The sequence below is a fragment of the Streptosporangium sp. H16 genome, from assembly GCF_051918855.1.
In the GTDB taxonomy this organism is placed as follows: Bacteria; Actinomycetota; Actinomycetes; order Streptosporangiales; family Streptosporangiaceae; genus Streptosporangium.
Genome location: NZ_JBPXMD010000013.1, coordinates 171,385 through 229,055, shown reverse-complemented (window position 1 = coordinate 229,055; position 57,671 = coordinate 171,385). Strand labels below are relative to the sequence as shown.

45 protein-coding genes (2 of these 45 only partly in view) are annotated in these 57,671 nt (G+C 73.0%); 25 read left to right on the top strand and 20 right to left on the bottom strand.

The genetic code is table 11. The annotated features are described in order from the left end of the window. The 5 genes from ACTOQ2_RS23100 to ACTOQ2_RS23080 all read left to right on the top strand — a co-directional run. Window positions 1-19 carry the 3' end of an ACP S-malonyltransferase gene (locus tag ACTOQ2_RS23100; protein ID WP_440102054.1) on the top strand. The gene continues 893 nt to the left of window position 1, outside the view, so 19 of the gene's 912 nt are visible here — the last part of the coding sequence; its start codon lies off the left edge, out of view; it ends in the stop codon at window positions 17-19. Window positions 20-26: 7 nt separating this feature from the next. After that, window positions 27-983 (top strand): beta-ketoacyl-ACP synthase III, encoded by a 957-nt coding sequence (locus ACTOQ2_RS23095; RefSeq protein WP_440085114.1) that lies wholly within the window; start codon window positions 27-29, stop codon window positions 981-983. Between the two features lie 65 nt (window positions 984-1,048). Beyond that, on the top strand, window positions 1,049-1,288 hold the full coding sequence (locus tag ACTOQ2_RS23090; RefSeq protein ID WP_350945978.1) for an acyl carrier protein: 240 nt from the start codon (window positions 1,049-1,051) through the stop codon (window positions 1,286-1,288). A 57-nt stretch (window positions 1,289-1,345) separates the two neighbouring features. Then, window positions 1,346-2,578, top strand: coding sequence for a beta-ketoacyl-ACP synthase II (gene fabF / locus ACTOQ2_RS23085; RefSeq protein WP_440102052.1), 1,233 nt, complete (start codon window positions 1,346-1,348; stop codon window positions 2,576-2,578). Between the two features lie 307 nt (window positions 2,579-2,885). Continuing rightward, window positions 2,886-4,307, top strand: coding sequence for an acyl-CoA carboxylase subunit beta (locus ACTOQ2_RS23080; protein ID WP_440102050.1), 1,422 nt, complete (start codon window positions 2,886-2,888; stop codon window positions 4,305-4,307). A gap of 437 nt (window positions 4,308-4,744) precedes the next feature. Here ACTOQ2_RS23080 and ACTOQ2_RS23075 read toward each other — a convergent pair whose 3' ends face one another. Then, the gene (locus tag ACTOQ2_RS23075) at window positions 4,745-5,239 is read right to left on the bottom strand and encodes a DUF3145 domain-containing protein (protein ID WP_344747901.1); all 495 of its coding nucleotides are present in this window, start codon (window positions 5,237-5,239) and stop codon (window positions 4,745-4,747) included. 208 nt (window positions 5,240-5,447) lie between these two features. Between ACTOQ2_RS23075 and ACTOQ2_RS23070 the strand changes: the two genes are divergently transcribed. From ACTOQ2_RS23070 to ACTOQ2_RS23055, 4 genes are all read left to right on the top strand, one after another. After that, window positions 5,448-6,515, top strand: a complete 1,068-nt coding sequence (locus ACTOQ2_RS23070; protein ID WP_440102048.1) for a S8 family peptidase — start codon at window positions 5,448-5,450, stop codon at window positions 6,513-6,515. Between the two features lie 61 nt (window positions 6,516-6,576). Next, window positions 6,577-7,149 carry an RNA polymerase sigma factor gene (locus tag ACTOQ2_RS23065; RefSeq protein WP_440085118.1) on the top strand — a complete coding sequence of 191 codons (573 nt, stop codon included), beginning with the start codon at window positions 6,577-6,579 and terminating at the stop codon, window positions 7,147-7,149. Then, window positions 7,146-7,610, top strand: coding sequence for a hypothetical protein (locus tag ACTOQ2_RS23060; RefSeq protein ID WP_440064626.1), 465 nt, complete (start codon window positions 7,146-7,148; stop codon window positions 7,608-7,610). The genes ACTOQ2_RS23065 and ACTOQ2_RS23060 overlap by 4 nt, the downstream gene beginning before the upstream one ends. Continuing rightward, window positions 7,611-10,283, top strand: coding sequence for a CHAT domain-containing protein (locus tag ACTOQ2_RS23055; RefSeq protein WP_440102046.1), 2,673 nt, complete (start codon window positions 7,611-7,613; stop codon window positions 10,281-10,283). Here the strand turns inward: ACTOQ2_RS23055 and ACTOQ2_RS23050 are convergent. Genes ACTOQ2_RS23050 through ACTOQ2_RS23040 form a run of 3 tightly spaced genes read right to left on the bottom strand, consistent with a single transcriptional unit; the run spans window position 10,223 to window position 12,770 of the window. After that, window positions 10,223-11,059 (bottom strand): sulfurtransferase, encoded by an 837-nt coding sequence (locus ACTOQ2_RS23050; protein WP_440102044.1) that lies wholly within the window; start codon window positions 11,057-11,059, stop codon window positions 10,223-10,225. The genes ACTOQ2_RS23055 and ACTOQ2_RS23050 overlap by 61 nt on opposite strands. Next, the gene (locus ACTOQ2_RS23045) at window positions 11,056-12,183 is read right to left on the bottom strand and encodes an alkaline phosphatase family protein (RefSeq protein WP_440102042.1); all 1,128 of its coding nucleotides are present in this window, start codon (window positions 12,181-12,183) and stop codon (window positions 11,056-11,058) included. Before ACTOQ2_RS23045 ends, ACTOQ2_RS23050 begins: the two co-directional genes overlap by 4 nt. Next, window positions 12,180-12,770 (bottom strand): DUF5998 family protein, encoded by a 591-nt coding sequence (locus tag ACTOQ2_RS23040; RefSeq protein ID WP_344918415.1) that lies wholly within the window; start codon window positions 12,768-12,770, stop codon window positions 12,180-12,182. The genes ACTOQ2_RS23045 and ACTOQ2_RS23040 overlap by 4 nt, the downstream gene beginning before the upstream one ends. 486 nt (window positions 12,771-13,256) lie before the next feature. Between ACTOQ2_RS23040 and ACTOQ2_RS23035 the strand changes: the two genes are divergently transcribed. Continuing rightward, window positions 13,257-13,829: a hypothetical protein gene (locus ACTOQ2_RS23035; protein WP_440102040.1), complete on the top strand. Its 573-nt coding sequence runs from the start codon at window positions 13,257-13,259 to the stop codon at window positions 13,827-13,829. 5 nt (window positions 13,830-13,834) lie between these two features. Here ACTOQ2_RS23035 and ACTOQ2_RS23030 read toward each other — a convergent pair whose 3' ends face one another. Next, window positions 13,835-16,480, bottom strand: a complete 2,646-nt coding sequence (locus ACTOQ2_RS23030) for a bifunctional acetate--CoA ligase family protein/GNAT family N-acetyltransferase (protein ID WP_440102038.1) — start codon at window positions 16,478-16,480, stop codon at window positions 13,835-13,837. Window positions 16,481-16,664: 184 nt separating this feature from the next. Between ACTOQ2_RS23030 and ACTOQ2_RS23025 the strand changes: the two genes are divergently transcribed. After that, window positions 16,665-17,558, top strand: coding sequence for a carbohydrate kinase family protein (locus tag ACTOQ2_RS23025; protein ID WP_440102036.1), 894 nt, complete (start codon window positions 16,665-16,667; stop codon window positions 17,556-17,558). 181 nt (window positions 17,559-17,739) lie between these two features. Further along, entirely contained in the window at window positions 17,740-20,619 is a 2,880-nt protein-coding gene (locus ACTOQ2_RS23020) for an ABC transporter substrate-binding protein (RefSeq protein WP_440102034.1), read from the top strand. Between the two features lie 131 nt (window positions 20,620-20,750). On the opposite strand, the gene ACTOQ2_RS23015 is transcribed toward ACTOQ2_RS23020, so the two are convergent. Beyond that, entirely contained in the window at window positions 20,751-22,820 is a 2,070-nt protein-coding gene (locus ACTOQ2_RS23015; protein ID WP_440102091.1) for a RecQ family ATP-dependent DNA helicase, read from the bottom strand. Between the two features lie 158 nt (window positions 22,821-22,978). Between ACTOQ2_RS23015 and ACTOQ2_RS23010 the strand changes: the two genes are divergently transcribed. Further along, entirely contained in the window at window positions 22,979-23,593 is a 615-nt protein-coding gene (locus ACTOQ2_RS23010) for a GNAT family N-acetyltransferase (RefSeq protein ID WP_440064636.1), read from the top strand. Between the two features lie 224 nt (window positions 23,594-23,817). Next, the gene (locus ACTOQ2_RS23005; RefSeq protein ID WP_440064638.1) at window positions 23,818-26,313 is read left to right on the top strand and encodes a DNA gyrase/topoisomerase IV subunit A; all 2,496 of its coding nucleotides are present in this window, start codon (window positions 23,818-23,820) and stop codon (window positions 26,311-26,313) included. 252 nt (window positions 26,314-26,565) lie between these two features. Here the strand turns inward: ACTOQ2_RS23005 and ACTOQ2_RS23000 are convergent, their stop codons facing one another. Together ACTOQ2_RS23000 and ACTOQ2_RS22995 are read right to left on the bottom strand one after the other, a co-directional pair. Continuing rightward, window positions 26,566-26,931: a VOC family protein gene (locus tag ACTOQ2_RS23000; RefSeq protein ID WP_440102032.1), complete on the bottom strand. Its 366-nt coding sequence runs from the start codon at window positions 26,929-26,931 to the stop codon at window positions 26,566-26,568. Window positions 26,932-27,096: 165 nt separating this feature from the next. Further along, a complete protein-coding gene (locus tag ACTOQ2_RS22995) occupies window positions 27,097-27,414 on the bottom strand; it encodes a hypothetical protein (RefSeq protein ID WP_440102030.1) in 318 nt (105 codons plus the stop codon). Window positions 27,415-27,580: 166 nt separating this feature from the next. On the opposite strand from ACTOQ2_RS22995, the gene ACTOQ2_RS22990 reads away from it, so the two are divergent. Further along, complete coding sequence (locus ACTOQ2_RS22990) at window positions 27,581-28,075, top strand: beta-class carbonic anhydrase (RefSeq protein WP_440064641.1); 495 nt, start codon at window positions 27,581-27,583, stop codon at window positions 28,073-28,075. Between the two features lie 209 nt (window positions 28,076-28,284). On the opposite strand, the gene ACTOQ2_RS22985 is transcribed toward ACTOQ2_RS22990, so the two are convergent. Continuing rightward, the gene (locus ACTOQ2_RS22985) at window positions 28,285-30,357 is read right to left on the bottom strand and encodes a DNA gyrase/topoisomerase IV subunit B (protein ID WP_440102028.1); all 2,073 of its coding nucleotides are present in this window, start codon (window positions 30,355-30,357) and stop codon (window positions 28,285-28,287) included. Between the two features lie 240 nt (window positions 30,358-30,597). Here ACTOQ2_RS22985 and ACTOQ2_RS22980 point away from each other — a divergent pair, with 240 nt between their 5' ends. Beyond that, window positions 30,598-30,828, top strand: coding sequence for a DUF7455 domain-containing protein (locus ACTOQ2_RS22980; protein ID WP_030920243.1), 231 nt, complete (start codon window positions 30,598-30,600; stop codon window positions 30,826-30,828). 17 nt (window positions 30,829-30,845) lie between these two features. Here the strand turns inward: ACTOQ2_RS22980 and ACTOQ2_RS22975 are convergent, their stop codons facing one another. After that, window positions 30,846-31,604: a GNAT family N-acetyltransferase gene (locus tag ACTOQ2_RS22975; protein ID WP_440102026.1), complete on the bottom strand. Its 759-nt coding sequence runs from the start codon at window positions 31,602-31,604 to the stop codon at window positions 30,846-30,848. Between the two features lie 46 nt (window positions 31,605-31,650). Between ACTOQ2_RS22975 and ACTOQ2_RS22970 the strand changes: the two genes are divergently transcribed. After that, the gene (locus ACTOQ2_RS22970) at window positions 31,651-32,391 is read left to right on the top strand and encodes a YaaA family protein (protein ID WP_440102024.1); all 741 of its coding nucleotides are present in this window, start codon (window positions 31,651-31,653) and stop codon (window positions 32,389-32,391) included. Window positions 32,392-32,468: 77 nt separating this feature from the next. Here ACTOQ2_RS22970 and ACTOQ2_RS22965 read toward each other — a convergent pair whose 3' ends face one another. From ACTOQ2_RS22965 to ACTOQ2_RS22955, 3 genes are all read right to left on the bottom strand, one after another. Next, a complete protein-coding gene (locus tag ACTOQ2_RS22965) occupies window positions 32,469-33,434 on the bottom strand; it encodes a hypothetical protein (RefSeq protein ID WP_440064647.1) in 966 nt (321 codons plus the stop codon). A gap of 109 nt (window positions 33,435-33,543) precedes the next feature. Next, window positions 33,544-35,205 carry an RNA polymerase sigma factor gene (locus ACTOQ2_RS22960; protein ID WP_440102022.1) on the bottom strand — a complete coding sequence of 554 codons (1,662 nt, stop codon included), beginning with the start codon at window positions 35,203-35,205 and terminating at the stop codon, window positions 33,544-33,546. A 244-nt stretch (window positions 35,206-35,449) separates the two neighbouring features. Further along, window positions 35,450-37,543, bottom strand: a complete 2,094-nt coding sequence (locus ACTOQ2_RS22955) for a SpoIIE family protein phosphatase (protein ID WP_440064650.1) — start codon at window positions 37,541-37,543, stop codon at window positions 35,450-35,452. A 683-nt stretch (window positions 37,544-38,226) separates the two neighbouring features. Here ACTOQ2_RS22955 and ACTOQ2_RS22950 point away from each other — a divergent pair. From ACTOQ2_RS22950 to ACTOQ2_RS22930, 5 genes are all read left to right on the top strand, one after another. Next, window positions 38,227-38,415, top strand: a complete 189-nt coding sequence (locus ACTOQ2_RS22950) for a hypothetical protein (RefSeq protein WP_440064651.1) — start codon at window positions 38,227-38,229, stop codon at window positions 38,413-38,415. Window positions 38,416-38,618: 203 nt separating this feature from the next. Beyond that, the gene (locus ACTOQ2_RS22945) at window positions 38,619-40,130 is read left to right on the top strand and encodes a hypothetical protein (protein ID WP_440064782.1); all 1,512 of its coding nucleotides are present in this window, start codon (window positions 38,619-38,621) and stop codon (window positions 40,128-40,130) included. A gap of 7 nt (window positions 40,131-40,137) precedes the next feature. Beyond that, window positions 40,138-40,893: a LamB/YcsF family protein gene (locus ACTOQ2_RS22940; RefSeq protein ID WP_440064652.1), complete on the top strand. Its 756-nt coding sequence runs from the start codon at window positions 40,138-40,140 to the stop codon at window positions 40,891-40,893. Beyond that, window positions 40,890-41,516: a 5-oxoprolinase subunit B family protein gene (locus ACTOQ2_RS22935; protein ID WP_440064653.1), complete on the top strand. Its 627-nt coding sequence runs from the start codon at window positions 40,890-40,892 to the stop codon at window positions 41,514-41,516. Before ACTOQ2_RS22940 ends, ACTOQ2_RS22935 begins: the two co-directional genes overlap by 4 nt. Then, window positions 41,513-42,472 (top strand): biotin-dependent carboxyltransferase family protein, encoded by a 960-nt coding sequence (locus tag ACTOQ2_RS22930; RefSeq protein WP_440102020.1) that lies wholly within the window; start codon window positions 41,513-41,515, stop codon window positions 42,470-42,472. The genes ACTOQ2_RS22935 and ACTOQ2_RS22930 overlap by 4 nt, the downstream gene beginning before the upstream one ends. Window positions 42,473-42,576: 104 nt before the next feature. Here ACTOQ2_RS22930 and ACTOQ2_RS22925 read toward each other — a convergent pair whose 3' ends face one another. The 7 genes from ACTOQ2_RS22925 to ACTOQ2_RS22895 all read right to left on the bottom strand — a co-directional run bounded on the left by ACTOQ2_RS22925 (window position 42,577) and on the right by ACTOQ2_RS22895 (window position 54,833). Beyond that, window positions 42,577-43,665, bottom strand: a complete 1,089-nt coding sequence (locus tag ACTOQ2_RS22925) for a DNA glycosylase AlkZ-like family protein (RefSeq protein WP_440102019.1) — start codon at window positions 43,663-43,665, stop codon at window positions 42,577-42,579. 54 nt (window positions 43,666-43,719) lie between these two features. Next, window positions 43,720-45,429 (bottom strand): ABC transporter family substrate-binding protein, encoded by a 1,710-nt coding sequence (locus ACTOQ2_RS22920; protein WP_440102017.1) that lies wholly within the window; start codon window positions 45,427-45,429, stop codon window positions 43,720-43,722. A gap of 166 nt (window positions 45,430-45,595) precedes the next feature. Next, entirely contained in the window at window positions 45,596-47,755 is a 2,160-nt protein-coding gene (locus ACTOQ2_RS22915; protein ID WP_440102089.1) for a dipeptide ABC transporter ATP-binding protein, read from the bottom strand. A gap of 39 nt (window positions 47,756-47,794) precedes the next feature. Next, window positions 47,795-48,703 (bottom strand): ABC transporter permease, encoded by a 909-nt coding sequence (locus ACTOQ2_RS22910; RefSeq protein ID WP_440102015.1) that lies wholly within the window; start codon window positions 48,701-48,703, stop codon window positions 47,795-47,797. Window positions 48,704-48,710: 7 nt separating this feature from the next. Continuing rightward, a complete protein-coding gene (locus ACTOQ2_RS22905; RefSeq protein ID WP_440102013.1) occupies window positions 48,711-49,694 on the bottom strand; it encodes an ABC transporter permease in 984 nt (327 codons plus the stop codon). Between the two features lie 290 nt (window positions 49,695-49,984). Next, on the bottom strand, window positions 49,985-52,351 hold the full coding sequence (locus ACTOQ2_RS22900; protein ID WP_440102011.1) for an AAA family ATPase: 2,367 nt from the start codon (window positions 52,349-52,351) through the stop codon (window positions 49,985-49,987). A gap of 379 nt (window positions 52,352-52,730) precedes the next feature. Next, on the bottom strand, window positions 52,731-54,833 hold the full coding sequence (locus ACTOQ2_RS22895) for a tetratricopeptide repeat protein (protein ID WP_440102010.1): 2,103 nt from the start codon (window positions 54,831-54,833) through the stop codon (window positions 52,731-52,733). A gap of 260 nt (window positions 54,834-55,093) precedes the next feature. Here ACTOQ2_RS22895 and ACTOQ2_RS22890 point away from each other — a divergent pair, with 260 nt between their 5' ends. From ACTOQ2_RS22890 to ACTOQ2_RS22880, 3 genes are all read left to right on the top strand, one after another. After that, the gene (locus tag ACTOQ2_RS22890) at window positions 55,094-56,638 is read left to right on the top strand and encodes an MFS transporter (protein ID WP_440102009.1); all 1,545 of its coding nucleotides are present in this window, start codon (window positions 55,094-55,096) and stop codon (window positions 56,636-56,638) included. Window positions 56,639-56,717: 79 nt separating this feature from the next. Then, window positions 56,718-57,509, top strand: a complete 792-nt coding sequence (locus tag ACTOQ2_RS22885) for a DoxX family protein (protein ID WP_440102007.1) — start codon at window positions 56,718-56,720, stop codon at window positions 57,507-57,509. A gap of 96 nt (window positions 57,510-57,605) precedes the next feature. Further along, window positions 57,606-57,671, top strand: the start of a protein-coding gene (locus ACTOQ2_RS22880; RefSeq protein ID WP_440102005.1) for a low temperature requirement protein A. Its footprint extends 1,086 nt past the window's final position; the window shows 66 of its 1,152 coding nt (coding positions 1-66); it begins with the start codon at window positions 57,606-57,608; its stop codon lies beyond the right edge, outside the window.

The following is a 57,671-nucleotide window of genomic DNA, read 5'->3' as shown; positions in this document are numbered from 1 at the left end:
GTCGCATGAGGAACGGTGATCGACGAATGAAGATCTCACAGGGCGCGCCGGGCGCGAGGATCCTGGCCTTCGGTCACTACCAGCCTTCCAACGTGGTCACCAACGACGACCTGTCGGCGACCATGGAGACCGACGACGCCTGGATCCAGAGCCGCGTCGGCATCAAGGAACGCCGGATCGCCCCGGACAGCGAGTCCGAGATCGACCTGGCCGTGCAGGCGGGCGGCAAGGCCCTCGCCGCGAGCGGCCTGGCGGCCTCCGACATCGACCTGGTGATCGTCGCCACCTGCACGCTGGAGACGCAGATCCCCAACGCCGCCGGCCGGGTGGCCACGCGGCTCGGTATCGACGCCCCCGGCGCGTTCGACGTCAACACCGCCTGCTCGGGCTTCTGCTACGCGCTCGCGGTCGCCAACGACGCGATCCGCGCGGGCTCGGCCACCCACGTGCTCGTCGTCGGCACCGAGAAGCTCTCCCAATGGATCGACTGGACCGACCGGGCCACCGCGGTGATCTTCGCCGACGGCGCGGGCGCCGCGGTCGTCGGCCCCTCCGACACGCCGGGGATCGGCCCCGTCGTGTGGGGCAGCGCCGGCGACAAGTTCGACGCGATCATCATCAAGGACCGCGACTCCTTCCTGCACCAGGAGGGCCAGACCGTGTTCCGCTGGGCGACCACCGCGCTTCACCCCATCGCCAAGGAGATCTGCGACCGTGCCGGGGTGGACCCGGCCGACCTCGCGGCCTTCGTGCCCCACCAGGCCAACCTCCGCATCATCGAGGCGATCGCCCGCAGGCTCGGCGCGGACAACGCCGTCGTCGCCAAGGACATCGTCCTGGCGGGCAACACCTCCGCCGCCTCGATCCCGCTGGCCCTGTCCCGGATGATCGAGCGCGGCGAGGTGCGGTCGGGCGGGCTCGCCCTGCTGCTGGGGTTCGGCGCGGGCCTGACCTACGCGGGCCAGGTCATCGAGATCCCCTAGAGCTTCCGCGCGGCCCCGCCGCACGGGAAACCAGAAGAAACCCGATCGCAAGGAGAACACGCGACATGGCTCTGACCGAGCAGGAGATCCTCGCCGGTATCGGCAAGATCATCAATGAGATCACCGGGATCCCGGCCACCGAGGTCACCCCGGAGAAGAGCTTCGTCGACGACCTCGACATCGACTCGCTGTCCATGGTCGAGATCGCCGTCGCCGCTCAGGACGAGTTCGGCGTCGAGATCCCGGACGACCAGCTCAAGCACCTCAAGACCGTCAAGGACGTCATCAACTTCATCCAGAACTGAGACGTCCCGGCCTTCTCCCCCGACCGATTTGACCAGCGATTCACAAGGAGCGCAGCAGTGAGTACAGACCAGGTACGTGTCGTCGTCACCGGGCTCGGCGCGACCACGCCCCTCGGTGGGGACGTCGCCTCGACCTGGTCGGCGCTCCTCGCCGGTCAGTCGGGGATAAGCACCATCACGGCCGACTGGGTCGACTCCGTCCCGGTGAAGTTCGCCGGCCTCTCCGCCGTGGAACCGACCGAGGTCCTGCCCCGGCCGGAGTCACGGCGGCTGGACCGGGCCGAGCAGTTCGCCCTGATCGCGGCCCGTGAGGCGTGGGCGCACGCCGCGATCGACAAGGTCGACCCCGAGCGGCTCGGCGTCGTCGTGGGCAGCGGTATCGGGGGCATCACCACGATCCTCGCCGCCTACGACACCTTCAAGGAGAAGGGCTGGCAGCGGCTCTCACCGTTCACCGTCCCCATGCTGATGCCGAACGGCTCGGCGGGCTGGATCGGCATCGAGGTCGGCGCGCGCGCCGGCGTCCACGCCACGGTGAGCGCCTGCGCCACCGGCGCCGAGTCGATCGGATACGCCATCGAGATGATCCGCTCCGGCCGGGCCGACGTGGTCGTGGCCGGCGGCACCGAGGCGGCCATCCACCCGCTGAACATCGGCTCCTTCGCCGCGATGCGCGCCATGTCCACCCGCAACGACGAGCCGCAGCGCGCCTCCAGGCCGTGGGACAAGGGCCGCGACGGCTTCGTCCTCGGCGAGGGCGCGGGCATCCTGGTGCTGGAGTCCGAGGAGCACGCCCTCGCGCGCGGCGCCACGATCTACGCCGTGGCCGCCGGCGTCGGCTACTCGGCCGACGCCCACCACATCGCGCAGCCCGAGCCCACCGGCGCCGGGATCATGCTGGCCATGCGCCGCGTCCTGGAGAACGCCGGCCTCACGGGCCAGGACATCAAGCACGTGAACGCGCACGCCACCTCCACCCCCGCGGGTGACGTGGTGGAGACGATGGCGATCAAGGAGGTCATCGGCGACCACCCCCTGGTCAGCGGCACCAAGTCGATGACCGGTCACCTGCTCGGCGGCGCCGGCGGCATCGAGTCCGTCTTCACCGTCCTCGCGCTGCACGAGCGTCGCGCGCCTGCGACGATCAACGTGGACGACCTCGACGACGGCGTGGAGGTCGACATCGTGCGCGACGAGCCGCGCGCCCTGCCCGACGGCCAGATCGCCGCGATCAACAACTCCTTCGGGTTCGGCGGACACGACGTCGCCGTGGCCTTCACCAGCCTCTGAGCAGTGGTCTTCACCGGCCTCTGACAGGAAGCCCGTGCCGGCCTCCCTCCCGCGACGCGAGCCGGGGAGCTCCAGCCCTCACGGGCCGGGCCTCCCCGCTTCGCGGGCGGTCGCCGTTCCGGTCGAGACGAGGGACGGGAAACCGGCCGGCGGCCTTCGCCGGCCGTACATCTCGCCGGCCCGGCGGTAGGTCCGGCGGCTCGGTTCTCGCCGCCGGACGGCCGGAAGTCCGCCAACACCCGCGCGGCGACGCGCCGCGTTTCCCGCCCAGGACTGAGCTCCGGGGTCTCCATGCTGGAGGTAGCTGATGACCGTGCTCGGCAACAGGGTGGTGAACGAGGAGCCCGGACAGGACCCTCTCGATCCCCGTGACCCCCAGGTGCGTCTCTCCGCCCTGCTCGACGAGGGCTCGCCGCGTCTGATCTCGCCGGTCGACCGCAGCGGCATCCTCGCCGCGACGGGCCGCGTGGAGGGTGTGCCGGTCGTCGCGTTCGTCAGCGACGCCCGCGTCCAGGGCGGTGCGATGGGCAGCGAGGGGTGCGAGCACATCGTGCACGCCTACGACGTCGCGGTCCGCGAGCGGGTTCCCGTCATCGGCGTCTGGCACTCCGGCGGCGCCCGCCTCGCCGAGGGGGTGGAGTCGCTGCACGCGGTCGGCCGCGTCTTCGCCGCGATGACCCGTGCCTCCGGCGTGGTCCCGCAGCTGTCCGTGGTCGTCGGCCCCGCCGCCGGCGGTGCCGCGTACGGCCCGGCGCTGACCGACATCGTGATCCTGGCCGACGAGGGGCGCATCTTCGTCACCGGCCCCGACGTGGTCCGCAGCGTCACCGGCGAGCAGATCGACATGGCCGCCCTGGGCGGTCCCGAGCCGCACAGCAGGCGAAGCGGCGTCGTCCACGTGGTCACCGGGACCGAGACGGACGCCTACGTGCAGGCCCGCCGTCTGGCGGTGCTCCTCGGTCACCAGGGCCGGGCGCGCACCGAGGTCGAGGAGGTCGACTTCTCCGGCCTGCTGCCCGACAACGTGCGCCGCGCCTACGACGTGAAGCCGCTCGTCACGGGCCTGCTCGACGAGCCGGGTGTGGAGCTGCACGCCAAGTGGGCGCCCAACATCGTCACCGCCCTGGGCCGCCTCGGGGGCCGGACCGTGGGCGTGGTGGCCAACAACCCGCTGCGTCTGGGCGGCTGCCTCGACTCCGCCTCGGCGGAGAAGGCCGCGCGGTTCGTCCGGATGTGCGATGCCTTCGGGGTGCCGTTGGTCGTCCTGGTGGACGTCCCCGGCTACCTGCCGGGCGTCGGCCAGGAGCACGACGGCGTGGTCCGCCGCGGCGCCAAGCTCCTGCATGCCTTCGCCGAGGCCTCCGTACCGCGGATCACCCTGGTGACCAGGAAGGCGTACGGCGGCGCCTACATCGCGATGAACTCCCGCTCGCTGGGCGCGACCAAGGTGTTCGGCTGGCCGACGACCCAGATCGCCGTCATGGGCGCGGTCGCCGCGGTCCGCGTCCTCAAGCGCCGCGAGCTCGCGGCTGCTCCCGAGGAGGAGCGCGCAGCCCTGGAGACCAGGCTCGCCGAGGAGCACGAGATCCTCGCCGGCGGCCTCGACCGGGCCGTCGAGCTCGGCGTGATCGACGAGGTCATCAAGCCCGAGGAGACCCGGGGCGCCATCGCCAGGGTCCTGGCCCAGGCGACCCCCGCCAGGGGCGCCCACGGCAACATCCCTCTCTGATCCGTTGCCTGAGAGTGTGCTTTGGTAAGCGCGCTCTCAGGCAGCTTCCGGCTTGCGCCGGGGCGTTCCCCGTTTCCGGGGTTCCCGTTTCGCCGGTGCGCGCCCGGCACGGGTGCCGGGTCTTACCCCTTCTCGCGGTCGTTCGACGAGCCCCCGCCGGTCCCGCCGGCGGGGGCTCACCCGTTCTCCCGCCGCCCTTCCCCCGCGGCGGGAGAGGCCTCCGCGCGGTGACACCGTTCCCCGGAGCGGGACAATCGTGGCCGGGCGGCCCGCGGGAGCCGTCCGCGCGAGGGATCGAAACGGGCCGCGAGGCCGCGAGGGCGTCGCCGCGGGCCGCGTCCGTCCCGGCGGAACGGCCGCCGGGCACGTTCCAAAACCGTGTCCGCGGCGGCCGTTCCCCGCGAGAGAGCGAAAGGCGCCGGCAGGGACATGCCCGATCAGACGGCGGCGTGCAGCCAGCGGACCGGAGCGCCCTCGCCCGCGTAGCGGAACGACTCCAGCTCGGCGTCCCACTGCTTGCCCAGCAGGCGGTCGAGCTCCTCCTCGAGCACCACGCGGCCCTGGCGGGCCATCAGCATGGCGGAGCGCAGCCGGTCCTCCGGGATCAGGATGTCGCCGGTGGCCCCGACCACGGCCGTGAAGGCGCCGAGGGAGGGGGTGTAGGCGTGCCGGGTGCCGTCGGCGCCCGGTGAGGCGTCCTCGGTGATCTCGAAGCGGATCCGCTGCCAGCCCATCAGTGACGAGGTGATGGCCGCCGCGGTACCGACACGGGCCTCCCACTCGGCCTGCGCGCGCACGTGGCCGGGCGCGGCGGGCTGTGGCGTCCAGGTCAGGTCCACGGGCACGCCAAGGACACCTGCGACCGCCCATTCAATATGAGGGCACAGCGCAGGCTGAGCCGAGTGGACGTAAAGCACGCCACGAGCAGACACCGGACCTCCCGTTTCGTACGAGGTGCGCCTTCCCCAACGGCCTCATACCAGGATGATCACAAGTGACTGAAGGAGAGACTACCGTCGGTTGTGACGCCGCACCAGAGGGGGGTCATACCGAGATGTTGCGGCGCGGACAATTGGCCGGGGCATCCTCGGGAATGAGGAAAGCCCCACGAACTGGTGATCGCCCCCCCCGGAGGACCAGATGAATACCGGTATCGAACGGGTCGAACCCATCCCCGGTTCGCCCGCCCTGATCAGGAAGGGTCAGCTGCTGACCGACGCCTCGGGCCTCGCGGCCACCGCTCGCTGGGCCGAGGCCGTCACCGAGACCGGGGGCGTCTACCGGGTGCGGCTCTCAGCGGGCGTGGACGTCTGCGACCTCGTGGCGTCGGTACGGGCACGGGGCGTCCGGGCCTCCCCCAACCACGTCCTGACGGGCCAGCCGCTCTATTTCGGGGGCCCGGCCTCCCGGCCCTTCCCCCGCGCCGCCCTCCCGGCGCCCGAGGCCGCCCCGGCCGGGCCTTCGGCGAGCGCCGTGACGGTGGCGCTGGCCGACACCGGCCTGGCGGAGCACCCCTGGTGGCAGGAGAGGCCGTGGTTCCTGGAACGGGGACGGGAGGCCGCCGAGACGCCCGACTCGGACGGCGACGGCGAGCTGGACCTCCAGGCGGGACACGGCACGTTCGTCGCCGGGCTGATCCTGCGATCGGCCCCGCTGGCACGCCTGCGGCCGATCCGGGTGCTGGACGGCCACGGGATCGGGGACGAGGCCGGGCTGCTGCACGTCCTGGGACGGCTGCGGGCCGAACCGCCGCGGGTGCTCAACCTGTCCTTCGGCGGGCACACCTTCGACGACCGGCCCTCCCCGCTCGTGGAGGCCGCCCTGGAAGGGCTGGCCGGTACGGTCACGGTGGCCTGCGCGGGCAACACCGCCTCCGACCGCCCCTTCTGGCCCGCCGCGTCTCCGGGGGTGATAGCCGTCGGAGCGCTGGACGCGCGGGGGGAGGCGAGGGCCCCGTTCTCGGCGTACGGCCCGTGGGTGGACGCGTGCGCCCGCGGCGAGTGGCTGTCCAGCACCTTCCTCGAGCACGGCGCGTTCCAGGGCTACGCGCGCTGGAGCGGGACCTCCTTCGCCACCGCCCTGGTGAGTGGGGCGATCGCCGCGGCGTGCGCGGACCGGCCCTCCCCGGAGGCCGTGAAGCACGTCCTCGACCCGTCCGGGAGCAGGCGGATCCCCGATTTGGGAGTCGTCGTGCCCATGCCCGGCTAAAGTCTCACCCAAAGTCTTCACGCGAACACCCAGAGTGTTCTACGCGGCCATGGAGGTGCCGGTGGGCGACCAGCACACGATCGACGCCATCCTGGTGGACGACCAGGCGGCCTGGGACGAGCTGGTCACCCGTTTCGAAGGGCTGCTGTGGTCGGCCGTGCGCGCCTACGACCTGAGCCCGGCCGACGCCGCCGACGCGGTGCAGGGCACCTGGCTGCGGCTGCTGGAGAGCCTGCACACCATCCGCGATCCGGACAGGATCGGTCCCTGGCTGTTCACCACGGCCAAGCGCGAGGCGTCCCTGCTGAGCCGGCGGCACCGGGGCGAGCGGCTGGTCGCCGACCCGGCGGACGCCGAGCACGCGCACCTCGCCCCGGCCGGCGCCGGGCACGCCCACGCCGATCCCGCGCTGGCCGTGCTGAGCGCCGACGAGGGCCGCCGCCTGTGGCAGGCCGTCGACGAGATGCAGGAGCCGTGCCGCTCGCTGTTCCGGCTGATGGCCACGGCCCCCGACGCGGGCGTCCACCAGCTGGCCGGGCGTCTGGGCATGCCCAGCGGCAGTTACGGCCCCACCCGGGGCCGCTGCCTGAACCGGCTCCGCACCCTGCTCACCGCCCGGGAGGCGACACCGTGACGCGACATCCGACGGCGATCGACGACGAGTCCCTGATAGCCGCGCTGCGCCTGGCCTCGGGGAACGACCCGGTGCCCGCGCGGGTGACGGCCGCCGCCCGCGCGGCCTTCGGCCTGCGGCTGCCCGACGCCACCACGGCCCGCCCCGTGGCCACGCCCGTGCCGCGAGGCGTCCGCTCCGCCGAGGAGCCCCGGCTGCTGAGGTTCACCGCCGGCGAGCTCACGGTGGAGCTGGAGATCACCTCCGTGGACGGCCTGGTCGACCTGGCGGGCCAGATCTCCCCCTGCCCCGAGGCGGGCACGCTGGTCGAGGTCCGCACCCTGCACCTCACCGAGTCACGCGCGCTGTCCGCGACGGGCCAGTTCGCCGTCACCGGCCTGCCGCCGGGCTGGTTCAGCGTGGTGTGCCACCGGCCCGAGGGCTGCCCCGTGGTCACCAGCTGGACCCGGATCCGCCCGTAGGTGACCTCCGACGAGGCGCTCGCCGCCGCCGAGCACGCGGTCGAGCTCTCGGGCAGCGACCCGGCCCGCGCCCTCGCGCTCGCGCGCACCGTGCTCGCCGCCCTCGCCGCGCTTCCCGCGTCCTGCCGGGAGGTGGCCGATCGGCCCGGCCCGGGTGGCGCTTCGGGCAGCGGCGCCCCGGAACGTGATCCGGAGAGCGACTCGGGCGGCGGTCGTGACGGCGGCGCGGTCGCGGGCCGGGTCGCGGGGTGCGGGCACTGCGAGGCGGAGGCGGTGGCGCACCGGGCGCTGGCGGTGGCGGCGCGCGAGCTGGGCGACCTGCCGTTCGCCGAGGAGCGGCTGGGCCGGGCGGTGCGGATCGCGCTCTCGGCGGGGCTGCCGCACCGGGCGGCCCAGGCGCGGCTGTCGCTGGTCCACGTCCGCACGGAGCTGGGGCACCCGGAGCAGGCGCTGGCCGTCGCCGCGGACGCCGAGCCCGGCCTGACCCCGGCCGAGGTGGGCAAGCTCGGCGTGCACCGGGCCGTGGCCCTGGCGCGGCTCGGCCGCTACCGCGAGGCCGTCGACCACTGCGACCGGGCCGTGCCCGTCCTCGGCGGCGACGTCAGGTTCCTCGCCGGGGCGATGCTGAACCGCGGGCTCGCCCGGGTGTTCCTCGGGGAGTTCGGGGCGGCGGAGGCCGACCTGAGCCGGTGCGCGGAGCTGGCGAGGGACGCGGGCCTGGAACACGTTCTCGCGCTCGCCGAGGGGAACCTGCCGTTCCTGGCCGCGCGGCGCGGTGACCTGCCCGCGGCGTTCAGCGCCTACCGGCGCGCGGAGAGCGTCCTGGTCGGCTACCCGGAACGGCTGGCGACGGTGCGCTGCGACCTGGCCGAGGCCCTGGTCGGCGCCCACCTGCCCGGCGAGGCGCGGGTGCTGCTGGAGATGGCGGTTCCCGAGCTGGTGGCGGCGGGCGCCGGGACGGCGCTGGCCGAGGCCCTCCTCCTGCTCGCCAGGGTCGAGCTGCGCACCGGTGATCCGCGCCGCGCCCGGGAGAGCGCCGAACTGGCCGCCCGCGAGCTGGCCGCGCAGGGGCGGACGGTGCTGGCTCCGGTGGCCGACGAGATCGTCCTGCGGGCCCGGCTCGCGCTGGACCCGCCCTCGGCGGAGCTGCCCGCGGCGATGCTCTCGTGCGCCGACGCCCTCGACGCCGCCGGGCACGGGGACACCTCGGCGGCGCTCAGGCTCACCGCCGCCGAGGTCTCGCTCAGGCTGGACGACCGGCCGTCCGCCGAGGACCAGCTGGCTCTCCTGGCCCGCTCGGGCCGCGGGGTGGTCGCCCTTCAGGCGACGGCGCTGCGACGGTCCCTGGCGGGCGACCGGAGAGGGGCGTTCGCCGCGGTGCTGGCCGGGCTGGCGGAGGTGGGCGCCGGGACGAGGACGTTCGAGGATCCGGTGGTGCGCGCGCACGCCGCCAGGGCCGGTGAGCCGCTGGCCGGGTTCGGGCTGGCCCTGGCGATGCGGACCGGGCGGGGCCGCACGGTCCTGGCCTGGGCCGAGCGGTGGCGGGCGGTCACCGGGGGTACCGGCCGGCCGCTCGCGCCCGGCCTGGCCGCGCTGCGGGCGGCGCTCGGGGAGTCGATCCTGGTGGAGTTCGTCCGCCACGAGGGTGACCTGGTGGCCGTCGTGGTCGCCCGGGACCGCGTGACGCTGCGCCGTCTCGGACCGTTCGCCGCCATCGCCGAGGCCACCGTCCGCCTCCGGTACGGGCTGCGCAGGACGCACCTGCTCGACGGGAGCGCCTCCGAGCCCGGCGCGGAGGCCGCGGAGCTGGAGCGGCTCCTCTTCGGCTCGCTGCGTGACCGGCTGGGCGGCCGGCCGCTGGTGATCGTGCCGACGGGGACGCTGCACACCCTGCCCTGGCCGCTGCTGCCGATGAACGCCGACCGGCCGGTAACCGTGGCGGCCAGCGCCGCCGCCTGGCTGGCCGGGTGGCGGGTGCCGGCCGTACGGGAGGGGCGGGAGGTGGCGGTGCCGGTGGTGGTGGCGGGACCGGGGCTGCGGTACGCGGAGGCCGAGGCCCGCATGGTCGGCGAGTGCCATCCGGGGACCGAGCGGGTGGCGGCGCGGCGGGCGGAGGTGATGGCGGCGCTGGAGCGGGCCGACGTGGCCCACCTGGCCGCGCACGGGATGTTCTCCCCGCGCAGCCCGCTGCTGTCGAGCATCGATCTCGACGACGGCCCGCTGATGGCGTACGACCTGCTGCGGCTGCACACCCCGCCCGCGCTGGTGGTGCTGTCGGCGTGCGACGCGGGGATGGCGCACGCCCCCGCGGACGGGGCGCCCCTGGGGCTGGCGGGCACGTTCCTGTCACTGGGGACGCGATGCGTGGTGGCCAGCCTGGTGCCGGTGCGCGACGAGGAGACGCTGACGCTGATGACCGCCTTCCACGGGGCGCTGGCCGCCGGTGACCCGCCCGCGCGGGCGCTGGCCGTCGCGAGCGGGAAGACCGGCGTGGCGGGCTTCGTCTGCTTCGGGTGCGGGGACCGGCCGGTGGAGATCGGCCCGCAGGAGCCGGTCACCCGGGGCGGCCGGCCGGTGGCGACCGGCCGGAAGGAGCTGATCGTCCGGGGCGGTCAGCCGGTGGCGACCGGCCGGGAGGAGTCGGTCACCCAGTCGGACCACGACCCGACGTAGAGCGCGGCCGGGATGCCGGCCACCTCCAGGGCCAGCACCTCGTGCGCGGCCGTCACGCCGGATCCGCAGTAGGCGCCGACCTCCACGCCGGGGACGACGCCCAGGGTGTTGAAGCGTTCGCGCAGGAAGTCGGGCAGGTGGAAGCGGCCGGAGGGGTCGACGTTCTCGCCGGTGGGGGCGCTGACCGCGCCCGGGATGTGCCCGGCGACCGGGTCGATCGGCTCGACCTCGCCCCGGTAGCGCTCGGCCGCGCGGGCGTCGAGCAGCACCCCGTCGGCGGCGAGCTCGCCGGCCCGTGTGGCGTCGAGCACCGGCATCCCGCCCGGCCGCGCCTCGAAGTCGCCGGGCTCGGGGCGGCGCTCCTCGACGGAGACAGGCAGGCCCTCCGAGACCCAGGCGCGCAGGCCCCCGTCGAGGACCCGCACGTCGGGGTGGCCGAAGTAGCGCAGGAGCCACCAGGCGCGGGCGGCGGCCGCGGTGGAGTCGGCCCCGTCGTAGACGACGACGGTCCGGGAGCCGGACACGCCGAGCCGGCGCATCGCCTCCTGGAACGCCTCGGCGGAGGGCAGCGGGTGGCGCCCGCCCTCGCCCCCCGGCCCGGCGTGGGCCGCGAGGTCGGTCTCCAGGTCGCAGAAGACCGCGCCGGGGATGTGCCCCTCTCGGTAGGAGTCGATCCCGGCCGGTCCCGTGGGCAGGACGACGAGCTTCCAGCGCACGTCGAGGACGCTCACCCCGGTCATGCCCTCCAGCTCGGCGGGGGTGATCAGCGGGCTCATCGGGTGCTTACCTCCAGAAGGGGAACGTACTGCTCGGCGGGTGTCAGCGAGCCGTGGCAGCCGAGGAACCCCGCCTCGTGCGGCTCGGCGACCGAGGCGACGACGGCGCAGTCGGTGTACGGCACCGCGAGGACGTCGCCGATCCTGGGCAGCCACTCCGGACGGATCTCCGGCCCGAACCAGCCGGATTCGACCGCCTCCTCCCGGGACACCACCCACGCCTTTCCCGCGAGGACGTCGCGCCAGGTGTCGAGGACCGCCGCCGAGGCGCCGGGGGCGGTGTAGAGGTGGCGGGCCCTGGCCTCCCCGCCGAGCAGGGTGACGCCCTCGCGCAGCTCGGGGAGGGCGTCGACGTCGACGCGGTCGGCGATGTTGATCATGCCGTGGTCGGCGGTGACGTACATCGCCGAGTTCGGCGGGAGCGTCTCCGCCAGCCGCTCGGCCATCCGGTCGACCAGAGCGAGCTGGTCGAGCCAGGCCGGGGAGCCCCAGCCGTTGACGTGGCCGGTGGAGTCGAGGTCGCCGTAGTAGACCGAGACGTGGGCCCGGGGCTCGGCCAGCGCGTGGCGGACCCCGGCGATCCGGTCGTCGACCTCGTCGGCCCCGACGAAGCGCACGCCCCGGTAGACGGCCCTGTTGAAGCCGGTGGTCTCGAACTTGGCCGGGCCGACGTAGCTGACCGTGACGCCGGCCGCCGCCGCGCGCTCGTAGACGGTCGGGGCCGGCTGCCACTCCCCGGGCTCGACGAGGGGGCCCGGGGCGGTCCAGCGCAGGCAGTTGAGCATGTATCCGGCGCCGGGCACGGCGAGCTGGTAGCCGAGCATGCCGTGCCCGCCCGGCGGCATGCCGGTGCCGAGGGTGCCCAGGCTGGTCACGGTCGTGGCGGGGAAGCCCGCGGTGAGCACCCCGCCGGACACCCCGCCGGACAGGGAGGACAGGAACGGCGCGACGTCGGGGTGGGCCCGGATCAGCTCGGCGCCCATGCCGTCGACGAGGAACAGCAGGACCCGCCCCGCCGGGGCGAGATCCAGCGGGTTGTCGCCGTCCACCCCGACCGCGGCGAGCAGCGAGGCGGACAGGTCCGCGAGCGAGGCCGTCCCGTACGCGGGGACCAGGGGGTTCATGAGGCGGTGCGGGCGGTGGCCTCCGACAGTGCCTTGGCGAAGGCCAGCACGTGGGAGACGGCCTCCGGCCCGTCGGCCGCCTCGCTCACCCGCAGGGAGAGGTCGTCGGCCGTGATGGCGCCGGTGTATCCGTGGTCGGCCTCGCAGTTCTCGTCGCCGCAGGTGGCCGGCTCCAGGTCGACGTGGGAGATGGCTCCCCAGCCGATGGTGAGCGTGACCTCCGTGGGCGGCACTCCCGGCACGTAGGAGGCGGGGTCGGGGACGACCCGGGTGACCGCGACCGACTGGATCCGGCTGAGGCGCACGGCCTCGGTGGTCGTGGAGGCGTGGGACGCCGACACCCCCTCCACCGGCGGGTGCTCGTCGGTGTGGCAGACGAGCAGCCGGGTGGGGGAGAGCACCAGCACGGTGACGTGCCTGCGCACCTCCATGGCCGGGTCGAAGGTGGCCTCGTGGTGCACGACGTAGGCGTCCACCTGCTCCTTGCCGAGCGCGGACTCGACCGCGTCGGCGACCAGGTCGGGATAGTAGCCACTGCGGTCGATGGCGTCGCGCAGGCCGGCGGACGAGAGTCGGGTTTCCCTCATGGGTCCATCCTGCCCTGTCCGGGGCAGCGCTTTCACCGGGAGCACGTGAGCTTCGGCCCGCGGTGCAAATCGTGATGCGGCCCGCCACCGGCTTCTCCGGCAGGAAAGGCGTCGCCGGGGCGATCCGGGAGCCGCCTGGAGCCCGTTCCCGCCCGCGGCTTTACCCTCCGATCGGTTTGGCGTGATCCCGTCGGGGTTATCGGGAGCGGTAGCGGTGGCGTGCGCGTACGTCCGGGGAGCGGTAACGGGCGATTCTCCGCATTCTCCGCCTTGCTTTACATATCTGGGAATGCTTTTCACCGCCCCGAAATCGGAAGCGGTGCATTCCTACCGGAATCGGGGGCGAGAAATATGGCCGGTGAAGGTCCGGATTCAGCGGGGCGGGCCGGAGGGACCGGAGGGACCGGAGGGACACTGTCGGATTCGCCGCAGCGGGCCCGGCCCGCGTGGCGGACCGGCCTCTCGCGCCTCGCGGCGACCGTCCCGGTGACCGTCGTGACGGCCGCCATGACGGCCGCGGCGGCGACCGCCGTGAGCCCGTCCGTCTCGGGGGCGGAGCTCCCCGGCGACCTGATCCTCACCACGGTTCACGACGGCCCGTTCGAGGCGGGCGGCGCCGGCACGTTCTCCATCGATGTCACCGCGGCCCCCGGCTCCGCCGGGATCACCCGTCCGACCGAGGTCGCCTACCACTTCCCCTCCGGCCTGACCCCGGTGAGCGCCTCGGGCACGGGCTGGAGGTGCCGGATCACGGCCAGGATCGTCGGCTGCGGCACGCGCGGCCTGGTCGCCCCCGGATTCCAGCTTCCCCGGATCACGGTCGGCGTGGCCGTGTCGCGGAACGCCTCGGGGACGCTGACCGCGTCCGGCAGAGCCGTTCATGCCGTCCATGCCGTCCGGGACGACATGGACGACATGGACGACATGGTCGACCCCAGCGCGGAGACGGGCACGAAGACAGGCACGGAGACCGCGATGGAGACCGGCCCCGCGCCCGCCACCGTCGCCAGCACGGTCCAGATCGTCCCCGCGACCCGGCGGACGGGCCAGAACGGGTGAGTCCTCTAGCCGAGGCGCCGGGGGCCGCCGTCGGGGCGCGGGCCCTCGTGGCTGCGGAGCACGGCGCGGGCGCCCAGCACGATCACCCCGGACTCCCCCACCAGCACCGGGTCGAGGGTGAGCCGCGCCACCTCGGGGAGGTCGTCCGCCAGCCGCCCGAGCCGGATCAGCAGATCCTCCAGGGCCTCGACGGCGACCGGCGGGTAGCCGTACTCGCCGAGGAGAAGGGGCGCGGCGCGCGGCGACCTCACCAGCGCGGCGGCGTCCTCACGGGTCAGCGGGGCCAGCCGGTACGCCTCGTCGCGTAGCAGCCTCGCGGTGATCTCGCCGAGCCCGAAGGAGACCACCGCGCCGAAGGCCGGGTCGTCCATCACCCCGGCCACGGTCGGCACCGCGGGCTGCGGGGCCATGCGCTGCACCGCGAGCACGGCCTCCGGTTCGAGCTGGCGCGTCAGGTCGGCGTAGGCGTCGCGCACCCCGTCGGGCCCTGACAGTCCCAGCCGCACGGTCCCCGCGCGCATGGCCGCCTCGGGGCCCGCCGCCTTCAGCACGACCGGCCAGCCGAGCCTCGACGCCGCCTCGACGGCCTCCTCCGGCGACTCCACCGTCTCCGACGGCCAGACCTCCACCCCGTAATGGGCGAGCAGCTGCGAGGCGTCGATCTCGGCCGGGGCGTCTCCGAGCGTCGCGAGCACGAGGTCGCGCGCGGCGCCGGCGTCGACGCCCTCGATCTCCTCGGGCAGTCCCGCGGGCCGCTCCAGCCAGCGCGCGTGCCGCACGACGTGGGCGAGCGCGCGGACCGCCTCCTCGGGCGCCGCGTACGAGGGGATGGAGCCCCGCCCGGGTACGGTGCCGACCCGCAGCTCGTCGAGCATGCCGATCCTGCCCTCGAAGGTGGCCAGCACCGGCTTGCCGCAGTCGCGGGAGGCGCGCAGCAGCTCGGCGGCGACCTCCGCGCCGTCGCCGGGGATGGGCGGCATGTAGATCGCGACCACGGCGTCCACGTCCGGGATCACCGAGGTCAGGGCCGCGCCGAACTCCTCCGCGCAGGCCCGCGCGCCGAGGTTGACCGGCGGGCTCGGCTCCAGGCCCACCCGCACGCAGGCGTCGGCCGCGAGGAGCGCCATCGCGTCGGAGTTGCTGACCAGCCCGACCCTGGACCCGGCCGGCAGCGGCTGGTAGGCCAGCAGCTGCGCCACGTCGAACTGCTGGATCAGGTCGTCGACCCTGATCACCCCCGCCTGCTCGAACAGCGCGCTGAGCGCGGTGTCGGGCAGGCCGAGCACGGGCGCGGCGTGGCCGGTGGGCACGCCCTGGGTGGTGCCGCCGCTCTTGACGACCACGATCGGCTTGCGGCGCGAGATGCGGCGCGCGAGGCGGGCGAACTTGCGGGGGTTTCCCAGCGACTCCAGGTAGAGCAGGATCACGTCGGTGCGCGGGTCCTCCTCCCAGTACTGGAGCAGGTCGTTGCCCGACACGTCGGCGCGGTTTCCCGCCGAGACGAACGAGGAGATGCCCATGCCGCGCTGGGCCACCCGCTGCAGCAGCGCGGTGCCCAGGGCGCCCGACTGGCTGAAGAAGCCGACCCTGCCGAGCCCCGGGAGGGTCGCGGCGAGGGTGGCGTTCAGCCGTACCGCGGGGTCGGTGTTGGCGATGCCGAGGCAGTTGGGGCCGACGACCCGCAGGCCGTACGCGCGGGCGATGCGCGCCAGCTCGTCCTGCCTGGCCCGGCCCTCGGGCCCGGTCTCGCCGAACCCCGAGGAGACCACGATCAGCCCGCGTACGCCCTTCTCCGCGCACTCCTTGACCACCTCGATCACCCCGTCGGCGGGTACGGCGAGCACGGCGAGGTCCACCTCGCCGTCGATGGCCGTCACGCTCGGGTAGGCCCGCACCCCCGCGACGGCCCGCGCCTCGCGGTGCACGGGGTAGACCGGGCCGGCGAAGTCGGCGCCGAGCAGGTTGCGCAGCACGGTCTGGCCGACGCCGCCCGGTTCGCGGCCCGCTCCCACGACCGCCACCGAACCCGGGGAGAGCAGCCGTTCGATGGAGCGGGACTCGGCGCGGTGCTCGCGGGCGGTGGTCACCTCCTGGGCGGTCTCGGTCGGGGTGAGGTCGAGGGTCATCCTGACCACGCCGTCGGCGAAGCGGCTCTGCGCGGTGTAGCCGACCTGCTTGAGCACCGCCATCATCTTCTGGTTGGCGGGCAGGACGTCGGCGACGAAACGCGCGATCCCCTGCTCCCTGGCGGTGGCGGCCAGGTGTTCGAGGAGCACCGAGGCGACCCCCCGGCCCTGGTGGGCGTCCTCGACGAGGAAGGCGACCTCGGCCTCACCGGGCTCGATCCGGTCGTAGCGGATGACCGCCACCATCTCGGTGCCGATCGTGGCGATCAACGCCACCCGGCTCTCGTAGTCGACGTTGGTGAACCAGGTGATCTCCCGCTCCGACAGCCGCGGACGGGGACCGAAGAAGCGGAAGTAGATCGACTCGTCGGACAGCCGGCCGTAGAAGGAACGCAACCGGTCGGCGTCGGCGGGCCGAATCGGGCGTACGTGGGCGGTGCCGCCGTCCGAGAGAACGACGTCCGCCTCCCAGTGAGCGGGATACTGAGCAGCCTCCACAGTCCCGAGAGTAGACGCGAATCTCATATGGCAGACCACCCGGACGGATTCACGCAACGCTTGTGCATCGACTGTGGTCCGGTGTCCGGTCAAGACCCCATACGCTGGCCGGAAGCTGTTAAGTTTTTCGCGGCTAGAGGCACGACCAGAGGTATGGCTTGAAGCATGTCTAGAGGCACGTCGGCATCGAAGGCAGCAAGGTGGTGACATCATGACGCGGGTGGTCGTGGTGGGCGATCTCATGACCGACGCGGTCGCGCGGGCTCGCTACCCGCTGGCCAGGGCCAGCGACACACCGGCGATCGTCACCATGCACGGCGGTGGTTCGGGTGCCAACATCGCCTCCTGGCTCGCCGTCGAGGGCACCGAGGTCGCCTTCATCGGGCGGCGCGGCGCCGACATCACGGGCCGTAACCGCGACATGGAGCTGATGGGCTACGGCGTCGATGCCCGCCTCGTCATGGATCCCGAGCGCCCGACCGGCACCTGCGTGGTGCTCGTCACCCACAAGGGCGAGCGCACCATGCTGTCCGACCCGGGCGCGAACGCGGCCCTGTCCCCCGAGGACCTGCCCCGCGACCTGTTCTCCCAGGGCGGGCACCTGCACCTGTCCGGCTACACCCTGATCAACGAGGGCTCCCGCGACGCCGGCATGGCCGCCCTGGAGATGGCCCGCCGCGCGGGGATGTCCGTCTCGGTCGACTGCTCCTCCTCCGCCCCCCTGGAGCGCACCGGCGCCGAGCCCTTCCTGGAGTGGACGCAGAGCGCCAAGCTGCTGTTCGCCAACGCCGACCAGGCCAAGGTCCTCACCGGCCGCGACGACCCCGCCGCCGCCGCCAAGGTCCTCACCGCCTGGTTCCCCCAGGTCGTCGTGAAGCTCCGCGACGAGGGCGCGCTCTGGTACGCCAACAACCGCCCCGACCCGATCGGGGTTCCCGCCGAGCCCGTGGAGCGCGTGGTCGACGGCACCGGTGCCGGTGACGCCTTCACCGCCGGCTTCCTGCCCGCCTGGCTCGGCGGCAAGCCCCCGGCCGAGGCCCTCGCCTCCGGCTGCCACCTGGCCTCCCGGGCCATCTCGCACCTGGGCGCCCGTCCCCGCCTCTGACCGTTCCCGCCTGGGCGCCCGTCGCCTCTGACCCCTCGTGCCGCTGCCTCTCGTGCCGCTGACCGCCCGTGCCGCTGCCGGCCGCCGGTCCGCGCCGGGTGCGGTCCCGGGTTTTCCCGCTCTCCACGGTGATCCAATAATGTGGTGGGACCATGTTCGCGGCGATCCCCTGGAGTGACGCATGCCGGAGCCCCGCCCCCTGCGGCCGGGTGACCCGGAGCTGATCGGCCCGCACCGGCTGGTCGGATTCCTCGGCGAGGGCGGCCAGGGCGTGGTCTACCTGGCGCGCACCCCCGAGGGAGAGCGCGTCGCGCTCAAGGTGCTGCACGCCAGGCTCTCCGACGACGCGCATGCCAAGCGGCGCTTCCAGCGGGAGGCCGACGCCGCCCGGCGGGTCGCCCCGTTCTGCACCGCCCGGGTGCTGCAGGCCGACGCCACCGGTGACCGGCCGTACATCCTGAGCGAGTACGTCGACGGCGAGTCCCTGCAGCAGGTGGTGTCCAGGGAGGGCCCGCGCGAGGAGTACGCGCTGGTCAGGCTGGCCGTCGCCACCGCCACCGCGCTGGCCGCGATCCACCGTGCCGGGATCGTGCACCGCGACCTCAAGCCCAGCAACGTCCTGCTCGGCCCCGACGGCCCCCGCGTCATCGACTTCGGCATCGCCAGAGCCCTGGACGCCGCGTACAGCCTGACCACGGACCTGGTCGGCACGCCCGCCTACATGGCGCCCGAGCAGTTCCACGAGCAGGAGGTCGGACCGGCGGGCGACGTGTTCGCCTGGGCCGGGACCATGGTGTTCGCGGCGACCGGGCAGCCGCCGTTCGGGCTGGGCAACCTGGCCGTGGTGATGCGCCGCATCCTCATCGCGGAACCGGACCTGTCCGGCGTGCCGGAGTCGCTGCGCCCGCTGCTGGGCGCGGCCCTCACCAAGGACCCCCGCTCCCGGCCCGGCTCGGCCGACGTGCTGGACATGCTGCTGAACGCGGCCGGTGATCCCGGGCCGGTCTCCGGAACGTTCCCGGCACCGGCTCCCCTGCCGGGCCGCGCGCCGGGAACGGCCCGCTCCTCCGCCGCGTTCCCGGCACCGGCTCCCCTGCCGGGCCGCGCACCGGTCCCGCCCCGGTCCTCCGTCCCGTCCCCGGCACCGTCTGGAGCACCGTCGGAAGCACCGTCCGGGGCGCCGTCGAGAGCTCCATCGGGGGCTCCGTCGGGGGCGCCGTCTCCCGCGACGCCTTCCACCGGGTTCTCCTCGCCGTCACCCGGCCGGCTCGCCCGGCTTGCCCAGCTCGCCGGCACGGTGGGGCGCCGGCGGATCCTGCTCGCCGCCTCGGCCCTGGCGACCGCCTGCGCGCTGGGCGTCGCTACCTGGCTGGTCCTGCCGTCCGGCGAGCCCGGCGCCGTCTCGCGGGTGACGCCGAAGCCGGCGCCGACCGGCTTCGACGCGGCCTCGGCCTCGGTCGTCAGCCCCTCGGCACGCAGGGGCGGGACGATGCGGTTCGGCGCCGGCTTCGTCGCCGACTCCTTCGATCCTGGCAACACCTACTACCCGTCGCTGTGGAACGTCGCGCGGCTCTACGGACGCTCGCTGACGATGTACCGGCCCGTTCCCGGCGCCGGGAGCCGGGAACTCGTGGGCGACCTGGCGGAGGGCCCCGGCGTGCCCAGCGACGGGGGCAGGACGTGGACGTACCGGCTCAGGGAGGGCCTGAAGTACGAGAACGGCACGCCGATCGTCGCCGCGGACGTCAAGCACGCCGTGCTCCGCGCGATCGGCAAGAACACGCTCAGCCGGGGCCCGTACCACTTCGAGGAGCTCCTGAACCTGCCCTCGGGCTACCGGGGCTACTTCGCGTCGCCGAAGGCCGACACCGACGGGGCGATCCGGACCCCGGACGACCGGACCGTCGTGTTCCACCTCAGAAAGCCGCACGGGGCGTTCGACCACGTCGCCCAGGTCCCCCAGACCATGCCGGTCCCCGAGGCGAAGGACACCGGCGCCGCGTACGAGAAGCACGTGCTCTCCTCGGGCCCCTACATGTTCGAGAGCGCGGAGCGGGGCAAGCGGCTCGTCCTGGTCCGCAACCCGCACTGGTCACCGGCGACCGACCCGAACCGCCGGGCGCTCCCCGACCGCTACGAGATCACCTTCGACATGGACCAGGACGCCGTCGACAAGGGCCTCGTCTCCGGCGACCTCGACCTGGACCTCGACTCGGGCGCGAGCGCGAACCTGCCGGAGCGGATCGCGGCCGATCCCGCGCTCAGGGCGCGGGCCGACGCGCCCACGATCGGCTGGCTGCGGTACGTCGCGATCAACCCGCAGGTGCTGCCCTTCGACAACGTGGCCTGCCGCAGGGCCGTGTTCGCCGCGGCGGACCGGGAGGCCCTGCGCGACGCCTACGGCCGCGGCCTGCGCGCGGGCACGATCGCCACCGGGCTGCTCCCGCCGACCATCTCCGGGCACCGCCCGCTGAACCTGTACCAGACCGGCAAGGGCGACGTGGCCGCGGCTCGCGGGCAGCTGGCCGCGTGCGGGCGGCCCGGCGGCTTCGCGGCCACGATCGTCTTCCGGGCCGGACAGCCCGCCGAGCGGAAGGCCGCCGAGGCCCTGAAGGCGACCCTGGGACGCGTCGGGATCCGGCTCACGCTCAGGGGCATGTCCCAGGCCGAGCACACGGCCCAGCACGGCGGCAGCCCCTCCTATCTGCGGAAGGAGAAGATCGGCCTCTCCATCCGGGCCTGGACCGCCGACTGGCCGGAGGGCGCCAGCTACCTGCCGTACCTGGCCGACAGCAGGGAGATCCTGGAGGACGGCCTGTCGTTCAACGTGAGCGTGCGCCTGCCCGAGGCCGACCACCTCATCGACCAGGCCGGCGCCGAGCTCGACCCCGGCCGGCGCGAGGAGCTGTGGGCGCGGGTCGACCGCACGGTCATGGAGCAGGCCGTCGTGCTGCCCGTCCAGTGGGACACCCGCGTCCTGCTCCGCGGCAAGCGCCTGACGAACGTGCACGTCAGCCACGCCTTCTCCGACTACGACTACGTCGATCTGGGCCTTTCCTGAGACCCGCGCCTTTCCTGGGGGACATACCTTCTTGAGGCCTTCTTGAGGGCCGCGCCTTTCGTCGGGGTCGCGCCTTCCCGGGAGCCCGCCGCCCCCCTCCAGGCGATTCCCGACGGGCTCCCGACCGGCTTCTAGCTGGTGACCGCGAGGGCGAGCGGCAGCACGGCGGGGGCCCCGGCGTGGCGGAGCATGGCGGCTCCCAGCGTCATCGTCCAGCCGGTGTCGACCAGGTCGTCGACGAGCAGGACCGGGCCTCCGGCCCCGGCGACGGCCGGGCCCAGGGCGGCGGGCATGGCCAGGGTGCCCCTGATCGCCTGGACGCGCTGCGCGCTGTTGAACTGCCGTCCGGGCGGGCCCGACCGGTAACCGAGGTCGCCCAGGTAGGACAGGCGCCCCACCTGGGCCAGCCGCTCGGCGAGGCTGCGGACGAGCTGGGGGCGGCTGCCCGAGGGCACCGCGACGACGCCGACCGGGCGCTGGGCCCACTCCCAGGACGACAGCACCTTGATCACGGCGGCGAAGACGTCGTCGGGGACCGGCCCGTCGGCGGCGCCGTCGGCGAGGAGGCCGCGCAGGCGGTTGCCCCAGCCGATGTCGGTGAGCCTGCCCAGCGCCCGGCCGGGCTCGGCACCCAGCTCCGGCCTGATCCGGCCCTTGAGGTCGGCCAGCCCGGTCGGCCACTGCTTGCGCGCCTCGACGTCAACCCCGGGCCGCTGGAGTCGGTCGGCGGCCGACCGTACGGCCTGCTCGTCCACCTCGGGCGAGCGGTGGAGGCCGGTGCAGTTGTCACAGCGGCCGCAGGGGGAGGCGGTGTCGTCGTCGAGGCGGCGGCGCAGGAACTCCTCCCGGCAGCCGGTGGTGTCGAGGTATTCGAGCATGGCCCGCTGCTCGGCCTCGCGCTCGGCGGCGACTCTGGCGTAGCGCGGGGCGTCGTAGCCCCAGGGCTCGCCGGTGGACTCCCAGCCGCCCTTGACCCGGCGCACCGCGCCGTCGACGTCGAGGACCTTCAGCATGGTCTCCAGGCGGCTGCGGCTGAGGTCCACCCGGTTCTCCAGGGCGGCCGTGGACATCACGCCGCCCTCCTCCAGCGCGGCCAGCACGGAGCGCACGACGGGCTCGGGAGGGAAGGCGAGCGAGGCGAAGTAGGCCCAGATGTCGCGGTCCTCCGCGCCGGGCAGCAGGATCACCTCGGCCCGCTCGACCCCTCGGCCCGCGCGGCCGACCTGCTGGTAGTAGGCCACCGGGGACTGGGGCGCGCCGACGTGCACCACGAAGCCGAGGTCGGGCTTGTCGTAGCCCATGCCGAGCGCGGAGGTCGCGACCAGTGCCTTGATCTTGTTGTCGAGCAGTGCCTGCTCGGCGGCGAGCCGCTCGGCCTGCTCGGTCTGCCCGGAGTAGGCGATCACCTCGTGGCCCTGCTCGCGCAGGTAGGCGGCGATCTCCTGGGCGGCGGCCACGGTGAGCGTGTAGACGATGCCGGAGCCGGGGAGCTCGTGCAGCGTGCGGGCGAGCCAGGCCAGGCGCTGCTCGGCGCCGCGCAGGCGCACGACCCCGAGGTGGAGGCTGTCGCGCTCCAGCGCGCCGCGCAGCACGAGCGTCTCCTCGCCCATCTGCTCGGCGACGTCGCGGGTCACCCTGGCGTTGGCCGTGGCGGTGGTCGCGAGGATCGGCACGCCCTCGGTGAGCTCCTCGAACAGCGTGCGCAGCCGCCGGTAGTCGGGGCGGAAGTCGTGGCCCCAGTCGGAGATGCAGTGTGCCTCGTCGACCACGATCAGGCCCGCGCTCTCGGCCAGCTCGGGCAGCACGTGGTCGCGGAAGTCGGGGTTGTTGAGCCGCTCGGGGCTGACGAGCAGCACGTCGACCTCGCCCTCGGCGACCTGGTTGTAGACCTGCTCCCACTCCTCGGGATTGGCCGAGTTGACCGTGACCGCGGTGATCCCGGCGCGCTCGGCGGCGGCGATCTGGTTGCGCATCAGGGCCAGCAGCGGCGACACGATGACGGTCGGCCCCTCGCCCAGCTCGCGCAGGAGCGCGGTGGCGATGAAGTAGACCGCCGACTTGCCCCAGCCGGTGCGCTGCACCACGAGCACCCGGCGCCGGTCCATGACCAGCGCCTTGATCGCCGCCCACTGGTCCTCGCGCAGCCGGGCGTGCTCCCCGGCGAGCGCCCGCAACCGCTCCTCGGCCTCTTCGCGCAGCATCAGCTCTTCGCTCACCCGGTCATTGGTACCAGGTCTCGCCGACTGTTTTTCCCCGGTACGGCATACACGGGCGGCACCTGCCGTCGGCGCCACCGGCACCCGCGGCGCCGGGAGCTGGGGACCTGACGGGCTCCGAGCCATGATTTGATGCATCCACTATGGACGTCACCACCTGGTACCTCGAACAGACCTCACGCTCGGACCTGCTGCCCGCCAAGCCGCCGTCGGTCGAGGTCGACGTCGTGCGTGCCGAGCTGCCCTCGCCCGAGTTCAACCGGTTCCTCCTCACGGCCGTCGGCGGAGACTGGCACTGGACCAACAAGCTGCCGTGGACCTGGAACGAGTGGGCGGACTGGCTGGCCGGCGGCGTGGAGACCTGGGTGGCCTACCACCGCGGCACCCCCGCGGGCTATGTCGAGCTCGTCCCCCAGGACGGCGGGACCGTCGAGATCGCCTCCTTCGGTCTCCTGGCGTGGGCGATCGGCAAGGGCATCGGCGGTCACCTCCTGGAGATCGGCGCGGCCAGGGCCTGGGACCTGGCCGACCGGCAGCCGGAGCGGGAGGCGACCCGGCGGGTGTGGCTGCACACCTGCTCCCTCGACAGCCCGGTGGCGCTCGCCAACTACAAGGCGCGCGGCTTCAGGGTCTACGACACCAAGGTGAACGTGCCCGGCGACGAGTACGAGGGCGAGACCCCCGGCCCCTGGCCGGGAGCGGGCCCCAGGACCCGAGGCCTCCCCGGCACATCGGCCGCCCCCGGCACGGCGCCGTAGCGGCAGTACCCACGGGCAGGCCGGGGAAGGCCCGGAAGTGTCGGATGGGCTGGGTATGGTATCGAGTCTCGGTATGATGCCCGGTCGCCCCCGTCACCGGCCTCCCACCGGACATCCCGGCCAAGGCTCCCCGGGGAGCCGGCGCCAACGGTTGGACCACGAAGACAGAAGGAGGATGCGCCTCCCCTCGGCCAGACGGCCGGGGCGCGCGCGCAGGAAATCAGATGGCTCGACGGACGACCACACCCCCGACCGACGAGGGCTTCGAGGAGCGGATCGTCGACATCGACGTTTCCACCGAGATGCGCACCAGCTTCCTCGAATACGCATATTCGGTGATCTACCAGCGTGCGCTGCCGGACGCCAGGGACGGCCTCAAGCCGGTCCAGCGCCGCATCCTCTACTCGATGAGCGAGATGGGCCTGCGGCCCGACCGGGGCCACGTCAAGTCGTCGCGCGTCGTCGGCGACGTGATGGGCAAGCTCCACCCGCACGGCGACACCGCCATCTACGACGCGCTGGTCCGCATGGCCCAGCCGTTCTCGATGCGCCTGCCGCTCATCGACGGGCACGGCAACTTCGGCTCCCCCGACGACCTGCCCGCCGCGATGCGCTACACCGAGGCCCGGCTGGCCTCGGCGGCCATGGCCGTGGTCCAGTCGATCGACGAGGACACGGTCGACTTCAAGCCCAACTACGACGGCCAGGAGACCGAGCCCACGGTCATGCCGTCTGCCTTCCCCAACCTGCTGGTCAACGGTGCCACCGGCATCGCGGTCGGGATGGCCACCAACATGGCGCCGCACAACCTCGTCGAGGTCGTCGCCGCCGCCCGCCATCTGATCAAGAAGCCCGACGCGACGCTCGACGACCTGATGCGGTTCGTCCCCGGCCCCGACCTGCCCACCGGCGGCACGATCATCGGCCTCGACGGCATCCGCGACGCGTACGCCAAGGGCCGGGGCACCTTCCGGATGCGCGCCAAGTGCGCCGTCGAGCAGGTCAGCCCCCGCCGCAAGGGCATCGTCGTCACCGAGCTGCCCTTCAACGTCGGCCCCGAGCGCGTGGTCACCAAGATCAGGGAGCTGGTCACCGCCAAGAAGCTCCAGGGCATCTCCGACCTCAAGGACCTCAGCGACCGGCACAAGGGCCTGAGCCTGGTCATCGAGATCAAGAACGGCTTCATCCCCGAGGCCGTGCTGGAGGAGCTCTACCGGCTCACGCCGATGGAGGAGACCTTCGGCATCAACAACGTCGCCCTGGTCGACGGCGAGCCGCGCACGCTGGGCCTGCGCGAGCTGCTCCAGGTCTACGTCGACCACCGCATCGACGTGGTCCGCCGCCGCTCCCTGTACCGCCGGCGCAGGCGCGAGGAGCGGCTGCACCTCGTCGAGGGCCTCATCGTCGCCCTGCTCAACATCGACGAGGTCATCCAGGTCATCCGCTCCTCCGACAACTCCGCCCAGGCCCGCGAGCGCCTGACGGAGGTCTTCGAGCTGTCGGAGACCCAGGCCAACTACATCCTCGACACCCCGCTGCGCCGCCTGACCCGCTACGACAAGCTGGAGCTCGACCGCGAGAGCCAGACCCTGCGCGACGAGATCGCCGAGCTGACCGCGATCCTGTCCTCCGACGACAGGCTCCGCAAGGTCGTCTCCGACGAGCTCGCCCAGGTCTCCAAGACCTTCGGCACCCCGCGCCGCACGGTGCTGCTGGAGTCCTCGGGGGTCACGAGGAACGTCTCGGTCCCCCTGGAGGTGGCCGACGACCCCTGCCTGGTGCTGTTCTCCTCCACCGGCCTGCTGGCCCGCACCTTCGACGCCTCGCCGCTGGCCGGCGACGGTGACCGCTCGTCCCACGACGTGCTGGTCTCCGCCGTGCGGAGCACGGTCAGGGGCGAGGTGGGCGTGGTCACCAACCAGGGGCGGATGATCCGGGTCCAGGTGGTCGACCTGCCCACGCTGCCCCGCTCGGCCAACCCGCCGTCGCTGTCCGGTGGCCACCCGGTCACGGAGTACGTCACCTTCAACCCGGGCGAGACGGTCGTCGGCATCGGCTCGCTCGATCCCGACGGGCCCGGCCTGGCGCTGGGCACGGCGCAGGGGGTGGTCAAGCGGGTCGTTCCCGACTACCCGGCCAACCGCGACGACTTCGAGGTGATCACCCTCAAGGACGGCGACACGGTGGTGGGCGCGGTCGAGCTGGAGAGCGAGGACCACGATCTCGTCTTCATCACCTCCGAGGCACAGCTGCTGCGCTACTCTGCCTCCGTCGTCCGCCCGCAGGGCCGTCCCGCGGGCGGCATGGCCGGTGTACGACTGGACGGCGATGCCGTGGTGATCTGGTTCGGCGCGGTCGATCCGGCCCGCGAGTCGCAGGTCGTGACCATCGCCGGTTCCTCGACGGCGCTGCCCGGCACCCAGATCGGCGGCGCCAAGATCTCCGACTTCGCCGAATATCCGCCGAAGGGCCGGGGCACCGGCGGGGTCCGCGTCCAGCGGTTCCTCAAGGGCGAGGACGTCCTGCTGCTCGCCTGGGCGGGTCCCGGACCGGCCCGCGCGGTCTCTGCCGTCGGCAAGCCTGTGCCCCTGCCCGAGGAGCTGGGCCGCCGTGACGGCTCCGGCGTACGGCTCACCCACACCGTCTCGGCCGTGGGCGGCGCCCTCGGCGCCGGAGGCGGCGAGGAGGGCTCAGCGGCGGCTCCGGCCCCCGAGGAGTGACCACCCGCCCGCGGCAAAGGCCCCGGGAGCCCCGCCAGGACGGCGGGGTTCCCGGGGCCTCGCGCGGCGAACCCTCGCCGGCTCCGAGATCACGGGAGGCGGCCGGCGGGCCGTGAGGGCCTCCGTGAGGCGTCCGGCCCTGAGGCCCCGCGCACACAAAGCGACATGCACGGGGACGGCCGGTCGGCCGCGACTCCGGGAGCGCGCCGGACGCCCGGATCGGCCCGGAGGCCCTGAGATCACTCAGGAGGGTCAGTCGACGCACAGGCAGAACGGGTGCCCGGCGGGGTCGAGAAAGACCCGGAAACCCTCGTTCTCGCCCGGCTGGTACGGGTGTTTGGACGCGCCCAGCGCCAGCGCCTCCTTCTCGGCCTCGTCGAGGTTCTCGACCGTCAGATCGAGGTGGAACTGCTGGGGCCGCTCGGTGGTCGGCCACTCCGGCGGCCGGTAGTCGTGGACCAGCTGGAAGCAGAGGCGTCCGGGCCTGCCCCCGGTGACCACCACCCACTCGTCCTCGACACTGGCGATCTGCCAGCCCAGGAGCGCGCTGTAGAAGTCGGCCAGTTGCTTGGGGTCCGGGCAATCGAGAACGATCGACCTCAGCTGCGCGATTCCCATGCTTCCTCCCAGACTCGGCACCGACGAAGATCCTATGGCGGTGTCACCGGGAGCCTCAACGGCTGCCGTACCGATCAGCCAGGGGCACGCGGGGCGCCCCGGCCCGGTGCCACGGCCACGGTCCGGGTCCGCCTTTCCCGGGCGGACGGGCTGAAACCCGGGCTCTCAGGTGAGCACGCCCTGGAGCGCGAACCGGATCGCCATCAGCAGTTGCCAGGGCTCACCCGACTCCCAGAAACGGACGACCCGGGCGACCCGGTCCGTCGGCTCGAACTCACCGGTCCCCTGGGGGCCGAAACACCCTGCCTCCGCGAGAACGGCCACGAACGGGTCGTCGTCCTTGAGCGACCGCGTGTAGACCGCCGCGTCGAGCAGGGCCAGCGCCGAGCGCGCGTTGCGGCCCCCGTCCCTGACCTCGACCCGGTCCAGCTTTCGCCTGCCCTGGTCACGAAGATAGTCGGCCAGCGATTCGGTCCTGCTCATCAGCCTCTCCACACTTCCGGACTTTGGGTGACGACATCATGACCTAGAGTGAGAGGCGGCGGCGGGATCTTGGTGAAGTCGTCACCAGGTGCGCCCCCGGCAACGTTCCGGAAACGGGCATGAAGCATCATTAGTCCGTTGATTGCGCCGACCGAAGGGTGCGCACGTGAGTGCTTTTGACGACCTGCTGACCGCCAACGAGGAGTTCTCCGCCACGTTCACCGACGCCGGACTGACCGGCAGGGCCGCCTGCGGCCTCGCCCTGGTCACCTGCATGGACTCGCGGATCGATCCGCTGGGGCTCTTCGGCCTGAAGCCGGGCGACGCCAAGATCCTCCGGAACGCCGGGGCCCGGGTCACCGACGACGTCCTGCGCACGCTCGTCCTGGCGGTCAACCTGCTGGGCGTGGAGCGGGTGCTGGTCATGCCGCACACCGACTGCGGCATGAACAAGGTCACCGACGACGAGGTGCACGCGATCGCCGCCCGGCGCGGCGTCGACACCCGCAGCCTGGACTTCCACACCGTCCCCGACCAGGACGCGGCACTCCGTCATGATCTCGTACGGATCAGGACGAGCCCGTTCCTGCCCGTCGGCATGCCGGTCGGCGGGGCCATCTACGACGTGCGCACCGGCAAGCTGATGCCGGTCGAGATCTGAACCTCGAGATCCGGTCCTCGTGATCCGGTCCCGGCAGGGGCCGGATCCCGGTTTCACGATCGGCCGTGCTCGCCGGCGTTCGAAGGCACCGGGCCCCGCGGACGGCTCACGGGCACGCCCGATCGGCGGCGGCCCGATCGGCCGATCGGGCCGCGGAGTTCGCCGTCAGCCGTCCGCGCCGGGGAATCACCCGGCGGGGACGGTCACGGTCACGCGTCGATGTGGTCGCGGTCGATCTCGGCCGCGCTGCTCACGATGAACTCCCGGCGCGGGGCCACGTCGCTGCCCATCAGGAGGGCGAAGATGCGCTCGGCCTCCTCGACGTCCTCGATGCGGACCCGGCGCAGGGTGCGGTGCCGAGGCTCCATGGTCGTCTCGGCCAGCTGGTCGGCGTCCATCTCACCCAGGCCCTTGTAGCGCTGGATCGGGTCCTTCCAGCGCTTGCCCCGGCGCTCCAGGTCGCGCAGCACCCGCTGCAGCTCGGCGTCGGAGTAGCAGTAGACGTACTTTCCGTGACCGCGCGTGGGGTTGATGACCTCGATGCGGTGCAGCGGCGGCACGGCGGCGAAGACCCGTCCGGCCTCGACCATCGGCTTCATGTAGCGGTGGAACAGGGTCAGCAGGAGGCAGCGGATGTGCGCCCCGTCGACGTCGGCGTCGGCCATCAGGATGACCTTGCCGTAGCGGGCGGCCTCGATGTCGAAGGAGCGGCCGGAACCCGCGCCGATGACCTGGATGATCGCGGCGCACTCGGCGTTCTTGAGCATGTCGGCGACGGACGCCTTCTGCACGTTCAGGATCTTGCCCCGGATCGGCAGCAGCGCCTGGAACTCCGAGTTGCGGGCCGCGCGGGCGGTGCCCAGCGCCGAGTCGCCCTCGACGATGAACAGCTCGCTGCGGTCGACCTCGTCGCTGCGGCAGTCGACCAGCTTGGCGGGGAGCGCCGAGTTCTCCAGGGCGGTCTTGCGGCGCTGGTTGTCGCGGTGCTCCCGGGCGGCGATGCGGGCCTTGGCCGCCGCGACGATCTTCTCCAGGACCGCGCGGAGCTGCGCCTTGGCGTTGCGCGGCGGGTTGGCGAGCAGCTCCTTGAGCTCTCGCGAGACGACGTGGGCGACGATCCTGGAGGCCGCGGAGGTGCCCAGGACCTCCTTGGTCTGGCCCTCGAACTGCGGCTCGGGCACCCGGACGGTCACCACGGCGGTGAGGCCCTCCATGATGTCCTCGCGGGTCACCGGGGCGTCGCCGTTCTTGAGCAGGCGGGTCTCGCGCAGCTGCTCGTTCAGGGTGCGGACGAGGGCGCGCTCGAAACCGTTGACGTGGGTGCCGCCCTTGGGGGTGGCGATCACGTTGACGAAGGAGCGAACGGTGCTGTCGTAGCCCTTGCCCCAGCGCACCGCCACGTCGACGGTGAGCTCCCGCTGGACCTCGGTCGGGGTCATGTGCCCCAGGTCGTCGAGGACCGGGACGGTCTCGTGGAAGTGGCCGACGCCCTGCAGGCGCAGCACCTCGCAGACGGCCTCGTCGCGGGCGAGGAACTCGGTGAACTCCGAGATGCCGCCGTCGAAGTGGAACTCCTCCTCGACGGCCTCCTCGCCGCGGCTGTCGCGCACGGCCAGGGTCAGGCCGGGGACCAGGAACGCGGTCTGGCGGAGGCGGACGTGGATCTCGTCGAGGGAGACCTCGGCCTCGGGAAGGAAGATCTGGTGGTCGACCCAGAAGCGCACGCGGGTGCCGGTGACGTTCTTCGCCACGGCGCCGCCGTCGCGCAGCCCGGACTTCTTCTTGAACTTGGCCTTGGGGCCGTCGCCGTCGAAGACGCCGGGAACGCCCCTGCGGAAGCTGATCTCGTGGATGCGGCCGTCGCGGTCGACCTCGACGTCCAGCCGCGAGGACAGGGCGTTGACGACGGAGGCGCCGACGCCGTGCAGGCCGCCCGAGGCGCCGTAGGAGCCGCCGCCGAACTTCCCGCCCGCGTGGAGCTTGGTGTAGACGAGCTCCACGCCCGCCAGGCCGCTCTTGGGCTCGACGTCGACCGGGATGCCCCGGCCGTCGTCGCGGACCTCGATGGAGCCGTCGGGGTGAAGCTCGACCTCGATGCGGCTGCAGTAGCCGGCCAGGGCCTCGTCGACCCCGTTGTCCACGATCTCCCACAGGCAGTGCATGAGACCGCGGCTGTCGGTCGACCCGATGTACATGCCTGGACGCTTGCGGACGGCTTCCAGACCCTCCAGCACCGACAGGTGGCGGGCCGTATAACCCGTCTCCGCGCTAACTGCGGTCACGCCCACTCCCACTCTGTCGAACACGTGTGCGCAGCTTACCGTTCTTCCCGCCACGACGCGTACAAGCTTGCCATCCGGTGGGGACAGGTGTTACATCCGGCGTGATCATCGTTACTTTCGGACACTTTCCGCTCTGGGCGTAGCAGGGGGTCGGTTGGGAACGTTCGTATCGGGTTAGATGTTCTCTCAAGTGACTGACGCCAGATCCTCCACCTCAGGGGATGACCTGAAAGGCGATACGTGACTGGAACCCTCGCCCCCGCCAAGCAGCTCACAGCTGCTGACCGCTGTGACCGGTGCGGCGCCCAGGCTTACATCCGCGCGACCCTGCCCGTAGGTGGGGAGCTGCTGTTCTGCGCCCACCACGGGCGGCAGCACGTGGCCGTGCTGAGAGACAAGGGCGCCAACATCCAGGACGAGTCCGCTCGTCTCAGCGACGCCCCGGCAACGGCAGGCAACGACGAACGATAACCAGACGAATGGAGCCATCATCGGACCCGGTAGTGATATCGGCCCGCCACCGTGAAGCCCTGCCGCTCGTAGAGCGCCCTGGCAGCGGTGTTCGACTCCACTACGACTAAATATGCCCGCTGTGTGCCCTGCGCCCGCGCATGCGAGAGCAGGGCACGCAACATCTTCCGTCCATGCCCCCGGCGCCGCGCGTGCGGCAGTACGGCCATGGAGTAGATCCCGAACCACTCCCCCTGGACCACGCCCCGTCCCACGGCCTCCCGGCCGAGCGAGGCGTATACGGCGGGCACACCGGTGAGGATCCGCGCGGCCGTCACCAGACCGTCGCCACCGAACCTCCCGTCCACGCTCCACCAGGCGTCCAGCCACGCCTGCGAGGGCGCCTCAGCGAGCTCGACCCTCTCCCCGGCCCCGTCATGCTCTCCGGCCTCCCACGAGCCTCCGGGCTCCTCAGGCGGCCCGCCCCCGGGCGCGAGGCACGCCGTCATGATCAATGTGGGGTCCACCACCCGGTAGCCGCGCGCCCGCAGCGACGCGTCCAGGCCGGGCGTGGCGCCGCCCCCCACCGAGAAGACACAGGGCAGGCCCCGGTCGGCGTAGAACTTCTCGGCTCTCTCGATGCCCGCTTGAAGATCCTCCGGCTCGCCCAGCGGCAGCACGGAGTTGGCCCGCTTGGTCACCCCGTCCGCGGCGCGCAGCGTCCAGCCTCCGGCCTCCACCCGCTGGATCGCCGGCCAGGCCTGGTCGACCAGCCGGTCGAAGACCTCATCGATCATGCTGAAGGATCCTAACCCCCCGATCGTCCCACTACGCTCGGCGACTGTGCTGATTCTGCTGCCTCCGTCCGAGGGGAAGGCCGCGCGGGGCGACGGCCCGGCCCTCGACCTGTCCGGACTGAGCTTTCCCGCTCTCGGCTCGCCCAGGGAGACCGTCCTGGACGCGCTCACCGAGCTGTGCCGGGACCCTGCCGCGCGGGACACCCTCGGCCTGTCGCCGGGACAGGCCGGTGAGGTCGGCAGGAACCTGCTCCTGCGGACCGCGCCGACGCTGGCCGCGGCCGACCTGTACACCGGCGTGCTCTACGACAACCTCGGCCTGGCCTCGCTGTCCCCCGAGGCGGCGGCACGGGCCTCGGAGAGCCTGCTGATCTTCTCCGGCCTCTGGGGCCTGCTGCGGATCGGCGACCGCGTGCCGCCGTACCGGCTGTCGATGGGGGTGCGGCTGCCGCCGCTCGGCGGCCTGGGCGCCTTCTGGCGCCGGTCGGTCACGCCGCTGCTCGACGCCGAGCCCGGCCTGGTCGTGGACCTGCGCTCCAGCACGTACGCGGCGGCGTGGCAGCCGGGCGGGCGGGCGGTGGCGGTCCGGGTGCTCAGGGACGGGAAGGTGGTCAGCCACATGGCCAAGGCCACCCGCGGCGTGATCGCCCGCTCCCTGCTTGAGGGGGGCCTCGATCCGGGGAGCCCCGAGGAGCTCGCCAAGGTTCTGGATCACCTGGGCCACTCCGTCGTCCTCGGCGCGCCGCCCGCCGGGAAACGGCCGTGGACGCTCGACGTCATGGTGTGATCCTCCGCGGGCGCGCCGGGGCCGCGCCGGGGACGGGATCCGGCGTGTCCCGCCGCGCCTGAGGACCCCGGCCGGGTTCACGCCGCGACGAGGTGGAGCCGCCCGCAGGCCCGCTGGAACTGCTGGGCGGGATCTCCGAGGTAGGACCACGGCAACCGGCTGACCCTGCCTCCCGTCCGCATCAGGTGCCCGCGCGCGGGCCGCCGCAGGTCGGCGAGGTAGAAGGCGGCTCCGAACAGGTTGTGCGCCTCGACCGACCGGGGATGGCCGTCCCGGCCCGGCCAGCGACCCGAGTGCGAGACGACCTCGCGCAGCGCCTCGTCGGAGAACCAGCCGCCGCGCGACATCGGCGACCGCTCGGCGGCCACCCGCTCGAAGTGGGCCAACGGCATCAGGGACGCCATCGGATCCCCGTCCGGCGCCCGCGAGACGGCCTGCCTGGCGAACTCCAGCATCTCCTGGGCACTGCCGCCCCAGGCGGGGGACAGCATCATGAGCCGGGCCACGTTGGCCGGGAACAGCGTCGGATAACGGCGAACGGCCTCGTACCAGACCGCGTCCTTCTCCTGACGCGGCCGGTCGAGACCGAGGTAGAGCCACATGATCGACTCCCAGGGCACCGGATCGGACGGCTCGAGCGACGCCGCGGTGAAAAGCGGCCCCCTGGCCGACTCCATCGCCTGCTGGAACGCCTGCACGCGCCGCGCCTGCACGGCCCGCGCCCTGGCATCCGGCTTGATCGTCCAGGCTTCCTCGATGCGGGTGCGCCCGAGCCAGAGCCAGAGGTCGGGATTGGCCCGGTCGCGGGCCGCCAACGCCTCTATGGCACGGCTGTGGCCGACGGCCGCCCTGGCCAGCGCCTCGACCCTGAGCGCGCGCCTCTCCGGATCGCCGCGAGCCGCGCCGATCGTGATCGGACCGGCCTCGAACGCCTTCCGGCGGACCGCGGCGACCGCGTCGTCGAGCATCGCGTCCGCCCACGGACGATCGACGATCACCTGCAGCCCCCGGGCGCGAATCCTGTCAGCCTCGGCCACACCCATGAGGCGGCAGCCTAGAAGTCCGTTTCACCCGACGTGCTACCGACCCGTTACACCGGCGTTAACGACAAAGGGTCCGCACCGTACGGTGCGGACCCTTTGTCAGGAAGGATCAGTCGAGATAGTCGCGCAGCACCTGCGACCGGGACGGGTGGCGGAGCTTGGACATCGTCTTGGACTCGATCTGCCGGATGCGCTCGCGCGTCACCCCGTAGACCTTGCCGATCTCGTCCAGCGTCTTCGGCTGACCGTCGGTCAGGCCGAACCGCATCGAGACCACGCCCGCCTCGCGCTCGGACAGCGTGTCCAGAACGGAGTGGAGCTGCTCCTGCAGAAGCGTGAAACTGACCGCGTCCGCGGGAACGATGGCCTCGGAGTCCTCGATGAGGTCACCGAACTCGCTGTCCCCCTCCTCACCCAGCGGGGTGTGCAGGGAGATCGGCTCGCGACCGTACTTCTGGACCTCGACGACCTTCTCGGGGGTCATGTCGAGCTCGCGCGCCAGCTCCTCCGGGGTGGGCTCGCGGCCCAGGTCCTGGAGCATCTGCCGCTGGACGCGGGCCAGCTTGTTGATCACTTCGACCATGTGGACCGGGATGCGGATGGTCCGCGCCTGATCGGCCATGGCACGGGTGATCGCCTGCCGGATCCACCACGTGGCGTAGGTGGAGAACTTGTAGCCCTTGGTGTAGTCGAACTTCTCGACCGCGCGGATCAGGCCCAGGTTGCCCTCCTGGATCAGGTCCAGGAAGAGCATGCCGCGCCCCGTGTAGCGCTTGGCCAGCGAGACCACGAGGCGGAGGTTGGCCTCCAGCAGGTGGTTCTTGGCCCGGCGGCCGTCCTCGGCGATCCACTCCAGCTCGGCGCGGACGTCGACCGGGAGCTTCTCGCCGTCGGTGCCGAGCTGCTCCTCGGCGAACAGGCCGGCCTCGATGCGCTTGGCGAGCTCGACCTCCTGCTCGGCGTTGAGCAGCGGAACCTTGCCGATCTGCTTGAGGTAGTCCTTGACCGGGTCCGCGGTGGCACCGGCGGCGGCGACCTGGGGAACCGGGGCGTCATCGTCGTCGTCGGTGAGGATGAGGACCTCGTCCTCGTTCACCTCGACGACCTCGACCTTGGGCTCCTCCTCGGCCTCGGCCTCGGCCTCCACCTCCACCTCGGCTTCGACCTCCACCTCCACCTCGACCTCGGCCACGGCCTCCAGGTCGAAGTCCTCGATCTCGACGTCCTCGAGGTCGATGACCTCGTCGTCGTCACCGGTGACCGGCTTCGGCGCGGACGCCGGAGCGGGGCCCCCGGCCTCGGGCCCGGCCTTCTTCGGCGGCGGGGCGGGAACCGGCTTCTTGGCGGCCGGGGCGACCTTCTTGGCCGGGGCCGCCTTGGCGGGGGCCGCCGGCTTCTTGGCCGCGGTCGCGGCGGACTCGGAGCCGCTGACGACCGCGGTGACGGTCTCCGGCTGCTCCTTGGCCGCCGCGGCGGTCTTGGTCTTCTTGACGGCCGCGGGCGCGGCCGGGGCAGTGCGGCGCTTGGCGGGAGTGCGGGGCTTCTTGGGAGCCGCGGAGTCCTCGGCGGTCAGCCGTACTGTGATGCCCTCTTTGCTGAGGCTTCGCAGGATTCCAGCGACCTGCGCCATCGGAATGTCCGCTTCCTCGACGGCCTTGCGGACATCCTCGGACTCGAGGAACCCCTGCGAGCGCCCCCGCTCCATCAGCTGCTGAATGACGGGCTCGTTCAGCTCGGATGGCTTCGAGCGAGTCGAACTTGCAGGCGACACGAACACCTCTCGAAGGAAAGCGTGACGAGAATGGACCCAGATGCCCAACTAGGGGCAGTTTTACCTCTAGTTGTGATTAACGAGGCCGCGCGAACCGCGACGCACCTGTCCAGCATTGTGGCATGACACCGTGATCCATACGGCCGCCTCCTGGCGGTTGCCCTCCACCCTAGGCCGACCAAGAGAGTAGTGCGTACGGAAGCGAGGCACCGATACCCGAAAGCAACCGTTATGACTGTTTCATTCAGTCACTCTTCGTGGCGAGAGGAACGTGAATCGCGAGCACCGTGACGTCGTCATCCTGCTCATACCCGGACAGCATGCGATCTACAAGAAAATCTAGCAACATGTGGGGGCTTCCCACCACTTCGGCTGGCGCTTCGGTCACAACAGAGCAAAGATCGGCAAGTCCGGCATCGAGACCACGCTTCCGGTTCTCGACCAGACCGTCCGAATACAGGACAGCGGTGTGACCCGGCGGGACGCAGAACCTGAACTGCCGGCGGCTCGTGGGCCAGCCCAGCGGGGTGCCGGGCTCGCCGTCGCACAGCAACGGCACGCCCTGCGGGGAGACCAGCAGGGGCGGCGGGTGCCCGGCGAGCGCCAGCGTGCCCTCTCCGGTGCCCGGCTCGACGACCATGTAGGCGAGGGTCGTGACCTGCTCCTCCTCCTCGGTGGCCTCGAAGACCCTGTCGAGGCCGGTGAGCACCGCCGCGGGCGGCGGGTTGGTCAGCGCCAGGGCCCGCATGGCGTTGCGGATACGGCCCATCCCGGCCGCGGCCTTGACGCCCTTGCCCATGACGTCGCCGACCACCGCCGCGACCCGGCCGTCCTGGAGCACGAACGCGTCGTACCAGTCGCCGCCGACCTGCACGTGGCGGCTTCCCGAGCGGAACCGCTGGGCGAGGACCAGGCCCCGGACCACCGGCAGGCGGTCGGGCAGCAGGCTGCGCTGGAGCGTCTCGGCCGTGCGATGCTCGCGCTCGAACAGGGTGGCCCGCTCCACGGCGAGGGCGCACTGCCCCGCGAGAGCCTCCAGGAACACCCCGTCCTCCTGGGAGATCTTCTGCGGGCGGGTGAAGGAGAACCTCAGCGCGCCGAGCGCGCGACCTGCGGCCAGCAGCGGCAGGCCCACCCAGGCCCGCTCGTCGCTGTGGGCGATGAATCCGGTGATGGCCTCGTTGTCGCCACCCGCGTCGACCAGCTGGGACCGCAGGCTTTCCGGCGACTCGGCGAAGACCGGGCGCCGGCTGTTGACCGCCATGGTCATCACGCTGGAGTGCGACAGCGGGATCTCCTCCCCGGGCGCACCGGGGACGTCGGGGATGCCGCCGCTGTTGACCAGCTTCAGCGCGGCCCGGTCGACGTCGAGCAGCGCCACGGCCGAGCGGTCGGCCGCCAGCGCGGTGCGGCCCACGTCGATGATGACCTGGACCACCTGCTCGACGGTGAGCGCCTCGGCGAGCATCGCCGTGGCGCCCTGCAAGCGCGCGGTCCGCAGGGCCGCGGCGCCGAGCTGGTCGGTCAGGCGGCCGCGCATCTCCTCGGCCTCGCGCTGCGGGGTGACGTCGGTGTTGGCGCCCACCCACTCGACGACCCGGTTGTGCCGGATGATCGGGACGGCGCGCACCTCGAAGTGCCGGTAGCCGCTGGCCCGGGTGCGGACCCGGTAGCTCCACTCGAACATGATCCGGCCGCGCAGCGCCTCGCGCCACGCCTCCTCGGTGTGCGGGCGGTCATCGGGGTGGACGGCCTCCAGCCAGCCGTGGGTGAGGTATTCCTCGAGCCCCTGGCCGGTGATGGCCCGCCACTGCGGCGCGTCCTCCTCCACGACGCCGTTGGGCGCGGTGATCCACACGAGCTGGGACTGGGCCTCGACCAGCGAGCGGTAGCGCTCCTCGCTGCGCCTGAGGTCCTCCTCGACCTGCCTGCTGTCGGTGATGTCGACGCCGACCAGGCAGATCGCGCGGAGCGCGCCCTTGTCGTCGTGGATCGGGGAGAAGGTCAGCGACCAGTGGTGGGTCCGCCCGTCGGCGGTGCGCACGCGGATCCGCTGGTCGCCCTCGACCTCGGCCCCCGCGACGATGCCGCGCACCGAACCCTCGATCAGGGCGGTCAGGTCGGCGGAGAGCAGCTCGCCGGGGGCCCGGCCGACCAGGCGCTCGGCGGGCAGGCCGACCACGTCGGCGAAGACCTCGTCGACGCGCTCGAAGCGGCCGTCGGGGTCGAAGAACGCGAAGGCGAACGGCGACTGTGACAGCAGGCCCTGCAGCAGGCCGGAGTCTGAGATGTCCACACCCGACTCCCGGGGACGGGGCACGGAGGTTTCGGCGCTCATGGTCGGCACCTCCGTCGCGTGCCAGGGTCTCCCACGAGGCACATCTCCAAACTTGCGAATTGGCGTAGCGCGGCTCCGGGGGACCGGATCCTGGAGTACATCATCGGCGATGGGCAGGTGCGGACGGAAGCCCCGCCCAGGATGCGGTCCGCGCACCCCGGGAACCCTGGGAATCCCGCCGCTCCGATCACCGGAACCCTCGCACCGGCGCGAGGGGGCCCCCGCACGAGCGCCGACCGGCCGGCGTTGTGCCTCCGAACGTTTGCGGCCAGGACCATAGCAGGATCGGGCCGGACCGTCCCGGCAACTGCCCACCTCATCTCCGTCGGGCTTGCAGGCGAGATCAGGCTACTGACTCGCCGTCAATTCGGCTCCCTGTTCGGGGACACTCGCTTACTCCCCTGTTGCAGGATTCAGTCAAGACACGGGGCCAGCTTTCCATATCACGGCGCCGAGGGTTGACACTCCCGAGATAAGTTGTGGAATGAAAACGCACGTCCTCGCCGACACATCCGGGGGATGCCCCCGGGAAACTCCGGAGGAATGCGACATCCATGCCCGTTTTGACTACCCGCTTCGCCGGGCCCTCCCCGACCCTCGCCGCGCCTTCAGCGCCCTCAGCGCCCTCAGCATCCTCGGCGCCCTCAGCATCCTCGGCGCCTCCGACGGTCCTCCACGAGCCGGTGACCTCTCACCTGGCCGCCGAGTTCCTGACGGTTCCCGTCGACACCGTCGACAGGTGCGTGGCCGACGTCTGCGCCTGTGCCGAGCATCTCGGCATCGAGGCGACGGCCGAGGTCGTCGAGCGCGTCGCCCGCGAGCATTTGCTCGCCCTCGTCAACTCCGCGCCGCCTCCCCGCGGTCCCCGGTAGCATCGGGAGCACCCGGCCGTCTTCTACGCACCGTTTGGACCGGGAATGCGAGAAGGTTGGGACGTGAGCGAGGGAAGCGAGCGGGCCAATCGACGCGGCGGCGTCCGCGATGGGCTCGCGCGCCCGACGGGGGAGGCTGCTTGAGCCGGCGACATCGTCGAGACCTTAGGGAGAGCCAGTCCCCCGAGGCGGTCTTCTCCGAGATGTTGCTCGCCGCTCGCGAGCTGCTGGCCGTACGCAGCCCGCTGGACGCCGAGCTCATGGTCTCCGACATGGTCGGAGCGTGGTGGGGGCGCCGGCTGCGACGCGGGGACGCCGAGCAGGTCCTCGGCGAGGGCCTGGTCGACTACGCGGCCAAGGCCGGCTCGCCCGCCGCGCTCACCCTGCTCATCGCGCTGGCCTACCTCGGCACGGCCCGCCAGGCCGCCAAGGCGGAGGGCGCCGCGCTGGCGCTCATGGAGCGCGGCGTGGCCAGGCCCCGCTGGGCCGACCGGCTGGGCGTGGTCAAGACGAACGGCTGCTTCGTCTCCCGCGACGCGTACGGCGACCAGGACACCGTCGTGTGCACCTTCGGCTACCGGGGTGCCGACAGCGTCGAGGACCGGCACGCGCTGGTGGTGATCGTCGACTACAACATGCGCGGCATCGCCCGCGACGCCTGGGTCTCCTCACACGTGGACAAGCTGCTGGAGCAGGCCAGGGCCGAGGCCGAGGGCAACCCGATGCTCAGGTTCGGGGAGATCGAGCCGCAGCAGGCCAGGGCGCTGCTCGAATCGGCCATGAAGGCCACCGCCGAGTACGGCCAACGCAGGACGTCCGCGCCGGTCAGCGACAGCTACAGCGCCTACCACGCGTTCGCCAGGTCCCGGATCAAGGCGCTGCCGCCCGGCAGGAAGCGGCCGGCCCCGCTGCACAGCGAGGCCCCCTACAGCCGCGACCGCCGGGCGATGCTGGCGGCCGAGTTCCTCTCCTCGGACGCGGCCGAGCACCTGTCCGACCCCTCGGCGGCCTCCCGGTGCGCCGACCACATCATCGACTACGGCTGCGACCAGGATTTCGGCCGCCCGCTCCGGGTTAGCCCGACCAAGTGCGAGACGTTCCTCCTCGACTGGCTGCCGCGCAAGGTGATGCTCACCACCGCCGAGCAGGAGGCGGTGCCGCACGTGCTGGGCGCGTGGGCGCGGTTCGCCGCCGGCCGGACCGGCCTGCCCGACGAGGGGCTGCGGGCCACGCTCGACGCGGTCTGGGAGGCGACCGGCAAGTTCGCGGAGTCCTACCGCGACCCGACGACCTTCGGGCTCGACCGCGACCTGCTCGACCGGCTGCTGCCGGACGGCGACCTGTCGGCACTGGCCAGGCGGGTGTTCGCGTTCCCCTTCCTGCAGGGCACGCACGGCGAGATCAAGCTCAGCCTGCTCAACCCGGCCGACGACACCGACCGGCGGATCCTGCTGGGCATCGACCACGCCGGTGAGCTCGACCGGCGCGACTACGACGAGCACCTCGCCTGGCACGAGGAGATCGCCGCCCGGCTCTGGGAGGGCGACCCGCCGCAGCTCTGGGAGGCGGCGCAGCGGCTGCTGGACCTGGGCCACGACCGGCACGACGTGCTGCACGTGCTGATCGAGATCGCCGAGCGCATCGGGGACGACCCCGAGGAACTGGCCATCGCCCTCGATGACATCGCGGACATTCCCGACGAACCCCCGGTGTAGGTGAGCCATGGTGATCGATCTCAACGCCGATCTGGGCGAGGGCTTCGGGATCTGGCAGCTGGGCGACGACGAGGCCCTGCTCGACATCGTGACCAGCGCCAACGTCGCCTGCGGATTCCACGCGGGCGACCCACTGAACATCCGCCGCACGTGCGCGGCGGCGGTCGACCGGGGGGTGGCGATCGGCGCCCAGGTGTCCTACCGGGACCTGGCCGGGTTCGGCCGCCGCGAGATGGACGTCGACCCCGAGGAGCTCTGCGCCGAGATTCTCTACCAGCTGGGGGCGGTGGACGGCATCGCCAGGGCGATGGGCGGCCGGGTCTCCTACGTCAAGCCGCACGGCGCGCTGTACAACCGGATCTGCCGCGACCCCGAGCAGGCCGGGGCCGTCGTGGCGGCGGTCGCCGACTACGACCGGGGCCTGCCGCTGCTGACCCTGCCCGGCTCGGTCGTCCACGAGATCGCCGCCGGGGAGGGGGTCACCACCGTCGTCGAGGCCTTCGCCGACCGCGCCTACACCGGCGCGGGAACGCTGGTCTCCCGCCGCTCCCCCGGCGCGGTGCTGCACGACCCCGGCACGGTCGCGGACCGGGCCGTGCGGATGGCGACCGAGTGGGTGGTCGAGGCGGTGGACGGCTCGCGGGTCCCCGTCGAGGCGCGCTCGATCTGCGTGCACGGCGACACCCCCGGCGCCGTGCTGATGGCCCGCGCCGTCCGCGACGGCCTGGTGGACGCCGGAGTGACGCTGAGGTCCTTCACGTGAGGATCCGGCGGACCGGGGAGCACGCGCTGCTGGTGGAGACCGGCTCGCTGGAGGTCTCCCACCGGCTGGACGCCCTGCTGCGGGCCGACCGGCCCCCCGGGGTGGTCGAGATCGTGCCCGGCCCCGTCACGGTCCTCGTCACCGCGCCGGGAGCCGACCCGGCGCGCCTGCGGGAGGAACTCTCCCGCCTGCTGGACACGGCGTCCGCCGCGGACGCGACGGTGGCCGCGGACGCCCTCGAGGTGGTCCTTCCCGTCGTGTACGACGGCGCCGACCTCGACGACGTCGCCGCGCTGAGCGGGCTCTCCCCCGGGGAGGTGGTCGAGCGGCACACCGGGCGGGAGCTGGTGGTGGGCTGGCTGGGCTTCGCCCCCGGGTTCGCCTACCTCACGGGGCTGGACCCGGCGCTGCACGTCCCCCGGCTGGACACCCCGCGGACCTCGGTGCCCGCCGGGGCGGTGGCGGTCGCCGGCCCCTACTCGGCGGTCTACCCCTCGGCCTCCCCCGGTGGATGGCGGCTGCTCGGCCGCTCCGCGACAGCGGTGTGGGACGTGGCCGCCGAGCCGCCCGCCCTGCTCACCCCGGGGACGCGGGTGCGGTTCCTGGCGGTCGGCGAGCCATGATCGAGGTGATCGCTCCGGGGCCGTACGCCACCGTGCAGGATCTCGGGCGGCCGGGGTACGCCCATCTCGGCGTGCCCCGCTCGGGTGCGGCGGACGAGCCGAGCCTGCGGCTGTCCAACCGCCTGGTCGGCAACCCGGAGGGGGCCGCGGGGATCGAGCTCACCCTCGGCGGCGCCCGGCTGCGCCTCACCGCCGGGGCCTGGGTCGCCGTCACCGGCGCGGCCTGCCCTGTGGACCTCGTACGACCGCGCGCGACGGTCCCTGGCGGGACGGTCCTGGCCGCCGCGGGCGGGGCGTCCGTGAGCGGAGCGTCCACAGGCGGCACCTCCCCGGGCGAGACGATCCGGCGCGTGACGGTCTCTCAGGGGATGTGCGCGCCCTTCTGGGTCCCGGCGGGCGGCGAGCTGTGTCTGGGCATGCCCGGGGTCGGCCTGCGCACCTACGTCGCCGTCCGGGGCGGCGTCGAGGCGCCCGTCACGATGGGCAGCCGCTCGACCGACTCGCTCTCCGGGCTCGGCCCGGCCCCTCTCGCCGCCGGGACGGTCCTGCCGGTGGGACCGACCGGCGGGCTGCCGCCGATCACCGTGGACGCGGCGCCGCGGCCGGGGCCCGGGGCGGGTGTGCTGCGGGTCCTGCCGGGTCCCCGGGACGACTGGTTCGCCCCCGGAGCCCTGGCCACCCTGTGCGCGGGGCCGTACGAGGTCAGCCAGGACAGCAACCGGGTGGGCGTGCGGGTGCGCGGCGCCCGCCTGGAGCGTGCCCGGCAGGGGGAGCTGCCCAGCGAGGGCATGGTGGCCGGAGCGGTGCAGGTGCCGCCCAGCGGCCAGCCGATCGTGTTCCTCGCCGACCATCCGCCGACCGGCGGCTACCCGGTCATCGCCGTCCTGACCTCGGCGAGCCTCGCCGGGGCCGCCCAGCTCCGTCCCGGCGACCGGGTGCGCTTCCGCCTCGCCTGACCGCCCGGCGGCCGGATCCCGCCGGGCGTGCGGCGATCCGGCGCCGATGGGTCGCCGGCGAGCCACGGTGGTGCGGCGTCGCGGGCTTGGCCCGGCGGCCCCGGTCAGCGCAGGAGGGCGCAGACCCGTTCGATCTCGGCGGCGAGGGCGGCGGCGGGGACCTCCTCCAGGAGATCGACCGTGATCTTCCCGTCCCTCGCCTCCCAGACCCCGGCCACCCGGCCCCGGTGGATCACGACCGGGGAGATCCAGCCGGCGGCCCGGCTGACCTTCGCCCTCGCCTCGGCGGGCAGAAGGGGCTCCAGGTCGCGCGGGGCGGCCAGGATGTACTGGTCGAAGCCGGGCAGGAGGTGGACCCCGGTGGCGGGCCGGGTCGCGGCCAGGTCGTCGAGGTGCTCGGCGAGCACGACCATCGGCCGGCCGTCCACCTCGATCTCGGCCAGCTCGGGGGTGAGGTCGCGGAACCAGCCGCGCAGCGTCGCCTTGCGGACGGCCCCCCGGTAGAGCCAGCCGTCGAACGTCTCGGGGGCACCGGGGCCGTGGGCGCCGAGGAAGGAGCGGAGCAGGCGCACCCCGCTCTCCTCCGCCGTGGGAAGCTCGCCGGGCCAGCCGGGCACCTGGTCGCGGGGGCTGGCGAAGGTCACCCGGCCCTCGCGCGGCGGGCCGTGGCAGAGCTCGCCGAGGAAGCTCAGCGGCTTGAGCAGGGCGCCCCAGCCCGAGGTGAGCGCCTCCCGCAGGTGGGCGTCGCCGGTGACCCCGATCACCCCGTCGACCAGCTCCTCGCGGGTGAGGACGCGGCCGGCGAGCGCCTTGGGCGCGGCGTCGAGGATGGCGGCGACCTCGGAGGCGGTGACGCCGTGGCCGCGCTGCCAGGAGCCCTTGTCCCAGGTGCGGAACGAGCCGAGGACGGCCGCGTAGGAGGCCAGCTCGTCGGCGGGGACGAGGTGCAGGGTGCCGCGCGCCGTCCAGGTCTTGACCAGGCTGCGGTCTCGCCACAGCGCGCGGTCGATCTCACCGGGATCCGGCCGCGCGCTCCGCACGGCCACCGCCAGGGCGGCGGAGGAGGCCACCTGCGCCTGCACCCCGGCGAGTCTCCGCACCACGGACACCGCGTCGGGCCCGTCGGCCGGGTCGACGAACTGCCGCCTCAGCCGCCAGGCGAGCACCTGGGGCCAGGTCACCGAGATAGCCATGACCGACTTCTACACCGCGGCCCCGACAGAACGCGGCCCGCCGGGGATCAGGGGCTACCGGACGAAGCCGATGTCCTGGTAGCGCAGGTCGTGAAAACCGCGGGCGCCGAAGTTGGCGAGGGTGTTCTTGACCGCGACGTTCTGCGGGCGCTGGTAGAGCGTCACCACGTTGACCGCCTGCCAGATGAGTCTGTCCGCCGCGTTGGTGTCGGCGATGGCCCTGGCGTCGTCGAGGTCGGCGGTCGCCCTGTTCATCGCGGCGTCGATCCGCGGGGAGCCGATGCGGCCGAGGTTGGCGTTCCACTGCCTGGTGCCGTCGGGGCGCATGACGGCGTCGGCGTACTGGCCGTAGGAGCTGGAGACGGGAAAGGGCGTGCCCACGTACGCGAACGCGGTGATGTCGTAATTGCCGGGAATTACGTATTTGGTGAAGTAGTCGTCCCCGGGCACCGACTGCAGGGTGACCCCGACACCGATCCGGCCGAGCATGTCCTGGACGAGCTCGGCCTCGGATTTGGCGACCTGCAGTCCGGACGGCAGGACGAAGCGCAGACTCAGCTCCCTGCCGTCCTTCCTGCGGGTCTGGCCCTCCAGTTTCCAGCCCGCGGCGTCCAGCTCCTGCCCGGCCCTGCTGGGGTCGTACGTCCCGATCTCACCGGCGTTGTCCTGGTAGCCCTCCTGGGTGTTCATGAAGAAGTGGTTGTTGAGCAGGACGATCGGCCAGTCGAGGCCCTGGAGGTCCGACTGCGCGATGGCCTGGCGGTTGATACCCATCGCGACGGCCCTGCGGACCTTCGGGTCGGACAGGATAGTGCTCTCGCCGTTCATCGTGATGTGCCGGAAGTCGGGTCCGGCCGCCTGCCGCACGATCGCGTCCGGGGTGCTCCTGGCCCGCGCGTAGTCGGGCGCGGACGGGCCGACGTCGAAGGTGTCGAGCTCGCCGTTGCTGAAGGCGCCGACGAGCGCGTCGCTCTCCAGGGACCGGTAGATGATCCGGTCCAGCTTGGCCCGCTCGCCCCACCAGCGGTCGTCCCTCGCGAGGGTGACGGTCTTGGCGGTGGGGTCGAACGCGGCGAACGCGAACGGGCCCGCGGTGACCGGGACGCGGTTCAGCCAGGCGTTGTTGAACGCCTCGGGGGTGGCGTTGGTGCTCCGGGGGTACAGCGGCGCGAACAGCGACTGCCAGTCGCCGAAGGGCTTGGCGAAGGTCACCACGACCTGGTGGTCGTCCCTGCCCCTGACGACCTTCTCGATGTCCCGGTAACCGGTGGTGCTCGCCACCCGGTAGCCGGCGTCGTGGCCGTTCAGCGCCTGCCACTGGGCGCGGTAGTCCTCCCAGGTGATCGGGGTGCCGTCGGACCATCTGGCGCGCGGGTTGAGGGTCAGCGTGACGACCTGTTCGGGCTTGCGCGCGGTGACCCTGCCCTCGGACAGGTAGTCGGTGTTCGGAGAGATCTGCCCCTTGGCGTCGGAGCGGAAGGGAGAGGGCATGAGGGCGTCCATGACCTTCTTGACCGTCGCCAGGTTGCCGTCGATGTGGTTGAGGTTCCAGTTGGACGGATATTCGTTGAGTCCCCAGCGGAGCACGCCCCCGTCCGCGACCCGGTCGCGGGCGACCGGGTTGATGTCGTAGGCCCTGACCGCCGAGGCGGGCCCGCCCGGCGTCCCGCCGCCCCCGCTCCCGCATCCGGCGAGCCCCGGCACGAGGGCCAGGGCCACGGCCAGCGCGGCGGCGAGCGCGCACATGCGCCGGATCGATATCACGGTGTTCCTCCCGGGGCATACGAACGGGCGTGCGAACGGGCGTGCGGGCGCGCGTACGAATGACGGGCGACCTGTCCGGTCCCGGCGTGCGGCCGGGCATCCGGCCGGGTGTGACCGGGCGCGCGACCGGGTGGTGGACGGGTGCTCGAACGGGCGCGCGACCGGGTCATACGGCGTCGATCCTCTCGGCGAAGTGACACGAGACGCCGTGGTCGTCCCCCAGTTGCCGCACCTGGGGCTCCTCGTCCACGCAGCGCCGCCTGACGGTCTCGTCGAGCGCCTTGAACAGGGGGCAGCGCGTGCGGAAGCGGCACCCCGAGGGAGGGTCGGCCGGGCTGGGCAGGTCCCCCTCCAGCAGGACGCGCCGCCTGGAACGCTCCAGCACCGGGTCCGGCAGCGGGATCGCCGACAGCAGGGCCCGCGTGTAGGGGTGCATCGGGCTGTCGTAGACCCCGCCGGCCCGGCCGATCTCGGCGATCCTCCCCAGATACATGACCGCGACCCGGTCGGCGATGTGCCGGACCACGGCCAGGTCGTGCGCCACGAACAGGTACGACAGGCCCAGGCGGGTCCTCAGCTCCTCCAGCAGGTTGAGCACCCCCGCCTGGATGGACACATCGAGTGCCGAGACCGGCTCGTCCAGCACGACCAGCCGGGGCTCCAGGGCGAGGGCGCGGGCGATGCCGACGCGCTGGCGCTGGCCCCCGGAGAAGTCCTGCGGGTAGCGGGCGGCGTGGCCGGGCTCCAGCCCGACCAGGCCGAGCAGCTCGCCGATCCTCGGCCCCGGGTCCCGGCGGCCGTGCGCCCGCAGCGGCTCGGCGAGGATGTCGTAGACGGTCATCCTCGGATCGAGCGAGGCCAGCGGATCCTGGAAGACGACCTGCATGTCGCGCCGCACGGCCATCCGGTCGCGGGCGCCCATCCGCGAGGTGTCGCGACCCAGCACCACGATCCTGCCGCTCTGCGGCGCGGCCAGCTCCAGGATCTCCATCAGGGTGGTCGTCTTGCCGCAGCCCGACTCGCCGACCAGGCCGAGCGTCTCGCCCCCGCGGACGTCGAAGCCGACGCCGTCCACCGCGCGGACCGTGCCGACCCGCCGCCGCAGGAGCGTCCCCTTGACCAGCGGGTAGTGCTTGACCAGGTCCTCGACCGCCAGGACCACGTCGCGCTCGTCACGCGGGCGCGGCGGCTCCTCGACGGCGGGTGCGGCCGGGCCGGCCGCGGTGACCGGGGTGGTCGGGTCGCCGGGGCGCCGGGTGAGACCCGCCGCGGGGCCGCGTACGCCGTAGACCTGGGCGGGTGACCAGCCCGCCGCCTCGATCTCTCCGGAGCGCAGGCACGCCGCCAGGTGGCCGGGCGAGCCCACCGGCTCCGGTTCCGGCTCGACCTCTGCGCACTCCGGGACGGAGATCGGGCAGCGCGGCTCGAACGGGCAGCCCGGCGGCAGCGCCGCCGGTGACGGCGGGCTGCCCTCGATGGGCACCAGCGGCTGCTCCCGGCCGCGGTCGAGGCGCGGGATCGAGGCGAGCAGTCCCATGGTGTACGGCATGCGGCTGCGGTAGTAGACCTCGTCCACCGGGCCGACCTCGACGGGACGCCCGGCGTACATGACGAGGACCCGGTCGGCGAACCCGGCCACCACCCCCAGGTCGTGGGTGATGATGACGATCGCCGCGCCGGTCTCGCGCTGCGCCGTCTTCAGCACCTCCAGCACCTGCGCCTGGATGGTCACGTCGAGCGCGGTGGTCGGCTCGTCGCAGAGGATCACGTCGGGGTCGTTGGCGATCGCCATCGCGATCACCGCGCGCTGGCGCATGCCGCCGGAGAACTCGTGCGGGAACGCCCTGGCCCGCTGCGCGGCGTTGGGGATGCCGACCAGGTCGAGCAGCTCGACGGCGCGCCTGGCGGCCTGGCCGGCGCTCACCCGCTGGTGCACGCGGATCGCCTCGGCGACCTGGTCGCCGACCCGGTAGACGGGGGTGAGCGCGGAGAGCGGGTCCTGGAAGACCATCGAGACGGTCTTGCCGCGGAACGCGGTGAGCGTCCGCTCCGGGGCGCCCAGGATCTCCTGCCCGAGCAGCCGCACCGAGCCGGTGACGCGCGCGTGCGCCGGGAGCAGGCCCATCACGGCCAGCGAGGTGACCGACTTTCCTGAACCGGACTCCCCGACGACACCGAGCACCTCGCCGGGACGGACCGCGTACCCCATGCCCCTGACCGCGCGGACCGCGCCGGGACCCGAGCCGAAGGTGACGTCGAGGTCGCGCACCTCGAGCACGGGGGCGACCGGGTCAGGCGCGGCCGCACGCCCACCGGTCCCGTGGATCCGGGATGTCGCGCCCGAGGGCCGCTCGCTCGTCACCGGTCACCCGCCCCGGTGGGACGTGGGGTCGAAGGCGTCGCGCAGCGAGTCGCCGACCAGGTTCACCGCGAGCACGGTGACGATCAGCAGGCCCGCGCAGAACCAGAACGTCCAAGGGGCGTAGAGGGCCGTCTGCGCGCCGTCGGCGATGAGGCTGCCCAGCGATACGTCGGGCGGCTGGATGCCGAACCCGAAGTAGGACAGGGACGTCTCGGTGAGGATCGCGGTGCTGACGTTGAGCGTGGCGTCGACGACCAGCAGCGAGGACATGTTGGGGATCACGTGCCGGAAGACGATCCTCGTCGGGGGCACGCCCATGAACCTGGCCGCGTGGATGAACTCCCGCTCCCTGAGCGAGATGGTCATGCTCCGAACGATCTTCGAGGTGACCATCCAGAGGAAGAGCGCCAGCACCAGCACGAACACCGGCCACTGCCCCCCGGTGAAGAGCGGGGACATGATCGCCAGGATCAGGAAGGCCGGGAGCACCAGCAGCAGGTCGGTCAGCCAGGTCAGCGCGCGGTCGGTCCAGCCTCCGAAGTATCCGGCGAAGGCGCCCACCACGGCCGCGAGCGCGGTGCCGACCACCGCGGCGAGCAGGCCGACGATCAGGGACCTCTGCATGCCGCGCAGCGTGACCGCGTACACGTCGGCGCCGGTCTGCAGGGTTCCCCACCAGTGCTCGGCGGAGGGCGGCGCGAGGAAGGCCGTGTAGTCCTTCGAGGCGTACGTCCAGCGGGTGAGGTGGGGCCCGGCGAAGGCGAGCAGGAAGATCAGCACGAGCAGCGCGAAGCCGGTCCTGCCCCGGCCCGAGCGCAGGAGGCGGCCCATGACCACCCGCAGCCGCGAGGGCGCCTTGATCCTGTCGACGGACGCCCGCTGCTCGGCGAGCTCCTCGTCGGCGATGGTCATCTCCGGCTCACCCCACCCGGACGCGCGGGTCGAGGATGGCGTGCAGCACGTCGGAGGCGAGCGAGGCCAGCAGCACGGCCAGCGCGGCGAAGCAGCTGATCGCCGCGACGGTGTTGACGTCGTTGGTGGAGATCGAGTCGACCAGCTGCTCCCCCATGCCGTGCCAGCCGAAGATCTTCTCGGTGAAGGTGGTGCCGACCAGCAGCGACCCGAAGGTGAAGGCGAAGTAGGTGACCGCCGGGATCAGCGCGGTGCGCAGCGCGTGCCGGGTCAGCGCGGCGCGGCGGCTCAGCCCCTTGGCCATGGCCGTGCGGATGAAGTCGGCGCCCAGCACGTCGAGCATCATGTTGCGCTGGTAGCGGCTGTAGACGGCGACCAGTCCGAGCGACAGCGACAGCGTGGGCAGGACCAGGTGCCGGATCCTGTCGAGCGCGGCGGCGCCGAACCCTCCCTGCAGGCCGGGGGTCGCCTCGCCGCTGACGAGGAGGATCTGGGTGCCGGCCGCCTCGTTGAGCCGGATCGCGGCGATGATCAGCATGTTGGCCAGCACCACCGTGGGGACCGCGAGGACGACGAAGGACAGGCCGGTCGACAACCGGTCGAAGAGGCCGTACTGCCGGACCGCGGCGTAGGCGCCGATGAGCACGCCGGTGACGCTGCCGAGGATCAGCCCGATCGTGATCAGGCGCAGCGTGACGCCGATCCGGCGCCCGAGGTCGTCGCCGACCGAGCCTCCGGCCACCGTCTTGCCGAAGTCGCCGCGCGCGAGACCGCCCGCCCAGGTCAGGTAGCGCTCGAACAGCGGGGTGCGGTCGTTCAGGTTGAGGTCGGTGAGGCGCGCGTCGACGACGGCCGGGGGGATCGGGGGGTTGCGGCCCTCGTAGTTGGAGCGCGGGTTGAGGGCGGAGGCGGCCAGCATGTAGGCCAGGCTGGTGGCCACGACGATCAGCACCAGGTAGTTGAGCAGCCTGCGGGCAAGGAATCCCGCCATCTTTCCTCCTCCGGAGCCCCGCCGCTGTCGGTGACCATCTTGCTACACTCGGCAACCGATGGGCTGCATAGCGTAGCGAATCGGAGAGATCTCGGTTGAGAGATGGCCTCGCCGGGCCCGCGGATCAGCCGGCCGGATCCGTGAAGGTGCCGGGCGGGTCCGGAGCACTGCCACGCGGGTCCGGAGCACTGCCACGCGGGTCCGGGACCGTCTCCCGGAGAGCCGGGGTCACCTTCCGGAGAACCGGGGGCGCCCCTCGAAGAGCCGAAGCCGCCTCCCGGCGAGCCGGGTCACTTCCCGGCGAGTTCGTCCACGGCGGCGCGCAGGTCGGCGCTGGTGATGGTGGTCAGGTCGGCGGCGCTGGCGGTGGCGCCGCCGAGGGCGGCCAGGCGGACGTCCCTGCGCATCGCGGCGCGTTCGAAGAGCGAGCGCGCGAACCTGCCGTTGCCGAGACCGTCGATCAGGCCCTCGTCGCAGACCCAGGTGAAGACCTCGGCCAGATCGCGGCGGGCGGCGTCGTCGAACCTGTCGCCCGACTCGTCGGCGAGCAGCACCGCGATCTCGGTGAGCTCCCCCGGGGAGTACGAGGGAAACTGCACCCGCTGGTTGAACCTGCTGCCCAGGCCCGGGTTGGACGCCAGGAAGGCGTTCATCTCCCGCTCGTACCCGGCCAGGATGATCACCAGCCGGTCGCGGTCGTCCTCGGCCCGCTTGAGCAGCGTCTGCACGGCCTCGGCGCCGAAGGCGTCACCCCCGCTGTAGCCGGAGTTGACCAGGCCGTACGCCTCGTCGACGAACAGCACCCCGCCGAGCGCCCGGTCGACCAGCTCGTTCGTCTTGATCGAGGTGGCGCCGAGGTGCTGGCCGACGAGGTCGGCCCGCTGGGCCTCCACCACGTCGGGCTGGGCGAGCAGGCCCAGCGCGGCGAAGATGCGGCCCAGGATGCGGGCCACGGTGGTCTTGCCGGTGCCGGGCGGCCCGGCGAAGACGAAGTGCCGCATCTGCGGCGGCGTCGGCAACCCCCGCTCCTGGCGCATCTTCGCCACCCTGAGCTGCGCGGTGATCGCGTGCACCTGCCGCTTGACCGGCTCCAGGCCCGCCATGCGGTCGAGGTCGGCCAGCGCCTCCTCGAGGGAGGGGGCGACCTGGTAGCCCCGGTAGCGGGCGGTGAGCTCGTCGAAGGCCTTGACCACGTCGCTCTCGACCGTGGTGACCAGGTCCTCGGTGGTGGGCGCGCCGCCGGCCCCCACCACGCGCACGTCCCTGGCCTGCGCGACGGCCTCCACGAGACTGCGGACGAACCGGGCGTTTCCCAGGTCGTCGACGATCGCGCGCCGGTGGATGTCCTCGAAGCGGGCGAGCAGGGCGGGCGCGGCCTCGGGCGCCATCCGGTCGCCCCGGCGCCGCTGCAGCAGCTCGGTGATCTGGAGCAGCTCCTCGGGGGCGTAGCTGGGGAAGCGGACCCTGCTGGAGAACCGGCTGGACAGGCCGGGGTTGGACGCCAGGAAGGTGGCCATCTCCTTCTCGTATCCGGCCAGGATGACGATCAGCCGGTCGCGGTCGTCCTCGGCCCGCTTGAGCAGCGTCTGCACGGCCTCCGCGCCGAACCTGTCGGGCTGGCCGTCACCGGAGTTGATCAGGCTGTACGCCTCGTCGACGAACAGCACCCCGCCGAGCGCCCGGTCGACCAGCTCGTTCGTCTTGATCGCGGTGGCCCCGAGGAACTCCCCCACCAGGTCGGCCCGCTGGGCCTCCACCACGTAGGGGGTCTCCAGCAGGCCGAAGGCGTAGAAGATCTTCGCGACGGTCCTGGCCACGCTGGTCTTGCCGGTGCCCGGCGGGCCGACGAACACGAAGTGCCGCATCGGCGGCTCGGTGGAGTATCCGGCCTCCTTGCGCAGCCTGGCCGCCTCGATCGAGGCGGCGATCGAGCGGACCTGCTCCTTCACCGGGGCGAGGCCGATCATGGCGTCCAGTTCGCCGAGCGCCTCCTCCACCGAGATGGGCGGCGGCGCGTCCCGCTCGCCGGCACCCTGGGTGGAGGGGAGGTGGCCGCCCTCGCGCACCCGGAGGCCGGCTTGGTGCCGCTCTCCCGGCTCCAGGACGACCCGCGCCCGGCGGGCCTGCAGGAACCGGTGGACCAGCACCCCGGCCGCCACGGCGTACGCGGCCCAGATGGCCGGGTACGCCCCGATCCCGGGGATGACCACGCCGAGCAGGACGGCCGTCAGCCCGGCGGGCACCAGCGCCATGACCGTGGTCATCCACGGGGGGACCCAGCGGATGAGGTGGGCGGCTCCGGCGACCAGGGGGCCGAGGAGCATCAGCGCCGTCGGGATCGGCGAGTTCAGGCCGAAGACGACGGTCTGGAAGATCAGGTTTCCCGCCAGCCAGCCGAGCACCACGAGCAGGGTGGCGGCCGCGCGGGGGAAGCTCAGGGTCAGCGCCGCGAAGCCGAGCAGCGTCAGCGTGACGAAGATCGTGTTGAGGATCGGCCAGCCGAGTCCCAGCGCCAGCCCGACCGCCCCGGCCAGCACCGCGACGTAGATCAGCCTGCGCAGGGGCGGCGAGAGCCGGAAGTATCCCAGCCGCACCTGCTCGAACAGATCCCGTGCCGCCGCGCGCCCCGCCGGACGGGCCCTGCTGGATTCCCGCATCACGCCTCCCCGGTCCGCCCCCGGTTATACCGCAACAAGGGGACGTTTGCGCGTGCCTGAGGGTCACGCCACGCCGTCGCGCGGGCACGATCAGATATACGGATGAGAACGGATGAAACCAACGTCCGAGGCAGCAAGCTCGCCCCGCGCCGTCCCTCCGGCCCCGCACTTCCCTGTGCCGCCTCCGCGCCCCGCGCGCGGCGGCCCGCGCCCGCGTTCCCGGCGGGTGGTACGGCCCGGTCCCGGCCGCCGCCCGTCGCCCGTCCGCACGGGGAGACGCGCCGGGAGGCGGGCATGGAAATGTCACCGCCCGGCAAGGCGGCACGACGCTCCGGGAGGGCGGCTCGACCGCGGTGTGCCCGGCGCTCCGGGGGGCGGTTCAGCCGCGGTGTGCCCGGCCCTGGTGGCGGCCGGGATACTCGCCGACCACGACCTCCTTGGGGGTGATCCTCAGCAGGTCGGCCTCGGTGTCGCCGATGGCGATGCCGCGTACCTCGGCCCAGAAGCGGCGGTCGAGCGGATCGGCGACGAAGACCGCCACCCTGGGGTCGCGCTCGGCGGCCTCCCAGGCGTCGGAGGCGGCGATCAGGCGCAACTCGCCGCTCGGGCCGACCGAGCTGACCGCGCCGACGGCGAGCGCGCGCGGGCCGCTGGGGTCGGCGTAGGCGAGCACCACTCCCCGCGCGTAGGTGAAGGCCGCGCGCACCTCCCCGCTGAGCCCCACCGGCGGCCCGGCGTCGCCGGGAAGGCGGCTCCCGCAGCCGTCGCACATGACCAGCGAGGCCCGCCACGGCCCCGGCGCGCCCCGCCACCACGCCCGTACCGACCTCGCGGCGAATATCGCCATCGGTACGGCCAGCAGCGCGATCCCGGCCCGCCAGGCCCACTCGCCCACCGTGACGAGCCCGAGGGCCGGCGCCGCTCCGGCCGCGCCGAGCAGGACCGACGCCGAGGCGGACAGGGCCAGCGCCGCCGCCAGCCCGTGGTCCGAGGCCAGCGCGCGGGCGAGGCCGGGGGCCGTGCCGGCCCGGCCGCGGGCCCAGCCGAGCGCGAGCGGCACGACGAGCGCGACCGGCGCCCAGCTCCGCTCGTCCAGCACGACGACCGCCACCACGACCGCCACCGGCACCGACCAGACCCGGCCCGCCACCAGCCAGAGGGTCACGTTCACGTCGCGCCTGGCCGTGCGGTCGCCGGCGGCGGCGGCGAACTCGGCCAGCGCCCTGATCGGCCGTCCGCGCCACGCCTCGACGAGCACGCGCAGGACGAGCAGCGCCGTCCCGTTGAGGAGCACCAGCCCGGCGAGACCCGCCCAGACCACCCCCGGCGCGCCCGGCGCCGGCCCGGAGAGGAGGGGTGGGGCCTCCGCGGGGAGGGTGGCCACGGCCGCGACGTACGCGGCCACGGCGACCAGGGTGATCGAGACCGACATGCCGAGCCAGAGGTCGCGTACGAGCATGCGCGGCACGTACGACCAGAGCCTGACCCGGTGCGCCTGCCTGAGGGTGATCGCCAGGACCGCGAGCGGCACCAGCCCGCCGCCGATCCTCGCCACGGAGGCCAGGCCGAAGCCGAACTCCGCCGCGCAGACCACGACGAGGGCGACGGCCAGCAGGATGCGGGTCTGCCGCGACCACCTCTCCAGGGCGCGCCTGGCCCGGCCGGTCTCGCGCGGGTCGACCGGCCAGGCGGGGTCGTGGTGGGCGCGCGGGCGCTCCCAGCGCAGCCGGGTCAGGCCGAGGTTGATCCTGGCGCCGGGGTGGTCCGGCAGGCGGCACAGCGCCTCGCGGTAGGCGGTCTCCGCGAGGTCGTACTCGCCTCTCAGCAGCGCGAGGTCACCGGCGAGGACGTGCGGGTCCGGCTCCTCCGGCGCGTAGCGGACGGCTCTGGCCGCCTGGGCCCGCGACTCGCGCCAGCGCCCCGGCACCCTGCGCAGCGCGGCTCCCAGGCGCATCCGCGCGGCCCAGGAGCCCGGCGCGAGGCGTACGGCCTCCTCGGCGGCCGCCACGGCCTCCGCGTCGCGGCCGAGCCGCTCGAACGCGAGGCTGGCCAGGCGGTATCCCCAGTCCGCGCCGGACTCGGAGCGGGGGTCGAGATCCAGCGCCCTGCGGGCCGCCTCCAGCGCGGCCTCGGGCCGGTCGCGGCCCAGCCACGCGGCGGCCACGACGCACCACTGCCGGGGGTCGTCGGGATCCCGCGGCTGCGGAATGGCGACCAAGGCGGGGTCGTGCTCGCGCTCGTGCCGGGGGTCGGCGGGATCCCGCGGTGGCGGGGGAACCCGGCCGGAGTCCTTCCCGCGCCGGGAGTCGGCGGGATCCCGCGGTGGCGGGGGAACCCGGCCGGAGTCCTTCCCGCGCCGGGAGTCGTCGGGGTCCCGCGGTGGCGGGGGAACCCGGCCGGAGTCCTTCCCGCGCCGGGGATCGGTGGGGTCCCGCGGTGGCGGGACCGGGGCGGAGTCGTTTCCGCCGGGCCCGCTCACCACGGCGGCTCACGGGCCTCGCGCTGACTCCCCACGATCGCCATGGTCCGTGCGAGATCACCTTTTGCCTAGACGGCGGTATATGCCTGTATCTCTCTAGAGAGGTCGCCGACGACCTCGTGAGGGGCCGAATATTGACCCAATCGGGGCCGTAAAACGGACATAACTACGTGAATCAATCACCCAATGCCGCCCCGGGCACTGCCCGACTTCGCCTAAGCTGCGACGCATGTTCGTCCAGGCCGACACATCCTGAGCGGCTCATGACCACCGTCATGGCCAGGCGCGCGGACGGCGACCCGCGGGCGTCCGGGGCCGGCCGGTGGTCGGTCCTCGCCGTCCTCTGCTTCAGCCTGTTGCTGATCGCGGTGGACGCCACGGTGCTGCACATCGCGGTACCGGCGCTGACGGCCGCCCTCGAACCGTCCTCCGTGGAGCTGCTGTGGATCATCGACGTCTACTCGCTGATGGTCGCGCCGCTGCTGCTGACCTTCGGCACCCTCGGTGACCGCTACGGGCGCAAGCGCCTGGTGCTGGCCGGATACCTGGTCTTCGGCGTCGCATCGGCCGCGGCGGCGTTCGCGCCGACCCCGCTCGCGCTGATCTCCGCACGCGCGCTGCTCGGCCTCGGCGGAGCGATGATCATGCCCGCCACACTCTCGATCATCCGGCAGGTCTTCACCGACCGGCACGAGCGGGCGATCGCGCTGGGCGTGTGGAGCGCGGTGGCCGCGGCCGGGGCCGCGGTCGGCCCGCTCGTCGGAGGGGTGCTCGTCGAGCACTTCTGGTGGGGCGCCGTCTTCCTGATCAACGTTCCCATCCTGGTGGTCCTGCTGCCCGTCGCGGCCAGGCTCCTTCCCGAGTCCCGCAAGCGCGCCGGACAGCCGTGGGACGCGCTCAGCGCGCTGCTGTCGGTGCTGGGCATCCTCGGGGTGGCCTTCGGCCTGAAGGAGGCCGGGGCCGGGCATCCGGGCGGGCCGGCGGCGTTCCTGGGCGGGGTCTGGCTGCTGGTCTGGTTCGTCCGCAGGCAGCGGCGGCTGGCCTTCCCCCTGCTGGACCTGAGCCTGTTCCGGCGGCGGGCGTTCCGCGCCGGGGTGGGCGCCGTGCTGCTCACGGTCTTCGCCCTGGTCGGGCTGGAGCTCATGCTCGCCCAGTATCTCCAGCTCGTCCTCGGCGACAGCCCGCTCCAGGCGGCCGTACGGATGCTCCCCCTCATGATCGCCTCGATCACCGGCGGCCTGGCCGGGGCGCGGCTGCTGCGCCGGTTCGGGCTGCGCGCCACGATGGGCGGCGGGCTGGCGCTGACCGCCGTCTCCCTCGCCCCCACCCTGACCTGGCACACCGAGGGGCACCCGGTGGCCCTGACATTCTGCTTCGTCGGCATCGGCTTCGGCATCCAGGTCGCCCTGCTGGCCGCCTCGGACACGATCATGTCGTCCACCCCGGAGTCCCACGCGGGCGGCGCCGCCGCGGTCGAGGAGACCGCCTACGAGCTGGGCGCGGGGCTCGGGGTCGCGGTGCTCGGCACGATCACCACGGCCGTGTACGCCCCCGCGCTCGCCTCGGTCCACGGCGTCGCGCCCGCGATGATGGACGAGGCCCGCCAGTCGCTCGCCTCCGCCGCGCACGTGGCGCGGGAGATCGGCGGCGGCGTGGGGGACGCCCTGCTCGGCGCGGCCCGCGTCGCGTTCGTCTCCGGCCTGCACGCGACGGTGGCGGTGAGCGTGTTCCTGCTCGGCGCCACCGCGCTGGCCGTGACGCTCCTGGTGCCCCGCCGCCCCGACGGACAGGGGAACGACCCCTCGTAAAGGGTTTGGAAGGTCTAGGCTCGGTCATTTATCGGTCAAGCATGGGCAAGAACGGGGAATCTAACCAGAATGAGGAACCGTGCGACAAACCCTCCATGATCTTGCTTCCCTGGCGGCCAGACTGGGCGTGGGCGGGATCTTCTTCGCCAACGGCTGGCACAAGCTCGAAGCGGGCCTGAACGCCACCGCCGAGCAGTTCACCAGCCTGGGCGCCTCCGGGCCCTACGTGTGGGCCGCCACCACCATGCTGACGGAACTCATCGGTGGCGCGCTGCTGGTGGCCGGTCTCGCGGTGCCCGCGTGCGGGCTGCTGCTGTTCGCCGAGGCCCTCGCCGTGTTCATCCTGGCCAGCGGCGAGGCGGGCCTGCCGCTCACCGGCGGCGACGCCAAGCTGATCGTGGCGCTCGGGGCCGCCGCCATCCTGCTCGCGGTCGGCGGCGCGGGCCGCCTGTCGGTCGACCACATGGTGGTGATCAAGCGCCGCGAGGCCGAGGCCGCCGAGGACTTCGCCGCCGAGGCCGAGGCCGACGACGTCATCGCCGCGCTGCGCGAGCCTGAGACTCCCCCCGCGCCCGCCCCCGCCCGGACCACCGGGGGGAAGAAGCCCGGCGAGTCCGCTCCGCCCGCCTCGCAGCGGTCCGCCGAGGGACCCGCTTCGGAGAGACCCACCTCGGAGGGCGCGACCGACACCGCGGAGTTCCCCGCCGCCACCCGTCCCCGTACGCGCACCCGCAAGCCCCCGTCCGGTGCCGCCGCGTCCGTGCCTCCCGCGACGCCCGCGACCACGCCCACGCCGGTCTCGGCGCCCGCGCCCGGCAAGACCGGCGACACCCTCGTGGCCGGAAAGAAGGACGAGCCCTCCGGTAGCTGATCATTTAATGAGATTTATCTCCCTTTAAGGACAAGAGGGCTTTCTTCTCCGTTTAATGAGATTCACGGGGAGGCGCCGTACCCGCACAATGATCGGATGCGCCTTCCCGGCTGGTTCGCGGAGCGGGTCGAGCCCGCCCCGCCGGAGACCGAACTCCGCGTC

Bases quoted from the DNA above. Each gene is read 5' to 3' on its own strand.
- ACTOQ2_RS23095 (WP_440085114.1), top strand. From the start codon at position 27: ATGAAGATCTCACAGGGCGCGCCGGGCGCGAGGATCCTGGCCTTCGGT.
- ACTOQ2_RS23090 (WP_350945978.1), top strand. From the start codon at position 1,049: ATGGCTCTGACCGAGCAGGAGATCCTCGCCGGTATCGGCAAGATCATC.
- ACTOQ2_RS23080 (WP_440102050.1), top strand. From the start codon at position 2,886: ATGACCGTGCTCGGCAACAGGGTGGTGAACGAGGAGCCCGGACAGGAC.
- ACTOQ2_RS23070 (WP_440102048.1), top strand. From the start codon at position 5,448: ATGAATACCGGTATCGAACGGGTCGAACCCATCCCCGGTTCGCCCGCC.
- ACTOQ2_RS23050 (WP_440102044.1), bottom strand. From the start codon at position 11,059: ATGAGCCCGCTGATCACCCCCGCCGAGCTGGAGGGCATGACCGGGGTG.
- ACTOQ2_RS23045 (WP_440102042.1), bottom strand. From the start codon at position 12,183: ATGAACCCCCTGGTCCCCGCGTACGGGACGGCCTCGCTCGCGGACCTG.
- ACTOQ2_RS23040 (WP_344918415.1), bottom strand. From the start codon at position 12,770: ATGAGGGAAACCCGACTCTCGTCCGCCGGCCTGCGCGACGCCATCGAC.
- ACTOQ2_RS23030 (WP_440102038.1), bottom strand. From the start codon at position 16,480: ATGAGATTCGCGTCTACTCTCGGGACTGTGGAGGCTGCTCAGTATCCC.
- ACTOQ2_RS23025 (WP_440102036.1), top strand. From the start codon at position 16,665: ATGACGCGGGTGGTCGTGGTGGGCGATCTCATGACCGACGCGGTCGCG.
- ACTOQ2_RS23020 (WP_440102034.1), top strand. From the start codon at position 17,740: ATGCCGGAGCCCCGCCCCCTGCGGCCGGGTGACCCGGAGCTGATCGGC.
- ACTOQ2_RS23015 (WP_440102091.1), bottom strand. From the start codon at position 22,820: ATGCTGCGCGAAGAGGCCGAGGAGCGGTTGCGGGCGCTCGCCGGGGAG.
- ACTOQ2_RS23010 (WP_440064636.1), top strand. From the start codon at position 22,979: ATGGACGTCACCACCTGGTACCTCGAACAGACCTCACGCTCGGACCTG.
- ACTOQ2_RS23005 (WP_440064638.1), top strand. From the start codon at position 23,818: ATGGCTCGACGGACGACCACACCCCCGACCGACGAGGGCTTCGAGGAG.
- ACTOQ2_RS23000 (WP_440102032.1), bottom strand. From the start codon at position 26,931: ATGGGAATCGCGCAGCTGAGGTCGATCGTTCTCGATTGCCCGGACCCC.
- ACTOQ2_RS22995 (WP_440102030.1), bottom strand. From the start codon at position 27,414: ATGAGCAGGACCGAATCGCTGGCCGACTATCTTCGTGACCAGGGCAGG.
- ACTOQ2_RS22975 (WP_440102026.1), bottom strand. From the start codon at position 31,604: ATGATCGATGAGGTCTTCGACCGGCTGGTCGACCAGGCCTGGCCGGCG.
- ACTOQ2_RS22965 (WP_440064647.1), bottom strand. From the start codon at position 33,434: ATGGGTGTGGCCGAGGCTGACAGGATTCGCGCCCGGGGGCTGCAGGTG.
- ACTOQ2_RS22955 (WP_440064650.1), bottom strand. From the start codon at position 37,543: ATGAGCGCCGAAACCTCCGTGCCCCGTCCCCGGGAGTCGGGTGTGGAC.
- ACTOQ2_RS22945 (WP_440064782.1), top strand. From the start codon at position 38,619: ATGTTGCTCGCCGCTCGCGAGCTGCTGGCCGTACGCAGCCCGCTGGAC.
- ACTOQ2_RS22940 (WP_440064652.1), top strand. From the start codon at position 40,138: ATGGTGATCGATCTCAACGCCGATCTGGGCGAGGGCTTCGGGATCTGG.
- ACTOQ2_RS22930 (WP_440102020.1), top strand. From the start codon at position 41,513: ATGATCGAGGTGATCGCTCCGGGGCCGTACGCCACCGTGCAGGATCTC.
- ACTOQ2_RS22925 (WP_440102019.1), bottom strand. From the start codon at position 43,665: ATGGCTATCTCGGTGACCTGGCCCCAGGTGCTCGCCTGGCGGCTGAGG.
- ACTOQ2_RS22910 (WP_440102015.1), bottom strand. From the start codon at position 48,703: ATGACCATCGCCGACGAGGAGCTCGCCGAGCAGCGGGCGTCCGTCGAC.
- ACTOQ2_RS22905 (WP_440102013.1), bottom strand. From the start codon at position 49,694: ATGGCGGGATTCCTTGCCCGCAGGCTGCTCAACTACCTGGTGCTGATC.
- ACTOQ2_RS22900 (WP_440102011.1), bottom strand. From the start codon at position 52,351: ATGCGGGAATCCAGCAGGGCCCGTCCGGCGGGGCGCGCGGCGGCACGG.
- ACTOQ2_RS22890 (WP_440102009.1), top strand. From the start codon at position 55,094: ATGACCACCGTCATGGCCAGGCGCGCGGACGGCGACCCGCGGGCGTCC.